This is a genomic window from Micromonospora sp. NBC_00617, from assembly GCF_045161355.1.
Lineage (GTDB): Bacteria > Actinomycetota > Actinomycetes > Mycobacteriales > Micromonosporaceae > Micromonospora.
The window spans coordinates 5,382,436-5,438,333 of sequence record NZ_CP107751.1 but is presented as its reverse complement, the minus strand read 5'-3'; the positions used below and the strand labels follow the sequence as shown (position 1 = coordinate 5,438,333).

The 55,898-nt window shown below is 72.1% G+C and carries 55 protein-coding genes, 1 tRNA gene and 2 pseudogenes (2 of these 58 only partly in view); 35 read left to right on the top strand and 23 right to left on the bottom strand.

Going from position 1 to position 55,898, the window contains the following annotated elements:
* From OG505_RS25015 to OG505_RS24975, 9 genes are all read left to right on the top strand, one after another.
* Positions 1-103, top strand: the 3' end of a protein-coding gene (locus OG505_RS25015; RefSeq protein ID WP_405428111.1) for an RNA polymerase sigma factor. Its footprint begins 449 nt before the window's first position; the window shows 103 of its 552 coding nt (coding positions 450-552); its start codon lies off the left edge, out of view; its stop codon occupies positions 101-103.
* On the top strand, positions 103-1,101 hold the full coding sequence (locus OG505_RS25010; protein WP_405428109.1) for a CU044_5270 family protein: 999 nt from the start codon (positions 103-105) through the stop codon (positions 1,099-1,101). The genes OG505_RS25015 and OG505_RS25010 overlap by 1 nt, the downstream gene beginning before the upstream one ends.
* 222 nt (positions 1,102-1,323) lie before the next feature.
* The gene (gene ssd, locus OG505_RS25005) at positions 1,324-2,427 is read left to right on the top strand and encodes a septum site-determining protein Ssd (protein WP_405428107.1); all 1,104 of its coding nucleotides are present in this window, start codon (positions 1,324-1,326) and stop codon (positions 2,425-2,427) included.
* Positions 2,424-3,635: a TadA family conjugal transfer-associated ATPase gene (locus OG505_RS25000; RefSeq protein ID WP_405428105.1), complete on the top strand. Its 1,212-nt coding sequence runs from the start codon at positions 2,424-2,426 to the stop codon at positions 3,633-3,635. Before ssd ends, OG505_RS25000 begins: the two co-directional genes overlap by 4 nt.
* Positions 3,632-4,858, top strand: a complete 1,227-nt coding sequence (locus OG505_RS24995; RefSeq protein ID WP_405428103.1) for a type II secretion system F family protein — start codon at positions 3,632-3,634, stop codon at positions 4,856-4,858. Before OG505_RS25000 ends, OG505_RS24995 begins: the two co-directional genes overlap by 4 nt.
* Before the next feature lie 284 nt (positions 4,859-5,142).
* The gene (locus OG505_RS24990; RefSeq protein WP_405434687.1) at positions 5,143-5,706 is read left to right on the top strand and encodes a type II secretion system F family protein; all 564 of its coding nucleotides are present in this window, start codon (positions 5,143-5,145) and stop codon (positions 5,704-5,706) included.
* A gap of 22 nt (positions 5,707-5,728) precedes the next feature.
* Positions 5,729-5,896 (top strand): DUF4244 domain-containing protein, encoded by a 168-nt coding sequence (locus tag OG505_RS24985; RefSeq protein ID WP_234584142.1) that lies wholly within the window; start codon positions 5,729-5,731, stop codon positions 5,894-5,896.
* A 113-nt stretch (positions 5,897-6,009) separates the two neighbouring features.
* Positions 6,010-6,324, top strand: a complete 315-nt coding sequence (locus tag OG505_RS24980) for a TadE family type IV pilus minor pilin (RefSeq protein ID WP_405434685.1) — start codon at positions 6,010-6,012, stop codon at positions 6,322-6,324.
* Entirely contained in the window at positions 6,324-6,737 is a 414-nt protein-coding gene (locus OG505_RS24975; protein ID WP_405428101.1) for an Rv3654c family TadE-like protein, read from the top strand. Before OG505_RS24980 ends, OG505_RS24975 begins: the two co-directional genes overlap by 1 nt.
* A 114-nt stretch (positions 6,738-6,851) precedes the next feature.
* Here the strand turns inward: OG505_RS24975 and OG505_RS24970 are convergent, their stop codons facing one another.
* From OG505_RS24970 to OG505_RS24960, 3 genes are all read right to left on the bottom strand, one after another.
* Entirely contained in the window at positions 6,852-7,430 is a 579-nt protein-coding gene (locus tag OG505_RS24970) for a hypothetical protein (protein ID WP_405428099.1), read from the bottom strand.
* A gap of 119 nt (positions 7,431-7,549) precedes the next feature.
* Positions 7,550-7,753, bottom strand: a complete 204-nt coding sequence (locus OG505_RS24965) for a hypothetical protein (protein WP_405428098.1) — start codon at positions 7,751-7,753, stop codon at positions 7,550-7,552.
* A gap of 99 nt (positions 7,754-7,852) precedes the next feature.
* Positions 7,853-10,231 carry a DEAD/DEAH box helicase gene (locus OG505_RS24960; protein ID WP_405434683.1) on the bottom strand — a complete coding sequence of 793 codons (2,379 nt, stop codon included), beginning with the start codon at positions 10,229-10,231 and terminating at the stop codon, positions 7,853-7,855.
* 188 nt (positions 10,232-10,419) lie between these two features.
* Between OG505_RS24960 and OG505_RS24955 the strand changes: the two genes are divergently transcribed.
* The 7 genes from OG505_RS24955 to OG505_RS24925 all read left to right on the top strand — a co-directional run bounded on the left by OG505_RS24955 (position 10,420) and on the right by OG505_RS24925 (position 19,414).
* Positions 10,420-10,776, top strand: a complete 357-nt coding sequence (locus OG505_RS24955; protein WP_007454668.1) for an STAS domain-containing protein — start codon at positions 10,420-10,422, stop codon at positions 10,774-10,776.
* Positions 10,776-11,210, top strand: a complete 435-nt coding sequence (locus OG505_RS24950; protein WP_405428096.1) for an ATP-binding protein — start codon at positions 10,776-10,778, stop codon at positions 11,208-11,210. Before OG505_RS24955 ends, OG505_RS24950 begins: the two co-directional genes overlap by 1 nt.
* 370 nt (positions 11,211-11,580) lie before the next feature.
* Positions 11,581-13,956 carry a sodium-translocating pyrophosphatase gene (locus OG505_RS24945; protein ID WP_405428094.1) on the top strand — a complete coding sequence of 792 codons (2,376 nt, stop codon included), beginning with the start codon at positions 11,581-11,583 and terminating at the stop codon, positions 13,954-13,956.
* Positions 13,957-14,058: 102 nt separating this feature from the next.
* Positions 14,059-14,601, top strand: coding sequence for a hypothetical protein (locus OG505_RS24940; RefSeq protein ID WP_405428092.1), 543 nt, complete (start codon positions 14,059-14,061; stop codon positions 14,599-14,601).
* On the top strand, positions 14,592-15,350 hold the full coding sequence (locus OG505_RS24935; RefSeq protein ID WP_405428090.1) for a hypothetical protein: 759 nt from the start codon (positions 14,592-14,594) through the stop codon (positions 15,348-15,350). The genes OG505_RS24940 and OG505_RS24935 overlap by 10 nt, the downstream gene beginning before the upstream one ends.
* Positions 15,351-15,693: 343 nt before the next feature.
* Positions 15,694-18,540, top strand: coding sequence for a type I DNA topoisomerase (topA, locus tag OG505_RS24930; protein ID WP_405428088.1), 2,847 nt, complete (start codon positions 15,694-15,696; stop codon positions 18,538-18,540).
* A 79-nt stretch (positions 18,541-18,619) separates the two neighbouring features.
* Positions 18,620-19,414 (top strand): CapA family protein, encoded by a 795-nt coding sequence (locus OG505_RS24925; RefSeq protein WP_405428086.1) that lies wholly within the window; start codon positions 18,620-18,622, stop codon positions 19,412-19,414.
* An 8-nt stretch (positions 19,415-19,422) separates the two neighbouring features.
* Here the strand turns inward: OG505_RS24925 and OG505_RS24920 are convergent.
* Positions 19,423-20,733, bottom strand: a pseudogene (locus tag OG505_RS24920) (D-arabinono-1,4-lactone oxidase); the annotation flags it as partial.
* Positions 20,734-20,960: 227 nt separating this feature from the next.
* Here OG505_RS24920 and OG505_RS24915 point away from each other — a divergent pair.
* Entirely contained in the window at positions 20,961-21,563 is a 603-nt protein-coding gene (locus tag OG505_RS24915) for a TetR family transcriptional regulator (RefSeq protein WP_405434681.1), read from the top strand.
* A 21-nt stretch (positions 21,564-21,584) separates the two neighbouring features.
* Here the strand turns inward: OG505_RS24915 and OG505_RS24910 are convergent, their stop codons facing one another.
* Positions 21,585-22,790 carry an amino acid deaminase/aldolase gene (locus tag OG505_RS24910; protein ID WP_405428084.1) on the bottom strand — a complete coding sequence of 402 codons (1,206 nt, stop codon included), beginning with the start codon at positions 22,788-22,790 and terminating at the stop codon, positions 21,585-21,587.
* Positions 22,791-23,107: 317 nt separating this feature from the next.
* Here OG505_RS24910 and tmk point away from each other — a divergent pair, with 317 nt between their 5' ends.
* The 6 genes from tmk to OG505_RS24880 all read left to right on the top strand — a co-directional run bounded on the left by tmk (position 23,108) and on the right by OG505_RS24880 (position 29,033).
* Positions 23,108-25,198, top strand: a complete 2,091-nt coding sequence (gene tmk, locus OG505_RS24905) for a dTMP kinase (RefSeq protein WP_405434679.1) — start codon at positions 23,108-23,110, stop codon at positions 25,196-25,198.
* Positions 25,198-26,472 carry a DNA polymerase III subunit delta' gene (locus tag OG505_RS24900; RefSeq protein ID WP_405428082.1) on the top strand — a complete coding sequence of 425 codons (1,275 nt, stop codon included), beginning with the start codon at positions 25,198-25,200 and terminating at the stop codon, positions 26,470-26,472. Before tmk ends, OG505_RS24900 begins: the two co-directional genes overlap by 1 nt.
* A gap of 122 nt (positions 26,473-26,594) precedes the next feature.
* Positions 26,595-26,924, top strand: coding sequence for a YbaB/EbfC family nucleoid-associated protein (locus OG505_RS24895; protein ID WP_007454690.1), 330 nt, complete (start codon positions 26,595-26,597; stop codon positions 26,922-26,924).
* Between the two features lies 1 nt (position 26,925).
* The gene (locus OG505_RS24890; protein ID WP_405428080.1) at positions 26,926-27,231 is read left to right on the top strand and encodes a hypothetical protein; all 306 of its coding nucleotides are present in this window, start codon (positions 26,926-26,928) and stop codon (positions 27,229-27,231) included.
* On the top strand, positions 27,231-27,911 hold the full coding sequence (locus tag OG505_RS24885) for a hypothetical protein (RefSeq protein ID WP_405428078.1): 681 nt from the start codon (positions 27,231-27,233) through the stop codon (positions 27,909-27,911). Before OG505_RS24890 ends, OG505_RS24885 begins: the two co-directional genes overlap by 1 nt.
* A gap of 285 nt (positions 27,912-28,196) precedes the next feature.
* Positions 28,197-29,033: a stage 0 sporulation family protein gene (locus OG505_RS24880; RefSeq protein WP_405428076.1), complete on the top strand. Its 837-nt coding sequence runs from the start codon at positions 28,197-28,199 to the stop codon at positions 29,031-29,033.
* 213 nt (positions 29,034-29,246) lie between these two features.
* On the opposite strand, the gene OG505_RS24875 is transcribed toward OG505_RS24880, so the two are convergent.
* Positions 29,247-29,606: a hypothetical protein gene (locus OG505_RS24875; protein ID WP_405428074.1), complete on the bottom strand. Its 360-nt coding sequence runs from the start codon at positions 29,604-29,606 to the stop codon at positions 29,247-29,249.
* Between the two features lie 116 nt (positions 29,607-29,722).
* Complete coding sequence (locus tag OG505_RS24870; RefSeq protein ID WP_405428072.1) at positions 29,723-31,270, bottom strand: recombinase family protein; 1,548 nt, start codon at positions 31,268-31,270, stop codon at positions 29,723-29,725.
* Positions 31,271-31,341: 71 nt separating this feature from the next.
* Here OG505_RS24870 and OG505_RS24865 point away from each other — a divergent pair.
* Positions 31,342-31,548, top strand: a pseudogene (locus tag OG505_RS24865) (regulatory iron-sulfur-containing complex subunit RicT); the annotation flags it as partial.
* Positions 31,549-31,639: 91 nt separating this feature from the next.
* On the opposite strand, the gene OG505_RS24860 reads toward OG505_RS24865, so the two are convergent.
* Positions 31,640-33,376: a metallophosphoesterase family protein gene (locus tag OG505_RS24860; RefSeq protein WP_405428070.1), complete on the bottom strand. Its 1,737-nt coding sequence runs from the start codon at positions 33,374-33,376 to the stop codon at positions 31,640-31,642.
* Between the two features lie 142 nt (positions 33,377-33,518).
* Between OG505_RS24860 and OG505_RS24855 the strand changes: the two genes are divergently transcribed.
* A tRNA-Thr gene (locus OG505_RS24855) sits at positions 33,519-33,595 on the top strand.
* 92 nt (positions 33,596-33,687) lie between these two features.
* On the opposite strand, the gene OG505_RS24850 is transcribed toward OG505_RS24855, so the two are convergent.
* A complete protein-coding gene (locus OG505_RS24850; RefSeq protein ID WP_405428068.1) occupies positions 33,688-33,993 on the bottom strand; it encodes a site-specific integrase in 306 nt (101 codons plus the stop codon).
* Between OG505_RS24850 and OG505_RS24845 the strand changes: the two genes are divergently transcribed.
* Together OG505_RS24845 and OG505_RS24840 are read left to right on the top strand one after the other, a co-directional pair.
* Positions 33,937-34,200, top strand: coding sequence for a UTRA domain-containing protein (locus OG505_RS24845; protein ID WP_405428066.1), 264 nt, complete (start codon positions 33,937-33,939; stop codon positions 34,198-34,200). The two genes, OG505_RS24850 and OG505_RS24845, sit on opposite strands and share 57 nt — an antisense overlap.
* An 11-nt stretch (positions 34,201-34,211) precedes the next feature.
* A complete protein-coding gene (locus OG505_RS24840; protein WP_405428064.1) occupies positions 34,212-34,820 on the top strand; it encodes a GNAT family N-acetyltransferase in 609 nt (202 codons plus the stop codon).
* A 1,266-nt stretch (positions 34,821-36,086) separates the two neighbouring features.
* Here the strand turns inward: OG505_RS24840 and OG505_RS24835 are convergent.
* From OG505_RS24835 to OG505_RS24820, 4 genes are all read right to left on the bottom strand, one after another.
* The gene (locus tag OG505_RS24835) at positions 36,087-36,635 is read right to left on the bottom strand and encodes a hypothetical protein (protein WP_405428062.1); all 549 of its coding nucleotides are present in this window, start codon (positions 36,633-36,635) and stop codon (positions 36,087-36,089) included.
* 345 nt (positions 36,636-36,980) lie between these two features.
* Positions 36,981-37,130, bottom strand: a complete 150-nt coding sequence (locus tag OG505_RS24830) for a hypothetical protein (protein ID WP_405428060.1) — start codon at positions 37,128-37,130, stop codon at positions 36,981-36,983.
* A 123-nt stretch (positions 37,131-37,253) separates the two neighbouring features.
* Positions 37,254-37,784 carry a 2'-5' RNA ligase family protein gene (locus OG505_RS24825; RefSeq protein ID WP_405428058.1) on the bottom strand — a complete coding sequence of 177 codons (531 nt, stop codon included), beginning with the start codon at positions 37,782-37,784 and terminating at the stop codon, positions 37,254-37,256.
* Positions 37,785-37,863: 79 nt separating this feature from the next.
* Positions 37,864-38,508, bottom strand: a complete 645-nt coding sequence (locus OG505_RS24820; protein ID WP_405428056.1) for a class I SAM-dependent methyltransferase — start codon at positions 38,506-38,508, stop codon at positions 37,864-37,866.
* A 147-nt stretch (positions 38,509-38,655) separates the two neighbouring features.
* Between OG505_RS24820 and OG505_RS24815 the strand changes: the two genes are divergently transcribed.
* Positions 38,656-39,060, top strand: coding sequence for a VOC family protein (locus tag OG505_RS24815; RefSeq protein WP_405428055.1), 405 nt, complete (start codon positions 38,656-38,658; stop codon positions 39,058-39,060).
* Positions 39,061-39,082: 22 nt separating this feature from the next.
* On the opposite strand, the gene OG505_RS24810 is transcribed toward OG505_RS24815, so the two are convergent.
* Complete coding sequence (locus OG505_RS24810; RefSeq protein ID WP_405428052.1) at positions 39,083-39,700, bottom strand: pyridoxamine 5'-phosphate oxidase family protein; 618 nt, start codon at positions 39,698-39,700, stop codon at positions 39,083-39,085.
* Between the two features lie 163 nt (positions 39,701-39,863).
* Between OG505_RS24810 and OG505_RS24805 the strand changes: the two genes are divergently transcribed.
* Genes OG505_RS24805 through OG505_RS24795 form a run of 3 tightly spaced genes read left to right on the top strand, consistent with a single transcriptional unit; the run spans position 39,864 to position 42,034 of the window.
* The gene (locus OG505_RS24805; RefSeq protein ID WP_405428050.1) at positions 39,864-40,370 is read left to right on the top strand and encodes a DUF2231 domain-containing protein; all 507 of its coding nucleotides are present in this window, start codon (positions 39,864-39,866) and stop codon (positions 40,368-40,370) included.
* Positions 40,367-40,918: an Hsp20/alpha crystallin family protein gene (locus tag OG505_RS24800; protein ID WP_405428048.1), complete on the top strand. Its 552-nt coding sequence runs from the start codon at positions 40,367-40,369 to the stop codon at positions 40,916-40,918. Before OG505_RS24805 ends, OG505_RS24800 begins: the two co-directional genes overlap by 4 nt.
* Before the next feature lie 9 nt (positions 40,919-40,927).
* The gene (locus OG505_RS24795; RefSeq protein ID WP_405428046.1) at positions 40,928-42,034 is read left to right on the top strand and encodes a glycosyltransferase family 9 protein; all 1,107 of its coding nucleotides are present in this window, start codon (positions 40,928-40,930) and stop codon (positions 42,032-42,034) included.
* A gap of 7 nt (positions 42,035-42,041) precedes the next feature.
* Here the strand turns inward: OG505_RS24795 and OG505_RS24790 are convergent, their stop codons facing one another.
* Both OG505_RS24790 and rfaE2 read right to left on the bottom strand, forming a co-directional pair.
* On the bottom strand, positions 42,042-42,920 hold the full coding sequence (locus OG505_RS24790) for a glycosyltransferase (RefSeq protein WP_405428044.1): 879 nt from the start codon (positions 42,918-42,920) through the stop codon (positions 42,042-42,044).
* Positions 42,917-44,713 carry a D-glycero-beta-D-manno-heptose 1-phosphate adenylyltransferase gene (gene rfaE2 / locus OG505_RS24785; RefSeq protein ID WP_405428042.1) on the bottom strand — a complete coding sequence of 599 codons (1,797 nt, stop codon included), beginning with the start codon at positions 44,711-44,713 and terminating at the stop codon, positions 42,917-42,919. The genes OG505_RS24790 and rfaE2 overlap by 4 nt, the downstream gene beginning before the upstream one ends.
* Before the next feature lie 180 nt (positions 44,714-44,893).
* On the opposite strand from rfaE2, the gene OG505_RS24780 reads away from it, so the two are divergent.
* Positions 44,894-45,436 (top strand): type 1 glutamine amidotransferase domain-containing protein, encoded by a 543-nt coding sequence (locus OG505_RS24780; RefSeq protein ID WP_405428040.1) that lies wholly within the window; start codon positions 44,894-44,896, stop codon positions 45,434-45,436.
* Positions 45,437-45,594: 158 nt separating this feature from the next.
* A complete protein-coding gene (locus tag OG505_RS24775) occupies positions 45,595-47,271 on the top strand; it encodes an MDR family MFS transporter (protein ID WP_405428038.1) in 1,677 nt (558 codons plus the stop codon).
* 111 nt (positions 47,272-47,382) lie between these two features.
* Here the strand turns inward: OG505_RS24775 and OG505_RS24770 are convergent, their stop codons facing one another.
* Positions 47,383-47,874 (bottom strand): NUDIX domain-containing protein, encoded by a 492-nt coding sequence (locus tag OG505_RS24770; protein WP_355134399.1) that lies wholly within the window; start codon positions 47,872-47,874, stop codon positions 47,383-47,385.
* A 56-nt stretch (positions 47,875-47,930) separates the two neighbouring features.
* On the opposite strand from OG505_RS24770, the gene OG505_RS24765 reads away from it, so the two are divergent.
* Complete coding sequence (locus OG505_RS24765; RefSeq protein WP_405428035.1) at positions 47,931-49,580, top strand: fatty acid--CoA ligase; 1,650 nt, start codon at positions 47,931-47,933, stop codon at positions 49,578-49,580.
* Between the two features lie 188 nt (positions 49,581-49,768).
* Here OG505_RS24765 and OG505_RS24760 read toward each other — a convergent pair whose 3' ends face one another.
* From OG505_RS24760 to OG505_RS24735, 6 genes are all read right to left on the bottom strand, one after another.
* Entirely contained in the window at positions 49,769-50,779 is a 1,011-nt protein-coding gene (locus OG505_RS24760; protein WP_405428034.1) for an NADPH:quinone reductase, read from the bottom strand.
* A gap of 149 nt (positions 50,780-50,928) precedes the next feature.
* Positions 50,929-51,585 carry an HAD family hydrolase gene (locus OG505_RS24755; RefSeq protein WP_405428032.1) on the bottom strand — a complete coding sequence of 219 codons (657 nt, stop codon included), beginning with the start codon at positions 51,583-51,585 and terminating at the stop codon, positions 50,929-50,931.
* A 32-nt stretch (positions 51,586-51,617) separates the two neighbouring features.
* The gene (locus OG505_RS24750; protein WP_405428030.1) at positions 51,618-52,508 is read right to left on the bottom strand and encodes an SCO6745 family protein; all 891 of its coding nucleotides are present in this window, start codon (positions 52,506-52,508) and stop codon (positions 51,618-51,620) included.
* A 123-nt stretch (positions 52,509-52,631) separates the two neighbouring features.
* Complete coding sequence (locus OG505_RS24745; RefSeq protein ID WP_405428029.1) at positions 52,632-53,348, bottom strand: FKBP-type peptidyl-prolyl cis-trans isomerase; 717 nt, start codon at positions 53,346-53,348, stop codon at positions 52,632-52,634.
* A 100-nt stretch (positions 53,349-53,448) separates the two neighbouring features.
* Positions 53,449-54,087 (bottom strand): DUF4241 domain-containing protein, encoded by a 639-nt coding sequence (locus OG505_RS24740; RefSeq protein ID WP_405428027.1) that lies wholly within the window; start codon positions 54,085-54,087, stop codon positions 53,449-53,451.
* A 75-nt stretch (positions 54,088-54,162) separates the two neighbouring features.
* Positions 54,163-55,185, bottom strand: a complete 1,023-nt coding sequence (locus tag OG505_RS24735) for a Ku protein (protein ID WP_405428025.1) — start codon at positions 55,183-55,185, stop codon at positions 54,163-54,165.
* Positions 55,186-55,270: 85 nt separating this feature from the next.
* Between OG505_RS24735 and ligD the strand changes: the two genes are divergently transcribed.
* On the top strand, positions 55,271-55,898 hold the 5' portion of the coding sequence (gene ligD, locus OG505_RS24730) for a non-homologous end-joining DNA ligase (RefSeq protein ID WP_405428023.1). 314 nt of this gene lie beyond the right edge of the window; 628 of the gene's 942 nt are visible here — the first part of the coding sequence; the start codon lies at positions 55,271-55,273; the stop codon falls past the right edge of the window.

Genomic DNA, 55,898 nt, shown 5'->3' with positions numbered 1-55,898 from the left:
GGTGCGCCTGCACCGCGCCCGCCGTCGTCTCGCCGATGCGATGTCGGAGCGGCCGGTCCGCTCCCGACGCCCTCTGCTGGCCGCTACCCGAAAGGATCTGTGATGGACGGAGCAGAACGGACCCGTAGCCTTCTCGCCCCCGCCGACCCGGCCCGCAACGTCGTCGTCCCGCCGCCACCGGTTCCGGCGCGCAATCTGATCGAGTGGGCCGGCGACTCCGAGTTGGCCGCCGGGCACCGTCGCGGTCGCCCGACCCGGCGACTGGTCCTGTCGGCCGGAACGTTGGCGGTCGCGGCCGGTGCCGTGGCCGTCCTCCAGCCGTGGCAGGAATCCGCACCGGACGCCCCGGGCCTGCCTGACCGGGCCGGGGGAACGGTGCTCGTGCCGGTCGCGTACCAGTTCGACGCCGACCCGCCGGCGGCCGGCCCGCGGCTGCGCACGCTGGCCAGCAAGATCAAGGATGCGGGGTACGACCACCGCAGCGGGCGCTACATGTACCACCACACGAAGATCTGGGGCGACCCGGTGATGACCTCCCCCGACGGCCGTCACCACGTCGCCTTCGCCGGCGAGACGAAGGTCTGGCAGGGCGCGGACGGGACCGGCAGCCAGGTCAACACGCAGTTGGAGCCGCAGTACCCCGACCAGGAGTCCCGGGAGTACTGGCAACGCAACCTCGACGCGGGTCCCGCTGTCGGCGGCAGTCCCATCCCGCTGCCGCCCATGGAGCTGACGCCACCGTCGGCCGACCCGTCGCAGCTGCGCGAGCTGCTCAAGGTCCAGTACGGCGCGGGAGCGGCGAGCAAGGAGATCAGCACGGTCTATGCCCGGTACGTCGTGCCGAGGTCGACCCGAGCGGAGATCCTGCGGGTCCTCGCCGACGTGCCGGGCCTTCGCTGGCGGGGAGTGGTGACCGATCGCGCGGGTCGAGCCGGCGTCGCGGTCACCTTCGACGACCGCGAGCACGACCAGCAGTCTCTGCTGATCTTCGATCCGGTGACGGGTGAGCTGCTCGCCCACGAGCTGCTGACGCTGGCTCCGGTGCGGATGGGTGCGTACCAGCTGATCCTGGATACGACCTGGACCGACCGGATCGGCTGACCGCCGACTTTGTGGGGCCGCTCTCTCGGGAGCGGCCCCACTGTGTTTTCCCGGCAGCCGCCCTAGCTGCGCGGCGACCCGCGCGCATAGCAGATCGACCGTCTCGGCGGGCGTTGTCCACAGGCCCCGGAGTTGTCCACAGGCGAGGCGTCGGGGGCAGTGTGCAGGGCCGATCGCGAGCAGGGTCGGCGGTGCATCCGATCCCGACCGCTGGAGGCCGCGATGGCACCCCGTACCTCCGTTCCGCCAATCCGACGGCTCCCGCTGGTCGTCACGGGGGACGGCGACCTGCTCGACGACCTGCTCCGGCTCGCCGCGGCCGGCGGCACCGAGGTGGAGCTCGCCGCCGACCCGGCCGCTGCCCGCACTCGCTGGGGTCCCGCGCCGCTGGTGCTGCTCGGCGCCGACCAGGCGCAGGCGTGCCTGCGCGCCCGACTGCCGAAGCGGCCCCGGCTGGTGCTGGTCGGCCGGGCCGGTCAACTCGACCCCGGCTGGCAGATCGCCGAGCTGATCGGAGCCGAGCACGTGGCCGCACTGCCCGCCGCCGAGCCCTGGCTGGTGGACCGCCTGGCCGAACAGGGTCCCGACCAGCAGAACGGTCCGGGTGCCCGGGTCGTCGCGCTGTTCGGCGGTCGGGGCGGTGCCGGCGCGAGCGTCCTCGCGGGCGGGCTCGCCGTGACCGCGGCGCGGGCCCGACTGCGCACCCTGCTCATCGACGCCGACCCGCTCGGTGGTGGCCTCGACCTCGTGCTGGGCTGGGAGCAGCTGGAAGGGCTGCGCTGGCCGTCGCTCACCGACGCGGACGGGCGGGTGGACGCGCCCGCTCTGGTCGATGCGCTGCCCAGCCGGGGCGACCTGGTGGTGCTCTCCTGGGATCGCGGCGAGATGCGGGCACTGCCCGCCGCCGCGATGGCGGCGACAGTCGACGCCGCGCACCGTGGCCGGGACTTCGTGGTGATCGACCTACCCCGACAGTTGGACGACGCCGCTGTGGTCGCGTTGCAGGCAGCCGACCAGGCGTTCGTCGTCGTTCCGGCGGAGCTGCGTGCCACCGCGGCCGCCGCCCGGGTGGTGGCCTCGGCCGCACCACACTGCGCCGCGCTCTCGGTGGTGGTGCGTGGGCCCGCCCCGGGCCGCCTGCGCGCCACCGAGGTGGCACGGGCACTCGGGCTTCCTCTCGCGGGCACGCTACGTCCCGAACCCGGGCTCTGCCGGGGTCTCGAACGCGGCGAGGCGCCGGCGGCGGCCGGCAAGGGCCCGCTCGCCACTCTCTGCCGACGGATCGTCGCGGACCTCACCGGCGTCCCGGCGACCGGTGCGGCATGAGCGCCCGGCCGGAGGACGGCACCTTCGCGGCCCGGGTGCGGCAGCGGATCGCCGCCGCCACCGACCCGGTCACCCCGGCGGCGATCGTCTCCGCCGTACGCGCCGAGCCCACTGCGGCGGTGTTGGGCGACACCGCCGTACTGCGGATCGCCGACCGGGTGCACGACGACCTCGTCGGCGCCGGGCCGCTGGCGCCGCTGCTGGCCGATCCGGAGGTGACCGACGTCCTGGTCAACGGTGTCCGCGTCTGGGTCGACCGGGGCGCGGGGCTGCATCAGGTCGCGGTCCCGGTGGGCTCGGTCGAGGACGTCCGCCGGCTGGCGCAGCGACTGATCGCCAGCGCCGGGCGGCGGCTCGATGACGGCTCCCCGTACGCCGACGCCCGGCTTCCCGACGGCACCCGCCTGCACGCCGTGCTGCCGCCGGTGGCGACCGAGGGGCCCTACCTGTCCCTGCGGACGTTCCGGCACCGCCCCTTCACCCTCGACGAGCTGGTGCGCCAGGGGACGGTGCCGCGACCGGTGGCGCCACTGCTCGCCGCCGTCGTCGCGGCCCGGCTGGCGTACCTGGTCACCGGCGGCACCGGCTCGGGCAAGACCACCCTGCTCAACACGTTGCTCGGGTTGGTGCCCGCCACCGAGCGGATCGTCCTGGTGGAGGACGCGGCCGAGTTGCAACCGGGGCACCCGCACGTGGTCGGGCTCCAGGCCCGTACCGCCAACGTCGAGGGGACGGGCGTCGTCAGCCTCGGCGACCTGGTCCGGCAGGCGTTGCGGATGCGCCCGGACCGGCTGGTGGTCGGGGAGTGCCGAGGCGCGGAGGTGGTCGACCTGCTGGCCGCGCTGAACACCGGCCACGACGGCGGCGCCGGCACACTGCACGCCAACACCCCGTCCGACGTGCCGGCCCGGCTGGAGGCGCTCGGCATGCTGGGCGGGCTGCCCCGCGCCGCGCTGCATGCCCAGGTGGTCGCGGCGCTCCAGGTGCTGCTTCAGGTACGCCGAGGGGACCGGGGTCGTGTCCTCGAGTCGATCTGCCTGCTGCTCCCCGAGGGACCCGAACGACTGGCCACGGTGGTGCCCGCCTGGATACGTGGACGTGGGTTGGGGCTGGCCGCGCGTACCTTCGGCACGCTGCTGCGAGATCGGGGCGTGGCGGTTCCCCCGATCCTCAGCGAGCCGTGGCCTGGATCGGCGGGCCCGGCATGACCGGCGGGACGGCGCTGGTGGTGGCGCTCCTGCTGGCCGCCGCGGTCCTGGTTGCCTGGCCTGTGCAGAGCGTCCGGGCACGCCGCCGCCGAGTGCTGGCGCCGGGCCGTGGCACCACCGGCGCTGATCCGGACGACGCTCTGGTGGAATGGATCAGGAGCCTCGCTCGTGGGCGGGGCGGGCCGACCGATGAGTTCGGCGGCGCGCCGGCCTCGGTCCACCCGGGTGCCCTCTCGTACCCGCCGGGAGCGTGGGCGTCCGGCAGCGGGCGGACGGTTGTCGCCTGGTCCACTCGGGACCTCGACGACAGCCCGGGCCGCCCGAGGGCAACCGCAGGCCCGGGGGGATCCACGCGACCGGCAGGCCCGGCACGTCCGCCGATCCGTCGGGATCCTCGCCGCCCGGCTGCCACTGCCCGGCCGGAGACCGAGACCCTCGAGGCCGTCGAGCATCCGGGCCACAGCCGAACCGACCCGGCGAACCACCGCACCGTTGGCCCGCCGGACCACCGCCTCGTTGGCCCGGCGGACCACCGCACCGTTGGCCCGGCGGACCACCGCATCGTTGGCCCGGCGGACCGGACGGTCGGCGAGGCCCTTTCGCTACGCGTGCGTCGGTCGCCGAGGCGTGTGCTGCTGCTGGTTGGCCTGGTGGGGGCAGGGGTCGGTGCCGTATCCGCCGGGCCGGTGGCCGCGGTCGGGGTGGCCGGCTACGGCACGCTGGCCGTGCGCGCCCTGCTCCGCTGGAGGGCGAGCCGGCACGCCGACCTGGTTCGGCGTCGCGGCCTGGACCTGCTCTGCGGTCTGGCTGCCGACCTCCGGGCGGGCCTGCCCGTCCCGCCAACACTGGAGATCGCCGCCGTCGAGGGGTCGGGCCGAGCCGACCGGCTGCGCGAGCTGACCTCGGCCGCCGTGCGGCTGGCGGACCGGACCGGCGCACCACTGGCCGAGTTGGTCGAGCGGATCGAGGCGGACGCCCGGGCGACAGACCGGGGCCTGGCCGCCGCTGCGGCACAGGCGGCAGGTGCCCGCGCCACGGCCTGGTTGCTGGCGGCCCTGCCGGTCGGCGGGATCGGGCTCGGCTACGGGATCGGAGTCGACCCCTTGGCGGTGCTCCTGCACAGCACGGTCGGAGGGGCCTGCGCGGTCATCGCGGTTGCCCTACAGATTGTCGGCCTGCTCTGGGCCGAGCGGTTGGGCGCGGCGTCGGGGTGGGGCGCCTGATGTCCCCGGCGCTGCTCGTGGCCGGCGGCCTGGTGGTCGCCGCCCTTCTCGTGGTGTCGCTTCGACTGCGCCAGCGCGGCCTGGCTCGCCAAGCTCGGCCGGTCGTTCACGACAGCGCGGTAGGCCATGGCGGCGCGGTAGGCCATGGCGGCGTGGTGGGCCATGGCGGCCCGGTTCGCCTGGGCGGCCCGGTCGGTCGGCACGGCTCGCCCGACCGGGCCGGCTCGGGTGGCGGCGGTGTGGAGAGTCGGCGGCGACCGGACGCGATCCGGCTCGCGGCAGGGATGACCGGGCTCGCCGTGGCGGTGGTCGTCGGGGGTTGGTTCGGCCTGCTCGGTGCGGTTCCGATCGCAGTCCTACTGGACGTGCTGCTGCGGCGGATCGAGTCCCCGGCCGCGCGCGACCGGCGACTCCGGGAGGCCGCCGACCTGCCGCTCGCCGCTGACCTGCTGGCGGCGGCGATGCGGGCGGGTGCGCCGATGGACCGCTCGGTGCTGGCCGTGGCCGAGGCGCTGGACGGCCCGCTCGCCAGCCGACTCGCCCGGGTCGGCCGCACCCTTCTTCTTGGCGGTGGCCCGGCCGAGGCGTGGTCGGCGTTGGACGGGGTGCCGGGAGCCGAGCGGATGGCCGCGGCGGCATTCCGCTCGGCCAACAGCGGCGCCGCGCTGGCCGGTGCGCTGACCCGTCTCGCTGACGACCTGCGGGCCGACCGGGCCACCGCTGCCGAGGCGTCGGCCCGCCGGGCTGGCGTACTCATCGTGCTGCCGCTGGGGCTGTGCTTCCTGCCCGCGTTCATTCTCGCCGGCCTGGTGCCGGTGATCGTCGCCGTCCTCGGCGACGTGCTCTGACCCATCGAGAAAGGAAAGACGCATGCGCAAACTCATCGCCCGACTCCGCGGCGACGACGGGATGAACACCGCCGAGTACGCCGTGGGCACGCTCGCCGCGGTGGCCTTCGCCGGGATTCTGTTGAAGGTGCTGACCTCCGGCAATGTCCAGTCGGCGCTGACCGCGGTCATCGACCGGGCCCTCAAGTGATCGGGCGCCGGCAGGTCGGCCATGGTCGGAAACCGGGTACCCCCGGGCGAGCGTACGACGACAGCTGGTGGGCCCACCTCGTCGGCGGCGACCGGGGATCCTTCACCGCCGAGCTGGCGGCCGGCCTGCCGGCGCTACTCCTGCTGCTGCTCGCCGGCCTGACCGCAGTCAACGCCGTCAGCACCCAGGCGAGTTGCCTGCACACCGCCCGGGAGGTGGCGTTGGCCGCCGCCCGGGGAGCCAACAGCGCAGATGGAGAGCGCGCGGCGCCACCGGGGGCAGAGGTGTCGGTGTCGGTCGACGGTGACCGGGTGCAGGCGACGGTCCGCGCGCCCGTCCGCGCGCTCGGGGGCCGGCTACCGAAGATCACCGTTGTCGCCACCGCGGTCGCAGCCGTGGAACCCGGTGCCGGCGAGGGGAGTTGGTGATGCGGCATCCCGAGGATCGGTCGCGTGGGCACGGCCCGGACGTCGAGCGACACGACGGCGGCCGACCGGACGCGGAGCGAGGTGGTGCCACCCTGCTGCTGCTCGCGTTGGGACTGGTCTTCGTGCTGGTCGGGACGTTCGGCGCCGCCGTCACCGCAGCGGGGATGGCGGCTCAGCGGGCGGCGGTGGCCGCTGATCTCGGTGCGCTGGCCGGCGCTGCCCGGGCGTTTGACGGCGACGCGGTCGCGTGCGCGTCCGCCGCGGACATCGCCCACCGCAATGCTGGCCGGCTGATCGACTGTCTGCTCGACGGGCTGGACGTGCTGGTGACCGTCGAGGTGGCGTTCACACCGCTTCCGGGCCTGACCCGGGTCGCCGCGTCGACGGCCCGCGCCGGCCCGGTGCGCGGCTGAGTCGATGGTCCGGGCGGGCCCGCGCCGACTCAGCCGGCTGGCCGGGACAGGGTTGCGGGTCCTGTCCCGGCCAGCGGCCGAGAGGGTCGGTCGCTGGGTGCGAGCCGGGGTGCGTCAGCGGGACTGGAGCGCGTCGAGGGCGACGGCCATCGCGATGACGAGACGACGGTCGATCTGCGGGTTCTGCACCTCGACGACGTACTTGTCGCGCAGGCCCCACTTCTTCACCACGGAGAAGATCGGCTGGCCACCGGCGGTGAAGTCGAAGTGGTACGGCAGCCAGGACAGCGAGTCGACGAACCGGCGCAGCAGTGCCACCGGCAGGCTGCGCTCCTGACCCGTCACCTGCGGCAGGCCGGCCTGCTCGACGTGCCAGGTGGAGCGGAGCAGCGACTGGGCGAAGTCCTTGCGGAACAGGCCGATCGCGTTGCCGGCCGCGTCGGTGACGTCGTACGTCGCGCCGAGGTCGATGCGCTGGCGGGCCTTGAAGCCGAGCAGGGGCTGCTGCTTGGAGTCGTCGCTGTAGATCGTCACCTGCTCCTTGAAGGCGAGCCGCTTCTGCTGCGCGAACGCCAGCAGCTCACCCTCGGTGCCGTCCGGCGCGACCGCCCGGACCTCGTACTGGTTGACCATCATCCGCAGCCGCTGGCGGATGTGGAACTGCTGCAGGGTCTGCAAGTTGTCGAGCTGCATGTGTTCTCCTCAGGGGGATGCTGCGCCGGAGTCTCGCACAGCCAGGCAACCACCGTCGGCCCGTGGCCCTGGCGCTCCCACCCCCACCGGTCCGCCCCGCGGGACCGGTCCCGCGACGGTCAGTGGCCGTCCACGGTCACGCGCAACGACCAGGTGTTGAGCACCTGGTGGATGCTGCGCAGCCGTTCATTGATCTGCTCCAGTCGTTCCGCCTGAGCCAGGGCGGCCAGCGCCGCCCCGAGTGCGATCTGCTGGTCGAGGGTGAGATGGTCCTGGTCGATGGTGTAGAGCAGGTCGACGGTCTCAGCGATCGTGTCGGCCACGGCTTCTCCTCGGGCGCGGGGGCTAACTGGAACACAAGCATCGATGGAAGCGCTCCCATGCCATTGTGCCCAGTGCCGTCGGGATTCATGCAAGATGCCTCAGGCGGGCAGATTCTCCAGCACCACGTCGAGCACCCGGATCGCGTCCGGCTTGGAGAGCGGGTTGTTGCCGTTGCCGCATTTCGGCGACTGCACGCAGGACGGGCAGCCGGTCTCGCAGCCGCACTCCGCGATGGCGTCCCGCGTGGCGCGCAGCCAGGCCGAGGCCGTCCCGTACGCCCGCTCGGCGAAGCCAGCGCCGCCCGGGTGCCCGTCGTAGACGAAGACCGTCGGCGCCTCGGTGTCCGGGTGCAGGGCGGTGGAGAGCCCGCCGATGTCCCACCGGTCGCACGTCGCCATCAGCGGAAGCAGGCCGATCGCGGCGTGTTCGGCGGCGTGCAGCGCACCCGGCACGTCGGCCTGCTGGACCCCTGCGGAGGCCAGCGACCGTGGTGACAGCGTGAACCAAACCGCCACCGTGCGCAGCTCCCGGGTGGGCAGGTCCAGCGGTCGGGTGTCGATCACCTCGCCGGTGGCGATCCGGCGCCGCTGGTACGACACGACCTGGCTGGTCACGTCCACCTCGCCGAGGAACATTCCGACCGGTCCGGCGTCCACGTAGGAGCGCACCGACACCACGGACAGGTCCGTGACGTCCCGGGCGTGGGTGGACCAGTCCGGCTCCTCGACGTGCACCAGCGCGCAGCCGTCGGCCAGGTCGAGGTCGTCGACCACGTACGAGATGCCCTGGTGCAGGTAGACCGCGCCGGGGTGGAGCAGGAAGTGCGACGAGCCTCCGTCGACCGTGCCGAGCAGCCGGCCGGTGGCGGACTCCACCACGCACACCGGGGCGCCGCCCTCGCCGCGCAGGTCCACCTCGGGGCGCTCGCGATGCCGCCAGTACCAGCCGGTCGGCCGCTGCCGCAGCGCACCGGCCTCGACCAACTGGTCGATGGCCTCCTTCGCCCCGTCGCCGAAGAGCGCCAGGTCGGCCGGGGTGAGCGGCGCCTCGACGGCCGCGCAGGCCAATTGCGGCGCCAGCACGTACGGGTTGGCCGGGTCGAGCACCGTCGCCTCGACCGGCGCACCAAAGATCGCCTCCGGGTGGTGCACCAGGTAGGTGTCCAGCGGGTCGTCCCGCGCCACCAGCACGGCGAGGGCCTCCTGCCCGGATCGCCCGGCACGGCCCGCCTGCTGCCACAGTGACGCCCGGGTGCCCGGATAGCCGCAGATCAGCACGGCGTCCAGACCGACCAGGTCCACGCCCAGCTCCAGCGCATTGGTGGAGGCCAGACCGAGCAGGTCACCGTGCAGCAGGGCACGTTCCAGCTCGCGTCGCTCCTCGCGCAGGTAGCCGCCCCGGTAGGCGGCGACCCGGTCACCGAGCCCCGGGACCGCGTCGTCCAGCGCCCGGCGCGCGTTGGCCGCCACCACCTCGGCGCCCTTGCGGGACCGGACGAACGCGAGCGTACGTACGCCCTCGGCGACCGTGTCGGCGAGCAGGTCCGCGGTCTCGCGCAGCGCCGACCGGCGGACCTGGACGAGGTCAGTGGTGGCGTCGTGGTCGCCGGCGGCCTGCGCGGGCACCGCAGGGGTGGCCGAGTCGGGTGGGAGCAGCGGCGGCTCCCAGAGCGCGAACGTCACCCCGCCGCGCGGTGAGGCGTCCTCGGTGACCGCCGTCACCGGCAGGCCGGTCAGCCGGCCGGCGGCGGTCGCCGGGTCGCCGGACGTCGCCGAGGCGAGCACGAACACCGGGGTGGCACCGAAGCGGGCGCACTGCCGGCGCAGTCGACGCAGCACGTGCGCCACGTGCGAGCCGAACACACCCCGGTAGGTGTGGCACTCGTCGATCACCACGTACGCGAGGCGGCGCAGGAAACCGGACCACTGGGCGTGGCCGGGCAGGATGCCGTGGTGCAGCATGTCGGGATTGGTCAGCACGAAGCGGGAGTGCCGGCGGATCCACTCCCGTTCGGCACGCGGCGTGTCCCCGTCGTAGCAGGCGGGGCGTACCCCCTCCAGTTCCAGGCCGGCGACGGCCCGCAGCTGGTCGGCGGCGAGGGCCTTGGTCGGCGCCAGGTAGAGCACGGTGGCCCGGGGGTCGGCGAGCAGCGTGGCCAGCGCCGGGAGCTGGTACGCCAGGGACTTGCCGGAGGCGGTGCCGGTGGCGACGATCACGTGGCCGCCGTCGTACGCCAGGGTGGCCGCCTCGGCCTGGTGCTGCCAGGGCGCGACCACGCCGCGGCGGGCGAACGCCGCCCGCAGCTCCGGCGGCGCCCACGCCGGCCAGGGGGCGGGCACCCCGACCCGGGCCGGCACCCGCTCGACGTGGGTGACCGGGTCGCCGGCGCCCCGGGCGCGCAGCCGGCGCAGCAGGTCGACCGGCGCTGGCCCGGCGTCGTGACCTGCGGATACGGTGGGCGCGGCGGACGACTCCAGGTCACGGCGCGGCGTAGGACGCGCCGAGAGGAAGTCGTTGGAGGTCACGTCCTGCACTCTCGCACTGGTGTTCGGAGATGAAAAGCCGGGGCCGGGGGTAAGGGGAAGCCTCCGCCGGTGACCGCAGGGTGTCCCGGCGGTAGTGGTTAGATGCCCAGGAGAGTTTACGGCTCTGGCGAGGAGGACCGATGGAGCTGTCGCTGGCGACGCGCACCGTGGGCGAGCACACGGTGCTCGAGGTCGGCGGTGAGGTGGACGTCTACACCGCGCCCCGGCTCCGTGAACGACTCCTCGAGCTGATCGACGGTGGCGCCCGGCACGTGGTCGTGGACCTCGGGCGGGTGGACTTCCTCGACTCCACCGGTCTGGGCGTGCTGGTGGGCGCGCACAAGCGGCTGCGTACGGCCGGCGGCTCATTCGCCCTGGTCTGTGACAAGGAGCCGCTGCTCAAGATCTTCCGGATCACGGCGCTGGACCAGGTGTTCCCGCTGCACCCCACGGTCGAGGCGGCGGTCGGTGCGGGCCCGACCGGCGCCAACGCGTGATGGCGACGGTCCGGCTCTCCTTCTCTCCGGCGCCGGTGCACGTGCGTACCGCCCGACTGGTCGGCGTCGCCGTCGCCCGGCGTGCCGGTGTCCGCGAGGATCTGCTGGACGAGGTGCGCCTGGCCATCGGTGAGGCGTGCACCCGGGCGGTCGCCCTGCACCGGCAGTACGGCCTGGCCGATCCGGTGCTGGTGGAGATGTCCGACGGCGGCACGTACGCGGTGCGGGTGGTGGACCGTGCGCCGATCGAGGCCGGCATCGGGTTGGCGGCGTTGCCGCCGGACGAGTTGGCCAACGAGTCCCTGACCGACGAGGCGCTGACCACGGGCGTCGGTTTCGCCCTGCTGGCGGGCTTCGTCGAGGACCTGCAGGTGCGCCCGGTCGACGAGGGCGTCGGCACCGAGGTGCGGATGGTGTGGCCGGTCGGCCGCTGACCCGAGAAACTGCCGAAGAACGCCGAGCACTGCCGAAGAACGCCGAAGAACGCCGAGAACTGCTGACGAAGGCCGCATCCCCGCTGGGGTGCGGCCTTCTCTTCATGGATCGGGCCCTATATCAGATTTCGTTTCATAACACAGCGACGAAGATCATCGAGACACGGTGCCACCTCGGTGTGACCTCGAACACTGCCGACGGCTACAGTACCCGGGTTGTCAGCAAGTGATCCAACCCGCAGCCAGCGGGTATGGGTGGTCATCGCTGGTCCGCTGGGGTGGGTTGGCGCGCGCTTGCGAGTCCGCATCCAGGCGTCGACCGGTGCGTCTCCACCCGTCGACGCGAGTGTTCGGTAACAGGAGGACACAGATGTCCGAGACCTTGGCCGCCGATGGCGGCGGGCTTTCCCTTACCGGAAGCAATGTCACATACGTCGTCATCGCCGCGGTCATCGCGTTGGTGGCGCTCGTCTTCGCCGCCGCGCTGACGAAGACGGTGCTGGCAGCCGGCAAGGGCACCACGAACATGCAGGAGATCTCGGGGGCGGTCCAGGAGGGCGCCTCGGCCTACCTGCTCCGCCAGTTCCGCACCTTGGCGATCTTCGTCGTCGTCGCTGTGGTGCTGCTCTTCCTGCTGCCGGTGCGCGACACCGACGGCAGCGAGATGGCCGTGAAGCTCGGCCGCTCGCTCTTCTTCATCGTGGGCGCCGTGTTCAGCGCGTCCATCGGCGGCGCCGGCATGTGGTTGGCGACCCGCGCCAACCTGCGTGTGGCCGCCGCCGCCCGGGAGCGACAGGGCGGCCGCGAGGCGGCCATGAAGATCGCCTTCCGAACCGGCGGCGTGGTCGGCTTCCTCACCGTCGGCCTCGGCCTCTTCGGCGCCGCGCTCGTCGTCCTGGTCTACCGGGGTGACGCGCCCACGGTGCTGGAGGGCTTCGGCTTCGGCGCCGCGCTGCTGGCGATGTTCATGCGGGTCGGTGGCGGCATCTTCACCAAGGCCGCCGACGTCGGCGCCGACCTGGTCGGCAAGGTCGAGCAGGGCATCCCCGAGGACGATCCGCGCAACGCCGCCACCATCGCCGACAACGTGGGCGACAACGTCGGTGACTGCGCGGGCATGGCCGCCGACCTCTTCGAGTCGTACGCGGTGACGCTGGTCGCCGCGCTGATCCTCGGCCGCGCTGCCTTCGGCGAGGACGGTCTGGTCTTCCCGCTGATCATCTCCACCATCGGCGTGCTGGTCGCCATCGTCGGCGTCTTCATCACCCGGCTGCGCGCCTCCGACCGCAGCGGCCTCACCGCGATCAACCGGGCCTTCTACATCTCCGCCGTGATCTCCGCGATGCTGGTGGCGATCGCCGCGTACGCGTACCTGCCGGCGACCTTCGGTGGCCTGGAGGGTGGGCTCCGCAACGCTGACGGCACCCCGATCGACGGCAACCCGCGACTGGTGGCCATCGGCGCGGTCGTGATCGGCATCGTGCTGGCCGCCGCGATCCAGGCGCTGACCGGGTACTTCACCGAGACCAACCGCCGGCCCGTGCAGGACATCGGCAAGAGCTCGCAGACCGGTGCCGCCACCGTCATCCTGGCCGGCATCAGCATCGGGCTGGAGTCGGCCGTCTACTCGGCGCTGCTGATCGGCGCCGGCGTCTTCGGGGCGTTCCTGCTCGGTGGCAGCTCCATCACGCTGTCGCTGTTCGCGGTGGCGCTGGCCGGCACCGGCCTGCTCACCACCGTCGGCGTCATCGTCGCCATGGACACCTTCGGGCCGATCTCCGACAACGCCCAGGGCATCGCCGAGATGTCCGGTGACATCGACGAACACGGCGCCCGGACGCTCACCGAGCTGGACGCGGTCGGCAACACCACCAAGGCGATCACCAAGGGCATCGCGATCGCCACGGCGGTGCTGGCGGCGACCGCGCTGTTCGGCTCGTACACGGACACGCTGAAGGCTGCGTACGGGGACGCGAAGGTGGGGAACGTCGAGGCGGAGATCCTCAACTCGCTGAACGTGGCCAACCCGCGCAACCTGGTCGGCCTGATCATCGGTGCGGCGGTCGTCTTCCTCTTCTCCGGGCTGGCCATCAACGCGGTGTCCCGCTCGGCCGGCGCCGTGGTGATGGAGGTGCGCCGGCAGTTCCGTGAGCTGCCCGGCATCATGGACCGCACCCAGCGCCCGGAGTACGGCAAGGTCGTCGACATCTGCACCCGGGACGCGCAGCGCGAGCTGATGACCCCCGGCCTGCTCGCCATCCTGGCGCCGATCGCGGTCGGCTTCGGCCTCGGGCCCGGCGCGCTGGCGGCGTACCTCGCCGGTGCGATCGGGGCCGGCACCCTGATGGCGGTCTTCCTGGCCAACTCCGGTGGCGCGTGGGACAACGCCAAGAAGCTGGTCGAGGACGGCGCGTACGGCGGCAAGGGTTCCGAGGCGCACGCCGCCACGGTCATCGGCGACACCGTCGGTGACCCGTTCAAGGACACCGCCGGCCCGGCGATCAACCCGCTGATCAAGGTGATGAACCTGGTCTCGCTGCTGATCGCGCCCGCCGTGGTGGCGTACAGCGTCGGTGATGACCGCAACGTCGGTCTGCGGGTGGGCATCGCGCTGGTCGCGACGCTGATCATCGTGGCGTCGGTGGTCTTCAGCAAGCGCAAGGGCATCGCGATGGACGACTCCGACGCCGGTGGCAACACCGGCGCGGGCAGCGCCGACCACCGGCCGGAGACGGTCAACGCCTGAGCGACACCGGCACCGGGGTCCCCGTTCGACGTACCCGTCGGGCGGGGACCCCGGCCATCCGGACCGGTGCCACGCCTGGCCGAAGGCCGTACGCTGCAACGCATGCGTACGTGCCGGGCGTCTGCCGCCGGAAAGCTCACGGTGGTCCTGGCCACGCTCGTCGTCGTCCTCTCCGGCTGCGGTGGTGGGCCCAGCCCGCGGGCCTGGGCGGCGTCGGTCTGCGGCGCGCTCACGCCGTGGCGCTCCGAGATCAGCAAGTTGACCAGCAGCACCGATCAGCAGATGACGGCGCAGACCACTCCGGCGCAGGCCAAGGAGAACCTGGTGCGGCTCTTCGGTGGTGCGGAGCAGGCCAGTGAGACCGCGCGCCGCAAGGTCGAGCAGGCCGGCGTCCCGGATACCGACAACGGCGAGGTCATTTCCGCCGGGTTCCGCAGCTCGCTGAGCAAGATGCGGGATGCCTACGGCCGGGCCCAGGACACCATCGAGGGGTTGGGCACCGGCGAGCCGGCCGCCTTCTACGACGGCGTGCGGGCCGCCGTCGAGACGCTGAACAAGGAGTACGACGCCAGCGCTCTGGACACCAGCCAGCTCAACTCCGAGGAGTTGAAACAGGCATTCGACGAGGTGCCGGAGTGTCGCTGAACGGGCTCGGTGACGCTCCGGCGGCGCAGCCGCTGCCGGCGCTGTTCCCCGCACCCGAGCCCGATCCGGCGGACGCCGGCGCGGCGACGTCGGGTGCCAGCCGGCGACGCGGCGGCCCGGCCCGATCGGAGTCGAGTCGCCCGGGGCCGCCGCACGCCGACGACGCGGGGCGGCAACTGGTCTTCTTCGGCGCGGATGCCGCCGAACCGGCGGTCGCCGATCTGGCCGGGTTGCTGGCCGGGCCGGGCGAGGTGGTCCGGATGGGCGGCACGGCCCGGCTCGCGGTGCGGGTGGACGCCGCCTGGCGGGTGCACGTGCTCGTCGCCGAACTGGCGCTGCGCGGGCTGGCCGCGAGCTGGGAGCCGACCGAGGACGGGCGACACACCGTTCGGACGTCGTACACCCGGCTGTTGAAGCCGCTCGCGGTCGCGTGGCTGCACGGCCCGGCGAAGCGCCCGCCGGAGGTCTTCCACCTGACCGGCCGACGGCTGCGGCTCTGGCTCGCCGCCGCCGGGACGCCGGAGCCGCCCGGCGGCTTCCTGCTGCGGCTCGGCGAGGGCGATCAGGAGTCGTGGGACGCGATCGGCGCGGCCCTCGCCGCCGCCGGCCTCGCCGGCACGTTGCTCGGGCCGGGCGAGGGCGGCCCGGCGTACCGGATCACCGGCCGGCGGCGGTTGGCGCGGCTCGCCGAGCTGGTCGGCGGACCGCCACCGGCGGCGCCAACGGACGCCTGGCCCAGCCGGGGCTGAACCCGTCAATTCGCCCAAGCCGGGAGGGTGGCCGGCTGTCCGGTGCCGGACAACCGGCGGGTTGATCCAGAGGAAAACAGCCGGGTCGGGCCTGGACCGAGGGCCCGCCATCGTCACAGTGACCCGCTTCGAGCCCTACTCACGGTGTACGGTGGCGCCGTCCGGCAGTGCCGAGCACGGCGGGGCGGGGAGCGCCGCGCCGCAGCGGATTGCCGCCCGCGAAACCCGAAACGCGGACGGCGCGTTACGTTGGACATCCGGACCGCCGGTGCCACGGCGGGGTCGAGAGCGGTCGCTGTCCGGGCGCCGGAAGGCCATGAGCAGGAGTGAGGTCGACAGAGACGTGCCGAGCAAAGCTGGAACCACCCGTCTGGTCATCGTCGAGTCACCGGCGAAGGCCAAGACGATCTCGGGCTACCTCGGCCCGGGGTACGTCGTGGAGGCCAGCTTCGGTCACGTCCGCGACCTGCCGCGCAACGCCGCCGACGTGCCGGCCAAGTACAAGGGCGAGTCCTGGGCCCGCCTCGGGGTGGACGTGGACAACGGCTTCCACGCGCTCTACGTCGTCTCCGCCGACCGCCGCCAGCAGATCAGCAAGCTGGTGAAGCTCGCCAAGGAGGTCGACGAGATCTTCCTGGCCACGGATGAGGACCGCGAGGGCGAGGCGATCGCCTGGCACCTGGTGGAGACGCTCAAGCCCAAGGTGCCGGTCAAGCGGATGGTCTTCCACGAGATCACCAAGCCGGCGATCCAGGCGGCGGTGGCCAACCCCCGGGAGATCGACCGCGACCTGGTCGATGCCCAGGAGGCCCGGCGGATCCTCGACCGTCTCTACGGCTACGAGGTCTCCCCGGTGCTGTGGAAGAAGGTCATGCCGAAGCTCTCGGCCGGCCGGGTGCAGTCCGTGGCGACCCGGATCGTGGTCGAGCGGGAGCGGCAGCGGATGGCCTTCCGCACCGCCGAGTACTGGGACATCCTGGCCACCCTCGCCGTGGCGAACGCCGGTGAGGGGCCCCGGGCCTTCAACGCCACCCTGATCGCGTTGAACGGCGACCGGATCGCCACCGGTAAGGACTTCGAGCCGACCACGGGTCGGGTCCGGGCCGGCGCTGGCGTCGTCCACCTGGACGAGGGCGGTGCCCGGGGGCTCGCGGCCCGCCTTGCGGGCCGGCCGTTCACCGTCACCCGCGTCGAGGAGAAGCCCTACCGCCGTCGCCCGTACGCGCCGTTCATCACCTCCACGCTCCAGCAGGAGGCGGCCCGCAAGCTGCGCCTGTCCTCGCAGCAGACGATGCGTACCGCGCAGCGGCTCTACGAGAACGGCTACATCACCTATATGCGTACCGATTCGGTGAACCTGTCGGAGACCGCCATCTCGGCGGCCCGCCGGCAGATCGTCGAGCTGTACGGCGAGCGCAGCGTTCCGCCGGAGCCGCGCCGCTACACGGGCAAGGTGAAGAACGCGCAGGAGGCGCACGAGGCGATCCGCCCGGCGGGGGACAACTTCCGCACCCCGGGCGAGGTGGCCAAGGAGTTGTCCGCCGAGGAGTTCAAGCTCTACGAGCTGATCTGGCGGCGGACCATCGCCTCGCAGATGACCGACGCGGTCGGTTCCAGCGTGTCGGTGCGCATCCGGGCGGTCTCCACCTCGCAGGAGGAGGCCGACTTCGGCGCGACCGGCAAGACCATCACCGACCCGGGCTTCCTGCGCGCGTACGTCGAGTCCAGCGACGACGAGAACGCCGAGGCCGAGGACGCCGAGCGCCGGCTGCCCACCCTGGTCAAGGACCAGCCGCTGACCGCCGACGAGTTGGCCGCGCAGGGCCACCACACCCAGCCGCCGTCGCGCTACACCGAGGCGTCGCTGGTCAAGGCCCTGGAAGAGCTGGGCATCGGCCGCCCGTCGACCTACGCGTCGATCATGCAGACGATCCAGGACCGGGGGTACGTCACCAAGCGCGGCCAGGCGATGATCCCGACGTTCCTGGCCTTCGCGGTGATCGGGCTGATGGAACGGCACTATCCCCGCCTGATCGACTACGACTTCACGGCCACCATGGAGAACGAGCTGGACGAGATTGCCGGCGGTGACCACGCCGCGGTCGACTTCCTCACCGCGTTCTACTTCGGCAGCTCCAACGGTGCCGGTGACCAGGGCATCGCTCGTTCCGGCGGGCTCAAGAAGCTGGTCACCGAGAACCTCAGCGACATCGACGCCCGCAGCGTCAACTCCATCCCGCTCTTCACCGACGACGACGGCCGCGAGGTCGTCGTGCGGGTCGGCCGGTACGGGCCGTACCTGCAGCGGGAGCTGCCCGGCGGCGAGCAGCCGACACCGGCCGCCTCCGGCGAGGGCGAGGAGGGCAGCGCCCAGGGCGACCGGGCGCCGATCCCGGAGGGCCTGGCCCCGGACGAGCTGACCCCGGAGAAGGTGCACGAGCTGTTCCTTGGCGGCAGCGGCGAGCGCAAGCTCGGCGACGACCCCGCCACCGGCGAGCCGATCGTGCTGAAGTCCGGCCGATTCGGCCCGTACGTGTCCAGTGGCGAGCGGAAGTCGTCGCTGCTGCGCTCGCAGACACCGGACTCGCTGTCGCTGGAGGAGGCGCTGCGGCTGCTCAGCCTGCCCCGGCTGGTGGGCGTCGCGCCCGACGGCGTCGAGGTGTTCGCCAACAACGGTCGCTACGGCCCGTACGTGAAGCGGGGCGAGGAGTTCCGCTCGCTGGAGTCCGAAGAGCAGATGTTCACGGTCAGCCTGGACGAGGCGTTGGCCCTGCTGGCCGCCCCGAAGACCCGGGGCCGGCGGGCCGCCGCGCCGCCACTGCGGGAGATGGGCGTCGACCCGCTGACCGAGAAGCCACTGGTGATCAAGGACGGCCGCTTCGGTCCGTACGTCACCGACGGGGAGGTCAACGCGTCGCTGCGGCGTGGGCAGACCCCGGAGGCGTTGAGCATCGAGGAAGCCTCGGAGATGCTGGCCGACAAGCGTGCCAAGGGCCCGGCGCCGCGCAAGAAGGCGGCGGCGAAGAAGGCGCCCGCGAAGAAGGCCACGGCCACCAAGAAGACGGCCGCCGCCAGCAAGTCCACCGCCGCGAAGAAGACCACCACCGCCAAGGCGACGGCGGCCAGGAAGGCGACCCCGGCGAAGAAGGCGGCCCCGAAGAAGGCCGCCGCCAAGCCGGTCGAGGAGTAACAGCCGGCGCGCCGCCCCTAATGGGCTAAATGTCCGATTCTATGGCGGGGCTCCGGCGTGGACTGCCTAACGTGAGGGGATGTTCGCAGCCCCTGTCCCGCGCCGCCGCGTGCTCGTCGGCGCTGCCGCAGGTGCGCTGCTGCTCGCCGTGGCCGCCGTCGGCATCCGGACGATGGACGCGGACAGCCCCTCGCCGGCCGGCGCCACCACCTCGCACGCTCCCCCGCAGACCTCCGCCTCGGGGTCGTCCACCGGGCCGACCCGGGATCCCGCCAACCGGCGGACCGTGCGACTCGTCGCCGCGGGTGACGTTCTGATCCATCCAGCGGTGACCGACCAGGCACGCCGGGACGGTGCCCGTGCCGGGGGCATGGACTTCGCCCCGATGTTCGCCGGGGTCGCCCCGGCGGTCCGCGGCGCCGACCTGGCGCTGTGCCACCTCGAGACGCCACTGGCCGATCCCGCCGGCCCGTTCGCCGGCTATCCGTCGTTCAACGCGCCCCCGCAGGTGCTCGACGGGCTGCGTACCACCGGATTCGACGGCTGCTCGACGGCCTCCAACCACACCCTCGACCAGGGCGCCGACGGGGTGGCCCGGACGATCCGCGCACTCGACGCCGCCGGGCGTGTGATGGCCCGGGCGACCTTCACCGAGACAGCCCCGGGGCGCTGGACGGTGACCCGGATGGAGGCACTGCCGACCTGGACCGACCTGGCACCGGCCCTCCGGCTGGTTGACCTGACCGCAGCGCTTGCCGACCCGGGCACCCCGCCAGGTCTGCGGGGCGACTACCGGGCGGCGTACCAGCGGGTGCTCGGCTACGTCCGGGCCCTCGGTGCCGGCGCGGACCAGGTGGTGGCGTCGGGGGGCTGAGCACCGCCGCCGAGGACGCGGTCGAGGTGGGCGTTGGCGAACCGGTGGTCGGGGTCCAGGCGGTCGCGTACGGCCAGGAAGTCGGCGAACCTCGGGTAGGCGGGGGCCAGGCTGGCGGCGTCACGGTAGTGCAGCTTGCCCCAGTGCGGGCGGCCACCCAGCCCGGCGGCCACCTCCTCGAAGGCCCGGAAGTACGGCTCGTGCGGCATGCCGACGTACTGGTGCACAGCGATGTACGCGGAGTCCCGGCCGTAGCCGTGCGACAGCCAGATGTCGTCGGCGGCGGTGAACCGCACCTCGACCGGGAAGAGCACCTTGAACGGCAGCCCGTCGACGATCCGCTGGAGCGCGGCGAGCGCCTCGGGTAGCGCCTCGCGGGGCAGGCCGTACTCCATCTCGACGAACCGGACCCGGCGCGGGGTGCAGAACACCCGGTCGGAGCGCCCGGTGTACTGCCGTTCGGTGAGCGCGCGGGCGGAGACGGCGCTGATGCCGGGTGCCAGCGCCGGCACGGTTCGGCCGATCCGGCAGGCGCCGGCGAAGACCGTGTTGGCGAGGAAGTCGTCGTCCAGCCAGCCGCGCCAGCGGGGCAGTGGCCGGTCGTTGGCGGGTACCCGGTCGTTGGTCTTGACCTGGACGCGCGGGGTGTAGGGGAACCAGTAGAACTCGGCGTGGTCGTGGCCGCCGATCAGCGTGGGCAGGTCGGCGAGCACGTCGGCCAGCGCGGCGGGCCGTTCGTGGGCGTGCAGGACGAAGGCGTCGACGCAGCGCAGGGTCACCTCGACCAGCACTCCGAGCGCGCCGAGCGACACCCGGGCGGCCGCGAAGACGTCCGGGTGCTCGTCGGCGGAGCAGCGCAGCACCTCTCCGCTGCCGGTGACCAGGGTGAGGGCCTCGACGAAGGTGGACAGGCAGCCGTAGCCGGCGCCGGTGCCGTGGGTGCCGGTGGAGATCGCGCCGGCGACGGTCTGCGCGTCGATGTCACCGAGGTTGGGCAGTGCGAGGCCGTGCCGGGCGAGCAGTCCGTTGAGCGTGTGCAGAGTCATTCCCGCCGGTACGGTGACGAGTCGGCGCGCGACGTCGACGCTGACGCCGGTGTCCAACTCGGACAGCTCCATCCGCCGGTCGTCGGCGAGCGCGATGGCGGTGAAGGAGTGGCCGCTGCCGGTCACCCGGATCCGGCGGCCGTCGTCGGCGGCGGCGCGGACGGCCTCGGTGACGTCGGCCACCGAGCCGGGGCGGAGGATGGCGGTGGCGGAGCCACGCTGGTTGCCGGCCCAGTTGGACCAGCGGGCGGTGAGCGGTGCGGTGCCGACCATGCGCGCTCCTCGTTCATGAATATGAAACTGACTTCATATCAGGAACGTTGTACCTGGTAAATACCGCAATTGCGATCCGCTCGTTGTACCGGTAGTCACGGACTCGTGACGTGGAGATATGTTCATCCGTCGAAGGGGGGTGGCGCCGAGTGTCCACACCAGCCGCCACGACCGGGCCGCTGCGCCGCGTACCGGTGCAGGGTCGAAGTGTCGCGCGGGTACAGCGCATGTTGGATGCCTGCGCCGAACTCGTCGACGAGGTGGGGTACGAGGGTCTGACGACGACCCTGCTCGCCGAGCGGGCCGAAGTGGCGATCGGGTCGGTCTATCAGTTCTTCCCGGACAAGCGGGCGATCGTGCAGGCGTTGACCCTGCGCACGATGGAGTCCTACCTGCAGCGGCTCGACGAGCGCTTCGCCTCCGACGAGATGACCCACTGGTGGGACGGCGTCGACGCGGGCATCGACGAGTACATCACGATGCACCGCACCGTCCCCGGCTTCCGTACTCTGCACTTCGGCGACGTGGTCGACCTGCACCTGCTCGATGAGCAGCGGGACAACAACGGCGTGATCGCCGACCAGTTGGCGCGCGTGCTCACCGAGCGCTTCGGGCTCACCGACGTGCCGAAGCTGCGCTTCGTCCTGGAGATCGCGGTGGAGGCCGCCGACGCGTTGATCAAGCTCGCGTTCCGGCGGAAGTCCGACGGCGACGAGCGGGTGCTGCTCGAGGCGAAGGCGCTGATCCGGGAATACCTGCATCGTCAGGTCGACGGGCGCGACAGCGGCCGCCCCGCCGAGCAGCAGGCCGAGGCCGTCCAGCACGCCTGAGTCGGCGCGCGGGGCGGCCCGTCAGAGGAACGCGTGGCCCTCGCCCCGGTAGGTGGGCACGGTCGCCACGACCGCGTCCCCCTCGACGAGGTGCAGCTCGTTGACCCGTTCGCACAGCTCACCGGCCTTGGCGTGCCGGAACCACACCCGGTCGCCGACCCGCAGGGTGGCCGCCGCCGCGCCGGAGAGCGGGGTCTGCACCTCACCGGCGCCCTCCGTGGCGACGAGCTTCAGGCCGGCCGGCAGCCACGGCCGAGGGAGCCGGCTGTCGGCGGCCTGGCCGGAGGCGATCCAACCGCCGCCGAGCACCGTCGCCAGCTCCGGCGTCGGCCGGCGGACCACCGCGCAGGCGAAGAACGCCGCCGGGGTGGGCCGCCACGCGCGGTACGCGTCGAACAGCGTCGGCCCGTACAGGCCCGATCCCGCGGTGACCTCGGTGACCGCGGGATCGGCGCTGGTCGCGGCCACGCTGCCGGTGCCGCCGCCGTTGACGAACGCCAGGTCGGCATGCTCGCGTACCGCCGCCACCGCCGCGCCCCGGCGGGCCAGCAACTCGCGGTACGACCCGCGCTGGGCCAGCCGGATCGCGCCGGCCAGCAGCGTCCGGCCCGGCGGCGCGTCGCCCAGGCCGGCGATCTGCGCCTCGTACGACATGAGCCCGACCAGCCGGAAGCCGGTGCGGCCGGCGACGGCGGCGGCGAGCGCGCCGGCCGCCCGGGCGCTGTGCACCGGCGAGCGGCGGACGCCGACGTGCACCCCGCGCAGTGGTCGCCAGGAGGCGTCCAGGTCCAGGCAGAGCCGCAGCTCGGCGCGCTGCCCGGGCGCTCGGACGGCGTCGATGAAGTCCAGTTGCCCGGTGCCGTCGATCATCAGGGTGATCGCGGCGGCGAGCGTCGGGTCGGCGGCCAGTTCGGCGAGGGCCGCCCGGTCGGCGCTCGGGTACGCGACCAGCACGTCGTCGCTCATGCCGGCGCGGACCAGCCAGATCGCCTCGGGCAGGGTGAACGCCATCACGCCCTGCCAGCCGGGTCGGGCGAGCGCCCGGGCGATCAGCTCCCGGCTGCGCACCGACTTGCTGGCCAGCCGGAGCGGTTTGCCGGCGGCGCGGTCGGCCAGGGTCGCCGAGTTGGCGTCGAAGGCGGTGAGATCCACCACGGCGTACGGGGGGTCGAGATGGGCGGTCGCCCGGTCCAGGCGGTCGCGCAGTTTGTCGCTTTCGATGGCCACGTGTGCACGCTAACTGTCCGACGGTGAATGCGAAACACCCTCGCATACGTCCCGGGCTGCGGCCGGTGCCTTCGGCGGCCTAGGCTCAGCGAGCAGGAGAATGTCGCCGGTGGGGCGGCCCCCACCGGGTCTAGAGTGTTCCACCGGGGGTGCCCAGCGATGGGCCGGCACGTGGAGGTACGGCCATCGAAAGCCAGAACAGCGGCGAGTCGCCCGGCGTGTCGCGCGCGGGTGACCAGTCGGGCAACGCCGCCAACCAGTCCAGCTCCGGTCAGGTCGATCCGTCCGGCTACGCCGCGATCCGCTCGGTTCTGCGGATCAGGCCGTTCCGGCGGCTCTGGCTCGTGCTCGGCGCGGCCTCCTTCGGCGACTGGCTCGGTCTGCTGGCCACCGCTCTCTTCGCCGCCTCCCAGGTGCAGGGCAGCACCGCCCAGGGCGCCGCGTTCGGCGGTGTGACCGCGATCCGGCTGCTGCCCGCGCTGGTGCTCGGCCCGGTGGCCGGCGTCTTCGCCGACCGGTTCGACAGGCGCTGGACGATGGTCATCTGTGACCTCCTGCGCTTCGTCCTCTTCGCGTCCATTCCGCTCTACGCCCTCAGCGGCGCCGCGGGCGGTCTGGTGGTCGGCTGGGCGCTGATCGCCACCTTCCTGATCGAGTCGATCACCCTGCTCTGGATCCCGGCCAAGGAGGCCGCGGTCCCCAACCTCATCCCGCGGGCCCGGCTTGAGGCGGCCAACCAGCTCACCCTGATCACCACGTACGGCCTCACCCCGGTCGCCGCCGCCATCGGCCTTGCCGTGCTCGACCGTGGCGTCCGTGGTGCCGTCGGTGGCGACCTGCCCTCCTGGGCCGAGCCGGCCCAGCTCGCGCTCTGGTTCAACTCCTTCTCCCGGCTCGCCACCGCGCTGGTGGTGGCCTTCGGGATCAAGGAGATCAGCGAGGCGCAACGCGGTGAGACCGAGCGTTCCGAGCAGAGCATGTTCCGGCAGTTCTCCGAGGGCTGGAAGTACATCGGCCAGACCCCGCTCGTGCGTGGTCTGGTGCTGGGCATCTTCGGCGCGTTCGCCGGTGGCGGCATCGTGGTCGGCACGGCCAAGTTCTTCGCCAGCTCGCTGGGCGCCGGCGACGCCGCGTTCTCGCTGCTCTTCGGCGCCATCTTCGTCGGTCTGGCCCTCGGCATCGGCCTCGGTCCGATGATCGTCAAGGAGATGTCCCGGCGCCGATGGTTCGGTATGAGCATCGTGCTGGCCAGCGCCGCCGTGATGACCCTCGCCTTCGCCATCCACCTGTCCATGGCGATCGTCGGAGCGGTCCTGGTCGGCGCCGGCGCCGGGATGGCCTTCCTGGCCGGCACCACGCTGCTGGGCGGCGAGGTGGCCGACGAGGTGCGTGGCCGGGTCTTCGCGGTGGTGCAGATCGGCACCCGGCTGGTGTTGATCCTGGCCATCGGGCTGAGCAGCGTTCTGGTCGGCGTCGGTGGCTCCCGCAAACTGACCATCGCCGACCTCGGCATCTCCGTCTCCTCGACCCGGCTGCTGCTGCTCGCCGCCGGTGCCGCGGGCATCTTCGCCGGGATCAGCGCCTTCGGCCAGATGGACGACAAGAAGGGCGTGCCCGTCCTCGCCGACCTCTGGGGCTCGATCCGGGGTCGCCCGCTGATGCCGACCGAGCCGTTCGTCTCCGCCGGGCTCTTCGTGGTGTTCGAGGGTGGCGAGGGCGCCGGCAAGTCCACCCAGCTCACCGCGCTCGCCGAGCGGCTGCGCGGCCAGGGGTGCGACGTCCTGGTCACCCGTGAGCCGGGGGCCACGGCCGTCGGCCAGCGGATCCGGTCGCTGGTGCTGGACACCTCCGGCGACGAGGCGCCCTCCCCGCGCGCCGAGGCGCTGCTCTACGCCGCCGACCGGGCGCACCACGTGGCCGCCGTGGTCCGGCCCGCGCTGGTCCGTGGCGGTGTGGTGATCAGTGACCGGTACGTCGACTCGTCACTGGCGTACCAGGGCGCCGGCCGGACGCTTCCGGTCGACGAGGTCTCCTGGCTCTCCTCCTGGGCCACCGGCGGGCTCAAGCCGGACCTGGTGGTACTGCTCGACGTCGAGCCGCGGACCGGCCTGTCCCGGGTGGCCTCGCGTAACGCGGGCGCCGACCGGCTCGAGGCGGAGTCGATCGCCTTCCACGAGCGCGTCCGCTACGCGTTCCTGGACCTCGCCGCAGCCGACCCGAAGCGCTACCTGGTGCTCGACGCGTCCCGACCGGTCGACGAGATCACTCAGCTGGTGGTCCGGCGCGTGCAGGAGATGCTGGGCAAGCCGGGCGGCATCGTGCACCCCCGCCCCGCGCAGGGCCCGGACACCTCGGTGCAGCCGGAGTTATCCGACGCGGAGTTGGTGACGATGGAGCACAAGACCTGATGCCGGACGTCTTCGCCGATCTGGTCGGCCAGGACGAGGCGGTCGCCGAACTGCGCCGGGCCGCCGGCGCGGCGGCGGCCGTGCTGCGCGCCGGCGCGGCCGACCGGGCACCCGCGCTGGTCGCCGCGGGCCCGGCCAGCGAGGCCGCTTCCGAGGCCGGTGACACCGAGCCCGGCGTGCTGGATCCGTCCACCGGGATGACGCACGCCTGGATCTTCACCGGGCCGCCCGGTTCCGGCCGCTCGGTCGCCGCCCGCGCCTTCGCCGCCGCCCTCCAGTGCACGTACGGCACCGGCTGCGGCGAGTGCCCCGGCTGCCACACCACGATGGGCGGCACCAACGCCGACGTCCGGATGGTGGTGCCGGAGGGGCTCTCCATCGGTGTCGGCGAGATGCGCGCGCTGGTGCTGCGTGCGGCCAGCACCCCGTCCGGCGGGCGCTGGCAGGTGGTCGTCATTGAGGATGCCGACCGGCTCACCGAGGCGGCCGGCAACGCGCTGCTCAAGGCCATCGAGGAGCCGCCACCGCGGACGGTCTTCCTGCTCTGCGCCCCATCCACCCACCCGGACGACATCTCGGTGACCATCCGGTCGCGCTGTCGTGTCGTACCCCTGCGGCAGCCGCCGGCCGCCGCGGTGGCCGAGGTGCTGGTCCGTCGGGACGGCATCGCGCCCGACGTGGCGCAGTGGGCGGCGGCGGCCGCGCAGGGGCACGTGGGTCGGGCTCGCCGGCTGGCCCGCGATCCGGAGGCCCGCAAGCGGCGTGAGGCGGTCCTCGCCGTGCCGCGCCGGCTGACCGGCGTCGGCGCGGCGTTCGACGCGGCGTCCGCGCTGATCGAGGCGGCCGAGGCGGAGGCCGAGGCGTCGGTGTCCGAGGCGGACGCGACGGAACGGGCCGCGCTGGAGACCGCGCTCGGCGCGGGCGGCACCGGCCGGGGCGCGGCCGGCGCGATGCGCGGTGCCGCCGGGCAGCTCAAGGAGTTGGAGAAGCGGCAGAAGTCGCGGGCCACCAGGGCCCAGCGGGACGCGTTGGACCGGGCGCTCGTCGACCTGGCCGGCTTCTACCGGGACGCGCTCACCATGGCGCTGCGGGCCCCGGTCGATCCCGTGCACACCGACACCGCCGCGCTCGCCGGCGCGGGGGCCCAGAAGTGGGACGCCGAGGGGTCGCTGCGCCGGTTGGAGGCCGTTCTCGCCTGCCGGGCGGCGATCGAGGCGAACGTCAAGCCACGCATCGCGGTCGAGGCGATGATGCTCGCCCTCTGGAAGGGCTGACCCGCAGCTCCAGCCGGTTGTCCACAGCCATCGACACGCGCGATTGCGGTGCGGTACGGTCCGGTGTGCCGTGGTGACGGTGGCGGCACGCTCAGTGAGGGGTCATCCGGGAGGAGTCGCCGATGCCGCGGGGGGAGATCGACGAGGCCTGGATCGAGGAGGCGGTGCGGCGCTACCGCCGCATCGAATCGTTGCAGGCCGAGTTCGACCAGGCGGTGTCGACCGTCGAGGTCACCGTCCGGTCGCCGGACGGGTTGGTCGAGGTGGTGGTCACCGCCGGCGGGCGGATCACCGACGTCCGGTTCCTCGGGCCGTTGCACACCCGCAGCCCACGAGACGTGGCGGGCTCGGTGCAGGCCGCGGTCACCGCGGCCGCCGACGCCGCCGAGTGGGCCCGGGAAAAGCTGCACAACGAGACGTTCGCCGCCTACCGACCGCTCGCGGGGGCCTGACATGGACACACTGCGCGCGCTCTCCGCCCGGCTCGACGAGGCGAGCGCCACGCTGACCACGCTGTCCCACTCGGTCACCGCCAGCGACCCGGCCCAGGCCGCGTTCGGCGCGGACGCCCCGGGCCGCCCCGGCGAGATCGGTCGCGCGCTGCACCGACAGTGGACCGCCGCCACCGACGATCGGGCCCGCGAGGCACGAGCCGCCGCCGCTCGGCTCGCCGCCGCCTCCTCGGCGGTCCGCGAGGCCGCCGACCGGTACGCCGAGGTCGACCGCGCCGCCCGCCGCCGGATCATCGGGGAGCCGTGATGGACCCACTGGACCGGCTCGCCGAACCGGGCCTCGACCTGCTCTACCGGGTGGACGCGTTGCTCGCGGCCGGCGTTCCCGAGGGGCACCGGGTCTGGCCGCTGCTGCGCCGGATGCAGGTGCTGCCGGGTGACGCCGTCCGCGGCTTCCTCGACCTGCACCCGGCGCCGCTGGCCAGCGCCGGGCACGCGGTGCGCCGGCTGGTCCGGGGGTACGACGACGTCGGCGCGGCGCTCACCGACCCGGTGCTCTGGTCCGGCCCGGCCGCCTCGGCGTACGGGCAGGAGCGCGCCGCGCTGCTGCGCCATCTCGACGAGGGCCCGGAGAGCCTGGTCGGGCGACTGGAATCCACCGCCGGGTACGCTGACGCCCTCGCCGACTGGGTGGAGGGCAGCCGCCTCGCCCTGGCCCGGACGATGGCCGACGTGCTGCGCTCGGCCGAGGCGGTGGCCGTGGTCGCCGCCACCGCCACCGGCCCGCCGACCCGTCTGACGCCGGTCGGGCCGGGTGTCGCCGACGCGGCCGAGATCGCCGCGCGGGTGCTGGCGGTGCTGTGCGTCGCGTACGACGGCGCCGAGACACTGCTGCGCCAGTGGTCGCCGAGCCTGGCCGAGTCCACCTGGCGGTCGTCGATGGACGGCCGTCCCCGCTACGACCAGCCCACCCGGGTCGGCTGGTAGCCGGTCGTCGCGTCCTCGGACAGGCCACGGCGTCGCTCGCGGACGCCCGAGCAGAGTCGGCGCCCACGGCGACGCCGTGGTCTTCCCCCTGCACCCCCCGCAGGTCTGCCTCCACTCAACGCCGCCCGGAGACGTTTGTCCCCCACCCGCGGCCGGAATCAACCGTCCGGGCGAGGGTCAACGGCACGACGGGTGGCCCGGCAATGGGTCAAGTCGACGGTCATGGATGCCGGCGTGGGGATTGACCGGTGCGCCCTTTGCGGTGATGCGTCGTAGGGTGGGGGGATGGGCATGCTCTGCGCGGTCAGCTTCAACCGGTACGGGCGCCTCTACTACCTCGACCCGGGCGAGTTGCGCCCGCAGGTGGGCGACCGGGTGCTGGTGCCGACCGACGACGGGCCCGAGGTGGCCGAGTGTGTCTGGGCCGCCCAGTGGGTGAGCGAGGAGACCGACGGCTTCCCCCGGCTGGTCGGGCTGGCCGGCGACGACGACCTGGTTCGGGACGAGGCGCTGCGCCGTCGTAAGGCCGAGGCGAAGGTGGCGGCGAAGCGACTGATCCGCGCGCACGGCCTCCCGATGAAGGTGGTGGCCGTCGACCACGTGCTCAACTCGGGCGACGGCGGCGGCGAGCGCAGCACCGTCTACTTCACCGCCCCGCACCGGGTGGACTTCCGGTCCCTGGTCCGCGACCTGGGCGCCACCCTGCACTGCCGGGTCGAGCTGCGGCAACTCTCGGCACGGGATTCGGCCCGCGTCCAGGGCGGCATCGGCTCGTGTGGTCGGGACCTGTGCTGCGCGACGTTCCTCACCGACTTCGAGCCGGTGACCATCCGGATGGCCAAGGACCAGGATCTGCCGCTGAACCCGCTGCGCATCTCGGGGGCGTGCGGCCGGTTGATGTGCTGCCTGAAGTACGAGCACCCACTGTATGACAGAAGCAGCATATACCCGACGAGTGGCCAGAGGGTTACCACCCCGGAAGGCGAGGCCAGGGTCGTCTCGCGGCACGTCCCGAGCGAGACGGTGACTGTTCGCCAGCTCTCCAGCGGCGAGACCAAGCGGTGCTCGCTGTCTGACGTCTGCGGATCGCGCCGGGCATACGAAGAAGGCCCCACTCCGTAGAGCAGGGCCTCCTCCACCCCAGGGGGAACCGGGGGTCTATCGGGACTCAGCCCAGGCGACGAAACGCGGGGCCAGGTCCGGCAGCTTGGTGTCCGGGTTCAGCTTGGTCAGGTCGGCCTTCGCCTCCTCCTGAAGCGAGGCGAGGTAAGCCAGTAAGCCCGGCCGATCCTCGCGGTACTGCCCCAGGAGGCGCAGCTTGGCGGCAGAGCAGGGTCAGAGGATGCCGCACGCCGGACAGCGCCACGACGGGCGAAGCGGCTTGTGGCCTTCGAGGGTGGTCATCGGCCGACCCTCACGGGGTACGTGGGATCGGGCGGCGCGGATCGGTGGCGCGACGCGGGGCCTGAACCTGTAGGCGCACCCGTCGCGCATCACGTACAGCTCACGCCGCGCCACAGCATCGCCTGCCGCGTTCAGCTCGTACCCTTCGATCCACACCACCCTCGTACGTGTACCGCTCGGGAACTTGCGGATGACGCGTACGAAGATCGGGCGCAGGAACTGCACGCTCGCGGCGGTGGTCAGGTGGACGATGTCGCCGGCCTTCATCTCCCCGATCACGTCGACGCCCACCGGCTGTCGGGGACGCGGTTGAGGCGGTTGACCGGCCATGGCGGAACTTGGTCCCCGCCGGCCCGGGGGGAAGCCCTCTCTTCCCTCATCGCGAGGAAGGGGGGCTTTCTGCTTGCCTACTGCCAGGCAGGGGAGAACGGCGACTCGATCAGCTCAGGCTTCCAGGTCCCCTCACCCTTTTTCGGTCGACCCTTGCCCCGAGGCCGGACCTGGATCAGCACGAAGGCGTCGCGCAGGATCTGGCGCTGCTCACCCAACTCCATGGCATCGAACTCCTCGTACGCGGCCTCGATGTCGATCTCTTCGGCTGGACCACCGTGTGCGCCGGCCTTCGCCAGCGCGGTCTGAACGTCGACCAGCTCGGCCTGGAGCTTCGCGGACCCCTCCTGTAGGGCGGCCCGGGTGATGAACCCCTGGGTCCGGTCCTCGACCAGCTCGGCCATGAGCGTGGCGATCTCCTTCTCTCGCTCTTTGAGCGGCGTGGTGTCGATGCTGACCGGCTGCGGATGGAACGCCACCCTGCCAGTCTTCTCCATCTGCTGGATCAACCGGCGCACGACGATCCCGTCGGCGAAGTCCACGCCGATCGAGCAGTGCCCCCGGCCCAGCTCCGGCTTGTTCGCCCAGCCCTTGCACACGTAGACCAGGTCGTCCTTCTCCCGGCCTCGCCTGTCCACCCCCATCGACGCGTTGCACACCGAGCACTTCGCGATGGCGGACAGCAGATTCTGCAACTTGCCTCCGTTGCCGTCTGGGCGCTCCCGGTCAGTGAGCAGGCGATCCACCGCCCACCAGGTCTCCTCGTCTACCAGCGCCTCCCAGTTTCCGTCGCCGACGATCTCCCCGTACAGGGTCTGTTTGCCCATGTTCCGAGGCGAGCGCAGCCAGTTCCGCACGGCGACGTTGTTCCACTGCCCGGACGGGTTGTAGTCCTGCTTGCGGGGCTGGCGAGGCCGAGCCTTCTCCGGATCCGGCGCGGTGGTCGTGAAGCCGGCCTTGTTCCACTCCCGCGCCACGGTCGATAGGAACTTGCCGGCGAGCACATCGCGGTACGCCTTGCCGCCAGCCGCCGCCTCAGACTCCCGCAGTGTGCCGTCCAGCTCGTAGCCGAACGGACGCCGGATCCACTGCGGCTCGCCCTGCTGGATCCGCAGGTCGTTGCGCAGGATCTGGCGCTCTGCCTTCCGCTCCACCTCGGCGGTAGCCACGGCGGCCAGGATGCGGGCGACCATCCGACCCACGTCGGTGGTCAGGTCGATATCCCCGGTGGCGGTGGCCAGGCCGATGTTCTTCTCCACGGCCAGCTCGATCAGCACCTCCAGGTCCTTCATCGAGCGGGTTACCCGGTCCAGGTGCCAGGCCACGATCAGGTCGGCTTCGCCGTCCTCGATCATCTGGACGACCTTCATCCAGCCGGGCCGTTCGGTGAGCCGGAAGTCGGTGGCCGAGATGGTGTCGTCGACAACGGCGACCACCTCCCAGCCACGGGCCAGGGCCAACCCCCGGCACGCTTCCTCCTGGCGCTCCAGGCCGGCACCCTCGCCGGTCCGGTCCATGCTCATCCGCAGATACAGCACGGCGCGGAGGGCGGTGCCCTGCGGGGCGAGAGCCCGCATCGCCCGGCGACGGGCAGCACTCTTGATCGTGGTGGCGCGGGGAGTCATGGGGCATCCTTGACCTGGTCATCAGTCATTCAGTCAAGCTAATGGATGTACTGTCTGCGGTCAATTGAGGGCACCCGCTGTACCAGCGCTTCCAGGAGACCGCGCCGGCCGTCGGCAGCCGTGTCTCCACCCCCGAGGGCGACGGTCGGGTGGTTGGCCACAGCGTCCCGCGAGACGCGGTCACCGTCCGCCTCGACGCCGACGGCTCCCGCTGCTCCTGCTCCCGCGCCTCCGTCTGCTCCCCCCGCCAAGCCCACGACCAGCACTACACCCCCTAACCACCCCCCGGACAAACCTTGTTGATCAAGAGGTTTGCGTCAGAATTCCGGCCCCGGATGACGCAAACCTCTTGATCGACAGGTGGTGGGGTCAGGAGAGGACTATGGGGGGTTCGGTCAGGTGGGGAGTTAGCGGGGCACGGGGGGTCAGCCAGCTCGCGGTGGGGGACTGGTCGGGGTTCACCTGCCAGTCGCGGGCCACCCGGTCCACTCCGAGCGGGTAGACGGTAAGCGTGCCGTCCGGGTCGATGCGCAACCGCAGGAACGACTTGGAGTCCTCGATGCCCTGCCCGGCGAACAGTTCGTTGACGTTCACCCCGAACGCACTGGCGACCAGCAGGTACGCCGCCACCAGCTGACTGGCCACCAGGCCGATGACCGGGCCGTACAGCACCGCCGCGGCGACCGCCGGCAGCGGCCACGGCCAGTCGTAGAACGGCAACGCCAACCAGACCCAGGTGCCGCTAGCGGCCAGCGCCACCTGGGCCACGCCGTGGCTGACGCCGAGAATCCAGTGCCGGACATGCCGCTTGCCGCTGGCGCTGGGCGGCTTGGCGAACAGGGCCGCCGCCACCACCGTCACGAGCACCATCAGCACCAGCGGGACGCTGAACAGTCGCTGGTTGGCGCTGTCGGCCCAGTTCGCCGTCGCGCCCGCCATGGCCAGCATCAGCAGGGTGTGCAGGGTGCCCAGCAGCGTGGCGAAGCCGGGGTTGCGAAACGGCAGCCGGGCGAAGATGCCCCAGCCGTAGCGCCGGGAGCGGGCCGCGTCCGGATAGCGGGCCACCAGGTCGTACGGCTGTGTGCGGCTGGCCCGTCGGGCCAGCGTGTCCCGGGGCGGCACCTCGATGCGCTCCGGCAGCTTGTGCGTCGGGTACAGGTACGCGCCGCCGCCGCCACAGGTGATCAACTGTCGGTCCGGGCCGGCATAGCGGGCGTAGTGGTGCAGGTCGCCGGAGAGGAGCAGCCGCACCTGCGCCCCGGTCGGGTCGATGATGGTCCGGACGAAGTAGTCGATCGAGTCGTACGCCGTAGGAACGTCGGCGGCCTTGACCCAGGTCGGCGACGGCGCCGCGATGATCACCTTCGACTCCGGGGTGAGCCGACGGGCCACCTCGTCGAAGTAGGCCAACTGTGGGTCGTCCAGGTATGAGCCGGACTGGTCGTCGACGCCCAGCAGCCACCAGCCGGCCGGCAACTCCACCGCGAAGTACGAACGCGACTGCCCGGTGCGCCAGCCGGCGAAGTTGCGGTCCCGAGAGCGAACGAACAGCCGCAGGAAGGCGGTCAGGCCGTCGTACCAGTCGTGGTTGCCCGGCACCGCGAACAGCGTGGGACGGTCGGGCGGGGTCGCTGGCAGCGCGGCCTGGTACGGCCCCTTGCACCGGTTCTCGTACTCCGCGTAGGCCGCCGACGGGTACACCTGGTCCCCGCCCATGACCAGGGTCTGCGCACGGGGCAGCCGGTGCCCGTCCACGGTCAGCTCCGGCTGCGCCAGCAGGTACGCGACGGAGTAGGTGGCGTGGAAGCCGTCACCGAGGTCGGCCACGTAGTCGAGCCAGAGCCCACCGTCCGGCCCCGCCTGGCGGAAGATGCCGTCGCCGAAGGCGTTCTGCAACTCGCGCTTGTCCAGGTAGGCGCCGAAGAGGATCGCCAACAGCGTCCGGATGCCGGTGCTGATCAACAGGAACGGGGCCAGCCAGGGCACCGGCTTGCGGGGGGTGAAGCCCAACTCCAGCGGATCGGTGGAGCGCGGCCGGCGAGGGGCCCGCTCCCCGGCGGGCTGCTCGCCCGCCGGGATCTGGTGATCGTCGCGTTCGTCACTCACGCGCCGCAGCGTAGTACCGGTCCGGGCGAGGCGCTGTTCGGTAATAGCCAGATGGCGCTGGTTGTCCGGTTGGTGCTACGGAGGCGCGGGGGGTATCCCGCTCGGTCCGGAGTCGGGGGGTGCCGTACACTTGCTGATCGTTGCCGCCTTAGCTCAGTCGGCTAGAGCGACGCACTCGTAATGCGTAGGTCGACGGTTCGATTCCGTCAGGCGGCTCCATTGAAAGGCCCAGGTCACCGGCTTGATCGCCGATCATGACCTGGGCCTTTCGCTTGCCTTCGCTGGGCCGAGCAGCCAAGCGAGCAGCCAACCTACTCACCGCACCACAGCGCCCCCTCCAGCCGTGCCGCAGCTTCCCGGGCGACCTCAGGGGCCACGTGTGCGTAGATGTTGAGAGTGACGCTGATCTGAGAGTGACCGAGGATCTCCATCACCACACGGGCGGGCACGCCCTGGGCGAGAAGGACGCTGGCCGCCGTGTGCCGCAGGTCGTGTAGACGAACCTGCCGTAGGCCGGCCCGCCGGATGATTTCTCGGAACGACCGGTAGTCGTTACGCGGGTGGACGGGCGTGCCGACGGCGGTGGCAAAGTGCTGGCCGTGCTGGAGCGAGAGCACGGGAAGCCGATTTCGTACTACATCGACGAGCTGAGCTTCCGTATGCCAACGCCGGAAGAGAGCAACGTCCTCAAGCTCGATCCTGGCGTATGCGTGGTCCGAGCCGTGCGGATCGCCTACGACGAAGACGACACACCGCTGGAAGCTTTCGATCAGCTTCTCGCCGGTGACAAGCACGTCTTGGTCTACGAGGTGTCTGCCGAATGAGGCCAGAGCCGATGACGGTCAGGCCGGTCGAGTTGCGCGGCAGCATCGTTCGGCTTGAGCCGCTGACGATGAAGCACGTTGGCGATCTCACGGAAGCGGCGAGCCACGATCAGGTCTGGGCTTACCTGGACGAGGCGACACCGACAGACGAGGAGCCGGTGGCGGCGCTGATCCAGGAAGCACTTGACGAGCAGCAGAGAGGCGAGCGGCTAGCCTTCGCCATCGTCGACGTGACTTCCGGCAACGCCGTCGGCAGCATCAGCTACATCGACATCTCACCGAACCACCACAGCCTAGAAATCGGGTGGGCTTGGCTGACGCCAAGCTACTGGCGTACCGGCGCGATCCGCGAGGCGTCGCACCTGCTCATGCGCCACGCCTTCAACGATTTGGGCACCATTCGCGTGGCCTTCAAGACCGACAGCCGCAATACCCGATCGCAACAAGCCATCAAGGGCCTCGGCGCAACCGAGGAAGGCACCTTCCGGAACCACCGCATCCTGCGCGACGGCCACGTCCGGCACTCGATCTACTACAGCGTCACCGCCGAAGACTGGCCCGCCGTGAGCAGGAAGCTCGACGCGGACAGGGCAGCCAGGGGAGCCCCGGCACTCGGTTGAGCCCCCGGCTGCCGGCGAAGTGGTTCAAAGTTTCTGTACGTCTTCAAGGCGGCCCTGAACGGGCCGCACGCGCCGCCGCCTGGGCGCGCGTCCGTCGCTCCGCTGGCGCTCCGACTCCGGCCACGCAACACGCCCGTCGGCTGGCGCAGAAGCGGGAAGCCCAAGGGGCCGCCGCAGCACGACAGGCCGTTGATGTGGGGAGGTGGTGGGCCGGCAGCCGGCGGGGCCGCGCGACCACGAGCCCGCGCGGCGTCGGAGAGCGCACGCCAGCCGCGTCGGCGAAGAGGCGGCGCCCACGAGGGGTTGCGGCTACTGCGCCTCCGGCGGGGGCGCTCCGGCTCCAGGATGGCCAGGGCTCCGACGGCGGGCGCCGGGTCGAGGGTGGTTGCGGTAGGCCATCCCGCCTGCCATCGACCCGGGCAAGCCGAGCAGACCACCGCCCGACCCGCCAGCGTCCGAACGTGCGTCAAGGCCCGCTTGACGTGGCGGGCCGGGCAGTGCCCCGCCTCCCCTAGGAGGGCGGGTCGACGGCAGACAGTGAAGGCAGTCAAATAGCCGAATGTCCGATTCAAGCATTAGGCTTTGCCTCGTTTTGGAATCCACCAGCAACACGCTGGTCCTTATGAGGTGCGGACTCACGGAGTCCGGCGAGGCGCACCACTGCCAATGCAGCCGGACGAGTTCGGCCTCCGAGGCGAAAGCGCGGGGAGGTGCCGGCTCCACCGACGTGCCGCGGCAACAGGTGGCTGCCGACACCTGCGGACGCGACGCACAGAGCTTGGAACCGAAGCGTCAGGCAACGAGGCAGCAGAGAGGCAGCGAGAGTGCCGACGCGGGTTACCTCGAACTCGAATCGACGACGTCCGGTACCTGCTCGTTGACGCGGGGCGGCACCAGCTGGCAGCGGCCGGCAGTCTGGGACCGCATCCCTCGGCGGGGGTCGTCCAGGGTCGCCTGCGAGACGCCTGTCGACAGCACCGCTGACAGCAGCCGTGCCAGACGCCAGCATGCTGACGAGTCCGAGCATGGATGAAGCTCCGAGCGTGCAGCCGGTCCCGGACGAGCGCAGACGAGGTGCACAGAGCTTGTAAGCGAGGCGTCAGGCATCGAGGCAGCAAGAAGGCAGCGCGAGCCTTCATGCGGGGCAGACCCGAACGCGAACCGTCGAGGCTCGGCACCTGCTCGTCGACGCGGCTACGCACCACCTGACAACGGCCGACAATCCGAGACCGGAACCCCCGGCGGGGTCCGCTCGCTTGCCACGGTTCACCGACCAGGTTCGGCTACCCGTCCAGTCCCCTTGGCGTCAGCACGGCCCGGTCGCCGCTTTCGACGGCGGCGCCGCGCGCGATTGCCCATCTGGGGAGGGCCGTCGCGCGGTTTTCGTCTCGGCTTGGGCCAGCCGTTCAACGGCTCAAGCAGGTCAATGGCAGCGTTGAAGGGGTAGACGGCGAGAATCGGCAGGCCGATGGCCAGCGCTACTGCGAAGGCCCACTCAATCTCGCCATCAGGCCACATCCATTCCGCTCCCGGGCCGCTCACGCGGCCGGCCACGGTAGGTCCCGGCGGCTCATCGCCGTGCATGAACAGTCGCACCGAGTCGAGGTGAAAGTCACCGGTGTTGGAGGTAAAGGGGCCGGCGCAGGTCCAGCCAAGGGTCCAGAACTGCGGGTCCCTTGCCGCTGTGCTCTCCTCACAGGTCACTGCGGCGGAGCCGGGTACCCCCCAGCCGATGGCCCTGACACCATCCCAGGCATCAGGCAGAACGAGGAACCACCACGCCAGCGTGACCGCCAAGGCGATGGAGACCATCACGCCGGACACGAGACGTGTTAACCAGTCGGCTTCCCGCACGGCGCTTGGTAGATGTTTCAGCCTCGGACGACGGGCTGGTCGCCTGCGTGCACGCCGCATCGCTGAAGGATAGCCGCGTTCGGCAACGGCAGAGCCGCGAGACCGGCTGCCCCGAGTCGACCACGGCGCATTACCTCGTCGAGCAGCCAAGGGAGCAGCCAAACCGGCGGTCAGTAGCGGACAACAGCGGACCTCGCCACGATGTCGTGCGCGAGGACCAGGCGGTGGACCAGCACCGGGGTACCGACTCGTAATGCGTAGGTCGACGGTTCGATTCCGTCAGGCGGCTCGGCACAGAAGCCCAGGTCAACGGCCTGGGCTTCGCCGTTTCCCGAGGTCGACGACAGGGCCGCCGACCGTGCCGGTCCGCAAATAGTCCGCATCCCGCGCAGCGACCGCCTCGTCCAGCCGGTTGGTGACCGCGTTCAGGTCGTCACCGAACAGGCCCGCGTACACGTCCAGACGTTGCTCTGCACCCGAGCCTGGTCGTAGCGCAGGTGCCGACCCACCCGGGACGCCGGCGGTAGCGCCACTGATAGAGGGTGCTGACCCGGTACGCCGAGGAAGGCCGGCACGTCCTCAGAGATCCGCCCCCAGGAGGAACTCGCAGACGGTACGCCAAGGGCTCAGGCCCGGCGTTCCGGCGATGAGTCGAACCATGTCGACGGCCGCGTTGATCGGCAGTTGCGCGGAGACCGTTTCCGCGGCGTGGCTCAGGGTGGGATTGGGGGCGTCATGACCGATGGTCAGGTGCGGCACCACCTCGGTGTGCGCCCCGGCATAGGGGGTGGTCTCGGGAAACCGCTGCCACACCGCCGCCGTGAGGTTGCGGAATGGACGGTCTGGCTGCGGGGCAAGCCATACGACCGTGTCACGGAACCAGCCGATGTGAGTCAGCGCAACGTCGAACCGGGGTATGCCGGCAATGGTCTTGCGCAGCACGGTCCGGGCCTGGTCGTTGATCTGCTGCGGAGGCAGGAACGGGTAGAGGACGGTCACGTGTGCCGGCACGCCCCAGGAGGCAGCGGGGTCGAGAGCTTCCCGAAACCGGCGTACCGCTTCCTCGGCCTCGGGGATCGGCACGATGAGCGCCGTCTGTGTCGGTTCCATCCCGGCAGTTTCCCGATCATGGCCGGTGCTGGTCCACGGAGTTTCGCCGCCGCTCGTCTTCGCCGTGCTCGCCGGGCGGTCAGGGCTCTCGTCGTCCGAAGGTGATGCCGCCGAGCTTGCTCTCGGGCGAGGTGACGGTCATCTCGGCCTCGACCGTGAACCCGTTGTCGCCTAGCCAGGCCGCGACCTGGGCCGGTCGGCGGCGGTGCACGCGGATCTTCATCGGGTGGCCGCCGTATCCCTCGGTCTTGAGCGTCGTCTCGTCGCCCACGTGGTAGCCGACCAGCAGCGGGCCTCCGGGGCGCACCACCCGCCGGAAGTGCGCGAGGACCTGACCGAGCCGCTCGTCGGGAATGTGGATGAGCGAGTACCAGGCGACCAGGCCGGCCACCGAGCCGTCGGGCAGGTCGAGATCGGTCATCGAGCCGACCTCGAATCTCAGGTCGGGGTGGTCGTGGCGGGCCACCGCGATCATTCCGGGGGAGAGGTCGATCCCGAAGGCGGCGATGCCCAGCTCGTTCAGGTGCGCCGTGATGCGACCCGGTCCGCAGCCCACGTCCGCGACCGGACCACCACCTGCGGCGCCTACGCCCTCGGCGAACAACGCCAGAGCCGCCCGCTCATAGGGTGCCTGCGCCAGGAAGTCGCGGACCAGGTGCGCGTAGCTGACCGCGACCGTGTCGTAGGACGTACGGGTGTCTGCCAACCAACCGTCGACACTCATGGCGGCCACGCTAGAGGACGGGGGTCGAAAGGGGGGGCGATCGTCCCCGGCTGTGTTACGAGTGTCAGTCCCCCTGTCCATACTGGAAACGCGGTCCTCATCCCCGAGCCGGTGGCCGTGTCCGACCAACCTGTGGAGGTGCTGTCTGTGCCCGCTGCGCCATTGATCATCAGTCTGCCGATCGCCGATCGTCCGACCTCGTACCGCTTCTACCGCGACGGTCTCGGCCTCGAAGCGGTGGGTGAACTGGCCGATGATGGCATCCCGGAGCCGCTGCAGTTCGTTGTCAACGACGGGCTGCGCCTGATGCTCATCCCGACCGGCGGCTTCGGTTGGGTGATCGGTGGACACGAGGTCGCCCAGCGGGGGCAGAGCGAGTGCCTGCTCGGCCTCGGCGCCGCCACCCCGGCCGAGGCGGACGCTGTCGTCGAGCGGGTGCGTGCCGCCGGCGGCGAGGTCCTTACCGAGCCGACCACCCAGCCCTGGGGGTACGCGGGCGTCTTCGCCGATCCGGACGGCCACCTGTGGATGGTGTCGGTCACCCCGGAGTGACCGGCCTGACCCGTCCGTAGGGTCAGACGTAGATCTTCCTGGCGTACTCCGGGCCGTAGTGCCTCTCCAGGTCCTCCAGGCTCTCGGGCGGCACCTCGACCTCCTTGATCAGTCGGGCGCGGGACGGCAGCACGTCGGGCTGCCAGGTCTCCGGCTGCCACAGCGCGGACCGCAGGAACGCCTTCGCGCAGTGGTAGAAGATCTGCTCGATCTCCACCACCACGGCGAGCACCGGCCGGTGCCCCTTGACGACCATGTCGTCGAACCAGGGAGCGTCGCGTACCAGGCGGGCCCGCCCGTTGATGCGCAGCGTGTCGGTGCGACCCGGGATCAAAAAGAGCAGCCCGACGTGCGGGTTGTCCAGGATGTTGCGGTAGCCGTCGGCCCGCTTGTTGCCCGGCCGCTCCGGCAGGGCGATTGTCGTGTCGTCCAGCACCAGCGCGAACCCGGCCGGGTCGCCCTTGGGCGAGACGTCGCAGCTGCCGTCCGCGCCCGCCGTCGCCACCAGGCAGAACGGCGCCGCGGCGAGCCACTGCCGGTCCCGCTCGTGCAGGCGGGCGCGGTCCTTGTTGGCGGCGCGCACGCCCGGCGTGCCGAGCAGTTCGCGTAATTCCTCGTGCGAGGTGATCTCCACCGTCACGCGATCCTCCCCCAACCGTTGACCCGGGTGGCGGCGCCACCGTCGCCAGCCTAGGCCCGCGTGGCCAGCGCGAGGTTTGCCCGGGTCGCCGGGGGTACGGCCTCACCCGACACGCCCGCCGCTCATACCGTCCGCAGCAAAGCCGACCAGTGGAGGCCGGGAGATGGAGAGCCGACTCAAGGTGCTGGGGCACCCAGTCCATCCGATGCTGGTCATGTTCCCGGTCGCGCTGCTGGTCACCGCGCTGCTCTTCGACATCATCGACGCGGTCGGCGGGCCCGACTTCCTCGGCGAGGTCGCGTACTGGAACATCACCGTCGGCCTGATCGGCGGCCTGCTCGCCGCGGCGGCCGGCTCGTTCGACCTGCTGGCGATCCCGACCGGCACCCGCGCGAAGCGGGTGGGTCTGTTGCACGCGGGCGCCAACCTCGCGGTGATCCTGCTCTTCGCCGCCGTGTGGGTGGTCCGGCTCAACGCCGACTCGCGGGCCGCCGGTGGCGCGCTGATCGCCATCGAGGTTGTCGCGGTGGCGATCCTCGGCGTCAGCGCCTGGCTCGGTGGCGAGCTGGTCGACCGGCTCGGTGTGGGCGTCGACCGCGACGCCGGTCTGGATGCGCCCAGCTCACTGCGGCACACCACGGCCACCCGGCGGATCGGAGACGTGCGATGAGCGAGCAGCAGCAGACCGGCGGTTTCGGCCGGGGGTGGCGCGGCCGGCAACAGGGCTGGGATCCGATGGGCGAGTTGCAGTCGCTGCGCGCCGAGCTGAGCAGGCTGGTCGGCGGCCGGGCCGGGTCGTCCGACGTCGAGCTGACCGAGACCGCGGACGGCTGGCAGGTCGTCGTCCGGCTGCCGGGCGTCGCGCCCGAGGAGGTGGCCGTCGAGCTGGACGACCGCGAGCTGTGCGTGCGGGCCCGCTCCGAGGCGGAGGTCAACGCCGAGCAGGGCATTCCCGGTGGTTTCGAGACGCGCGGTTTCGAGTACCGCATCGACCTGCCGTCCCGGGTCGACCCGGACGGCATCGACGCGGTGATGGACCACGGGCTGCTGCGCGTCCGCCTGCCCCGGGCGGCGCGACCCACGGCGCGCACCATCACCGTCGGCCGCACCGGGCCGCGCTCGGGCGGCCTCTCCAGTGGTACGCCGATAGCGGCCGATCCCGCCGCAGACCGGGAGCTGCACCACCCGGACAGCGTCGGCGAGATCGACCGGGAGTAGCGCGTCCACGTGGTCACCCCGTCCCTGCTCGGCCCGACGGCGGGGCGAGTCGAAGACGTGCGCCGGATCGCGGTGCTGCGCGCCAACGCCCTCGGCGACTTCATCTTCGTTCTGCCGGCGTTGGACGCGTTGCGCGCCGCGTACCCCTCGGCGGAGATCGTGTTGCTCGGGGCGCCGTGGCACGCGAAGCTCTGGCGCGACCGGCCCGGCCCGGTGGACCGGGTGCTGGTGGTGCCGCCGGGCCCGGGCATCCGGGAGCCGGAGGCCGGTGAGCCGGCGTCCACGATCGACGACTTCGTGGCGGCGGCCAGCGGCGAGGGTTTCGACCTGGCGGTGCAGGTCCACGGCGGTGGCGCCAACTCCAACCCGTTGATCAGTAGCCTCGGTGCCCGGGTGACGGTCGGGTTGCGCGCCGAGGACGCGCCGCCGCTGGACCGGTGGCTCCGCTACGTGTACTACCAGCACGAGGTGATCCGCTATCTGGAGACGGTGGCCCTGGTGGGCGCTCCGGCGACCACCATCGTGCCGACGCTCGCGGTCACCGACGCGGACCGGGCCGAGGCCGAGCGGGTGCTGGGCCCGCCGGCCCGCCCTCGGGTGGCGCTGCATCCGGGCGCTTCCGACACCCGGCGTCGCTGGCCGGCCGAGCGGTTCGCCGAGGTGGCCCGTGCGCTGCACGGCGACGGGTACGAGGTGCTGGTGACCGGTACGCCCTCCGAGCGGGAGGTGGTGGACCAGGTGGTCGCGGCGGCGGGGGTGCCGGTCCGGCCGCAGGTGGGCACGTTCAGCCTCGGTGGGCTGGCCGGCTGCTACGCCGGTTGCGCGCTGGTCGTCTCCAACGACACCGGCCCGCTGCACTTGGCCGCCGCGGTGGGCACGTCGACGGTGGGCATCTTCTGGGTCGGCAACCTGATCAACACGGCGACGCCGTTGCGCGGCCGGCACCGGCCGATCAGCTCCTGGATGGTGCACTGCCCGGTCTGCGGCGTGGACTGCACGCCGGGCATCTACCCGCACCGGCCGGGTGACGGCGAGTGCCCGCACCGCGACTCGTTCGTCACCGACGTGCCGGTGGCCGAGGTGCTGGAATCGGCCCGCGAACTGCTCAACCCGTAGGCGGCGCTCAGGCCGGCTGTGGGGTGTCCTCGTCGGCGAGGACGACCTCCCACGCTTCCACGTCCCGCTCGGTGACCGTGGTGGGGGTCTCCAGGTGGTAGGCGCCGCTGGGCAGGATGCCCGCCCCGCCGTGGCGGGCCAGCACCGCGAGCTGGGCGGCCACGTCCTCGCCCTGGTGTCTCTCGTGCACCCGCCGCCAGAAGTCGAAGCCCCCGGCGTCGACGAGCTTGGCCCGGTCGTAGAGCACGCACCCGCCGATCCAGGACACCTTGTACGCCCGCCACGCGCCCGGCGGCAGCGCCAGCTCGGCGGTGACGTGCAGCAGGTTGGCCGCCGAGTGGATGCGAGCGCGGTCCCACTCGGGGGTGCCCGGCCGGATCCGCTCCGGGACAGGCCGACCGGCCCACTCCTCGTAGTGCCGATGCGTGTCCGGTCGTATGTCGTCGGTGTACGACAGGCCGTGCACACCGTTGCCGACGAACCCGCAGCCCAGCTCCTCGATCGCGGTGACCAGCCGGTGCAGCGCCCCGGGTTCCAGCCAGACGTCGTCGTCGAGGTTGAGCACGTACCGGGCGGAGGACGCGGCGAGCAGATAGGCGCGGTGCTCGGCCAACCCGCGGCGCGGCAGCCGGCGGGTCAACAGCACCGGGTGGCCCGCGTGGCGTAGCGCCCGGACCATGGTGGCCGCGGCGGGGTGGGCGTACGCCGGATCTCCGTCGGACTGGTCGCTGACCACCACGCCGAAGCCGGGAACCCCGCCCTGGGCGGTGAGCCCGGCCAGGGTGACGGCCAGTTCGGCGGGCCGGTTACGGGTCGGAACCAACACGTCGACCAGCCGGTCGGCACGGAACTCCGCCGGGGTGCCGAGGGCAAGGGGCCGGTTCACGACGCCTGGGTGCGCGGGCTCAGCGACGGGCCGGTGGCGTGCGACGACGGGTCCTGGCTGTGTGACCGGATCCGGTCGATGATCGCCGAGGTGGACCGGTCCGGCACGTACCCCAGCGTGCGCACCTGACCGCCGAGTCGGCGCACCAGCGGCGCCTCCGGCACCAGCTCCGGCGGATAGTCGCCGCCCTTGACGTACACGTCGGGTCGGACCGCCTCGATGAGCGCGGCGGGCGAGTCCTCCTCGAACACCACCACGTGATCCACGCAGGACAACGCGGCCAGCAGGGCGCCTCGGTCCTCGACCGGGTTGACCGGTCGGTCCGGCCCCTTGAGCCGGCGTACGCTGCCGTCCGAGTTGACCGCCACGATGAGCAGGTCGCCCAGGGCGCGGGCCTGTTCCAGGTAGCGCACGTGCCCGGGGTGCAGCACGTCGAAGCAGCCGTTGGTGAACACCACGGACCGGCCCGCCTCGCGATGCTCGGCGACGATCGCGTCCAGTTCGTCGGTGCCGACCACCGCCGGGTGCCCGGCGGTCTCCGGTGGCATGTCGAGGGCGGCGAGCAGGTCGTTGCGCAGGCACACGCAGGTACCGGTGTCGGAGACGGTGATGGTGGCCGCGAGCTGGGCGAGTTGCGCGGCGGTGGGCAGCGGCGCGTCGGCGGCCAGGGCCAGCGTCATCGCCGCCAGGTACGCGTCTCCCGCACCCACCGCGTGGCTCGCGGGGACCGGCGTGCTGTGGCTGCGCCGCCGTTCCCCGTCCGCGCCGCCGACCACCGCGCCGTCGGTGTCCAGGGTCACCGCGACCACGTCCGCGCCGGTGTGCGCGCGCAGCTCGGCGAGGCGCGACTCGGCCAGTACGGCCCGGTCCACGCCCGCTCCGACCTCGGTGTTCACGGTGACGCCGGTGCCGGTGACGCTGAGGCCGTCGCCGGTGAGGGCCACCCGTCCCTCGCTCGGGGTGGGCTCGCCGACCGGGCCGGGCCGGTCGTCGGCGCGGGCCCCGCCCGGGGCGGCGCCGACGCTCAACTCGGACGGCCCGTCGGCGGGATCGTTGTCGGGGTGTTCCAGGTGCAGGTCGGTGCCGGCGGTCGAGCGGTTCGCGCCACCGGTACGGGCCAGCAGCCGGGTCGCCTCGGCGAAGCTGGGGGTGACCACCGTCGGCGCGAGCCCCCGCCAGTCGGCGAGGTCGTGGGCGTCCAGCGCGACCGTGGCGTACCGCTCGCGTTGTTCGACAAGCCACGCGCGGACCGGCGCGGGCAGCGCGCCCAGGCCGTAGTCGCAGACCACCAGGGTCGGCGCCTCTCCGCCGGCAGCGGCGCGCAGCTCCTCGGTGGCGCAGTCCAGCGCCGTGAGCAGCCGGTCCACCCCGTCCAGGTCGAGCGCGTCGTCCGCGTCGCCGGAGTCCTCCCGCAGCAGGATCTGGTTGCCGGCGAGCATCCGGCGCTTCACGGGGGTGGGCCGACCGGGCTGGTTGACCGTACGGTCCCAGACGCCGGCCCGGTCCAGACAGTCGTGCAGTTCGTCGCCGGCTACGTCGGCGCCGACCGGCGCCACCAGCACGGCTCGACCGCCGAGGGTGGCGACGTTGACCGCGGTGTTCGCGGCCCCACCGGCGGCGGAGATCCGTCGGCGCAGGGTGAGGACCGGGGCGGGTGCCTCCCGGCAGAGCCGGTCGGAGTCGGCGAACCGCCACTCGTCCAGCATGGCGTCGCCGATGATCAGGACCGGTCGCCCGAGCCAGCTCTCCACGACGGTGGCGAGCCGGCGCTGTTCCGCTGCTGCTCCTGCCATGCCTCCCCGGGTCCCCAGCGGCCCCCGGGACAAACCTGCGCCGGGACCGGCTGCGCCGCGGGTCGGCGGCTTTTCGTCCCACCCTCGTCGAGGGGGTGCCCGTCGTTACCGCCGTGTGGTGTTTCGGGCGTTGGTGGTCGGGAACGGAGTTGAGGTACCCCGGAAAGGAGATGTACCGAGATGGCAGCGACACTGCAGGGCAAGAGGATCGCCTTCCTGGCCGCCGACGGCGTCGAGGAGGTCGAGTACGTCCAGCCGCGCGAGGCGGTCGAGAACGCCGGCGCGACGGTCGAGCTGGTCTCGCTCAAGCCCGGTTCCATCCAGTCCTTCAACCACCTGGACCAGTCCAAGACGTACGACGTGGACGTCACCGCGGACAAGGCGGACGCCGCCGGGTACGACGCGCTGGTGCTGCCGGGCGGGGTGGCGAACCCGGACTTTCTGCGGTCCGACCCGGACGCGGTGCGGTTCGTGAAGGCGTTCTTCGACGCCGGCAAGCCGGTCGGGGTGATCTGTCACGGCCCGTGGACGCTGATCGAGGCGGACGTGGTGCGTGGCCGGCGGATCACCTCCTGGCCCAGCCTGCGGACGGACCTGACCAACGCCGGCGCCACCTGGGTCGACGAGGAGTGCGTGACGGACGGCAACCTGACGAGCAGCCGCAAGCCCGACGACCTCCCCGCCTTCTGCGCAAAGATCACCCAAACCTTCACCACCCCCTGACCCCCCACCCTGTTGATCATGAAGTTATTGCCGGCTCACCCGGCGTGTCGTGGCAATAACTTCATGATCGACCGGGTGGCGGCGGGGTGGGGTATGGGAGCGGTGGGGTTTTTCTCGGGTATGGGGCATGTTCTCCGGTGGTCGGGAAAGAGGGCTTGATGACCACCGAAGCCTCTGCCGCGCCGGTACTGAATCGCCAGCAGATCCGGCTGCTCATGCTGGGCCTGATGACGGGCATGCTGCTGGCCGCCCTCGACCAGACCATCGTCGGCACGGCCCTGCCGACCATCGTCGGCGAGCTGGGTGGGATCAACCACTACTCGTGGGTGGTCACGGCGTACCTGCTCGCCTCGACCGCGTCGACCCCGCTGTACGGCAAGATGGCCGACCTGTACGGGCGTCGCCCGGTCTTCCTCTTCTCGATCGGCACGTTCCTGCTCGGGTCGCTGCTGGCCGGCCTGTCGCAGAACATGACCCAGCTGATCGTCACGCGGGGCATCCAGGGCCTCGGCGCCGGTGGTCTGCTGACGCTGGCGTTCACGATCATCTCGGACGTGGTCTCGCCCCGGGAGAGAGGCCGCTACCAGGGTCTGTTCGGGGCGGTGTTCGGCATCGCGTCGGTGGCCGGCCCGCTGGTCGGTGGGTACTTCGCCGAGACCGACTGGCGGTGGATCTTCTACATCAACGTCCCGCTGGCGATCCTGGCCATCGTGGTCTGCTACCACGTGATGCGGCTGATCCCGTTCGAGCGCCGGGACCACGCGATCGACTGGCTCGGCGCCGGCCTGCTGGTGGCCGGGGTGAGCTGCCTCCTGCTCGCGCTGAGTTGGGGCGGCAACGAATACCCGTGGGGTTCCGGGCTGATCATCGGCCTCTTCGTCGCCGGTGCGGTGCTGGCCGTGCTCTTCGTGCTTCAGGAGGCGCGGGTCGCCGAGCCGATCCTCCCGCTGCGGCTGTTCCGCAGCGCCACGTTCGCGCTGGCCAACTCCGCCGGCTTCGTGCTCGGTCTGGTGATGTTCGGGTCGATCATCTTCATCCCGCTGTACCTCCAGATCGTCAAGGGCGCCTCGCCGACCCGCAGCGGTCTGCTGATGCTGCCGATGATGGCCGGCATCATCGTGACCTCGATCCTCACCGGACGGGCGATGAGCCGGATCGGCCGGTACAAGTGGTTCCCGGTGGCCGGGGCGGCGACCCTGGTGCTCGGCATGCTGCTGTTCACGCGGTTGCAGGTGGGCACGTCGCTCTGGATGGCGTTCGGCTTCATGGTGGTGATCGGCGTCGGCCTCGGCCTGTGCATGCAGTCGCTCGTCCTCGCGGTGCAGAACGCGGTCTCCGTCCGCGACCTGGGCGCGGGTACCTCGTCGGCGACGTTCTTCCGGTCGCTGGGTGGTTCGTTCGGGGTGGCGATCCTCGGCACGGTGCTCTCGTCGCGGCTCAACTCGCAGCTCGCCGACCGGCTGCCCGGTGCGATCGCCCAGCTTCCACCGGAGCAGCGGGCCGCGGTCGCGGCGAATGGCGGCACGAACATCTCGATCAACGACCCGGCGACCATCATGGCCCTGCCCGGCGCCGTCCGGGCCGCCATCCAGGCGTCGTTCGTGGAGTCGCTGCACCTGGTCTTCCTGACCACCGGGCTCGTCGCCATCGTGGCGGTGCTGGTCACCCTGGCGCTGCCCAACCACACCCTGCGGGGGGCGGCCCCGGAGGGCGTCACCGGCGGCGCCGACCCGCTGGGTGGCAAGGCCGCGGCGGCGGGCGGCAAGCCGCTGACGCGCGAGTCCAAGGAAGAGGCCGCCGCGGACATGGAGTCCAAGTCCCAGACGATGATCTGACCGCGCCCGTCCGACCGTCCCGGAATCTCCCCGGGGCGGTCGGCGTCATCCAGCCGCCTCAGCCGAACGGCGCATGCCCCGACTTCCGTGATCTGGAGCCGACCAAGCTCGCTACTTGAGGATCAGTCGGTTGGTCTGCTCGAAGACGTCCAGGTCGGCCAGGGTTTCCAACACCGATCCGGAGAGCGGAGTGGGGAACCTGTCGCGGGGGAAGAAGCCGGCGTCGGTGGTCTCGTCGGTGACCCGGGTCAGCTGCCCGTCCCACTCCTCGACCTTGAACGCGGTGGTGAAGACCTGGTACGTGTGCCCGTACATGTTGGTGCTGGTCCGGTCCGGGCCGGTGTAGAGGGCGAACGCGCAGACCCGCAGCGCCCGCAGTCCGGTCTCTTCGCGGACCTCGCGGACCGCGCAGTCGGCGATCGACTCGCCCAGTTCCATGGCACCGGCGGGCATGGCCCACTGGCCGTTGTCCGAGCGTTGGATGAGCAGGATGCGCCCCGCGTTGTCGCTGACCACGGCTCGGGCGCCGACGAACATCAGCGTCCGGTCCCCGGCGAGCGCGCGCAACTGCCCCACGTATGAGTCGGCCCAGGAGATGCTCACCTGCGACAATTTACGGGGGTTCCCAACGTGTGACCGCCGACACTAGCTTGTTACCCATGCGTAGCACGATGATGGACGCCCCCCTGCAGGTCTCCCGGATCCTCGACCACGGCGCAGGGGTGCACGGCACCGCCGAGGTGGTCACCTGGACGGGCGCCGAGCCCCGCCGGATGACGTACGCCGAGGTGGGCCGCACCGCCGCCCGGCTGGCCCACGCGCTGCGCGACGAGTGCGGCGTCACCGGCGACGAGCGGGTCGCCACCTTCATGTGGAACAACAACGAGCACCTGGTGGCCTACTTCGCGGTGCCGAGCATGGGCGCGGTGCTGCACACCCTCAACCTCCGGCTCTTTCCCGACCAGGTCGCCTACATCGCCAACCACGCGCAGGACCGGGTGGTGCTGGTCGACACCACCCTCATTCCGCTGCTGGCCAGGGTGATCGGCGAGCTGAGCACGGTGCGGCACGTGGTGGTGGTCGGCGGTGGCGACCCGGCGTCGCTGGTGGCCGCCGCCGGCGACCGGATCACCGTGCACCACTGGGACGCGCTGCTGGCCGACCGGCCCGAGGTGTACGACTGGCCGGAGGTGGACGAGCGGGACGCCGCGGCCCTCTGCTACACGTCGGGCACCACCGGCAACCCGAAGGGCGTCGCCTACTCGCACCGGTCCATCTACCTGCACTCGTTGCAGGTCTGCATGCCGGAGGGCTTCGGTCTCGGGCCGACCGACCGGGAGTTGGCCATCGTGCCGATGTTCCACGCCATGTCCTGGGGTCTGCCGTACGCGGCGTTCCTGTCCGGCGCGTCGCTGATCATGCCGGACCGGTTCCTCCAGGCCGCGCCGATCGCCGAGATGATCGCCGCCGAGCGGCCCACCCTGGCCGGCGCGGTGCCGACCATCTGGACCGACCTGCTGGCCTACCTGGACAGCCACGACGTGGACACGTCCTCGCTCACCGAGGTGATCGTCGGTGGCTCGGCCTGCCCACCGGCGTTGATGCACGCGTTCGACGAGCGGCACGGGATCGACGTCATCCACGCCTGGGGGATGACCGAGATGTCGCCGCTGGGGTCGGTCTCCCGCCCGCCGGCGGGGGCGACCGGCGAGCAGTCCTGGCGCTACCGCTACACGCAGGGTCGCGTGCCGGCCGGGGTGCAGGCGCGCATCGTCGGGCCGCTGGGCGAGCCGCTGCCCGCCGACGGCACGGCCGTGGGCGAGTTGGAGGTCCGCGGGCCGTGGGTGACCGCGCGGTACGTCGGTGACGACGCCCCGGATGAGGAGAAGTTCCGCGACGGTTGGCTGCGTACCGGCGACGTGGGCATGCTCTCCTCGGACGGGTACATCACGCTGACCGACCGGGCGAAGGACGTGATCAAGTCCGGCGGTGAGTGGATCTCGTCGGTGGAGTTGGAGAACGCGCTGATGGCGCACCCGGCCGTGCTGGAGGCGTGCGTGGTGGGCGTGCCGGACGAGCGGTGGGACGAGCGGCCACTGGCGACCGTGGTGGTCCGCGAGGGCGCGTCGGTGACCGCCGAGGAGCTGCGGGACTTCCTGGCCGGTTCGATCGCCCGGTGGCAGTTGCCCGAGCGGTGGGCGTTCATCGACACGGTGCCGAAGACCAGCGTCGGCAAGTTCGACAAGAAGGTCGTCCGTTCGCGGTACGCCGACGGTGGGCTGACTGTCCGGGAGCTGACAGCACCGTAACGTTTTACCGGGCACTGTCGCCTATTGGGCAGAGGGAGTACTCCTGACATTCCTCCCCAGGGGCGGCCCCGGCGTTCGCACCGCGCCGGGGCCGCCCGCTCCACGCGGGGTTATCCCGCACCGTCATTGTTGCGAAAATTGTTCGCGTCTGTCCTGATGACGGGGAAATCGGGTGTCCAGCGACCCGTTCAGGCGTCGCTGGTGGTGATCAGCACCTTGCCCACCACCGAGTCCTCAACCGCCTGGTGCGCAGCGGCCGTGTCGGCCAGCGGATAGTGGTGCAGCGGCAGACCGGCGTCCGCCCCGACCCGGAGGCCGCCCTGGTTGGCCGCCGCCGCTACGTCGATCACACCCTGCGCCTTGGCCGCCTTCGGCTCCGTGTAGACCAGCACGAACTGCCAGCGGGCGTTCACCACGTACAGCGGGCGGATCGGGAGCGTCACCTCGGTGCCGCCGTTGTCGGCGTACACGCAGACCGCGCCACCCTGCCGGATCATCTGCACGTCGGCCGCCGCGTTCGTGGCCGGCGCGACCTCCACGATCGTGTGGACGCCGTGGGGAGCGATCTTGCCGACCTCCTCGACCACGTCCTGCTCGCGATAGTTGATCACATAGGAGGCGCCGGCCGCCGCCGCGAGCTGTGCCTTCTCCGCGCTGCTCACCGTGGCGATCACTGTCGCATCGGCCCAGCGGGCGAGCTGGATCGCCGCGTTGCCGACCGCGCCTGCCCCACCCTGCACCAGCACGGTGTGATCGGCCAGCGCACCGGCGCGCAGCGCGTCGGGCATGAACTCGCCGGCCGTCAGACAGCGGTGCGCGGTGAGGAACGGGATGCCCAGGCTGGCTCCCAGCTCGAACGAGGCGTCGCCCAGGGGAACCGCCTGCCGCACCGGCACCAGCGTGTACTCCGCGGCGGTGCCCCACGGCCGCTGCCAGGCCGCCTCCCAGATCCAGACCCGCTGGCCGATCAGCTCACGGTCGACCCCCTCGCCGACCGCCTCGACCACGCCCGCGCCGTCCTGCCCGGGGATCTGCCACCCGTCCGGCGGGAAGGCCCGCCGCGACTTCCAGTCCGTCGGGTTCACCCCGGACACCGCCAGCCGGACGAGCACCTCGCCCGCCCCCGGCTCCGGCACCGGCCGGTCGACCAGCTCCAGCACGGAAGGGTCGCCGGTGCGCTCGTACACGATGGCCTTCATTCGTGGTCTCCTCACCCGTCCGGCGACTGGCACCCGGGTCGAGCACCGCCGGCTGCGGTACCCCGCTCAGTCCCCGTCATGCCGACCCCGCCGGCCCCGGAAAAACCGTATAGCGCGGCAGGGACCGGACGGCGGTGACGCCTGACACGTCACGCCACCAGATCGGCCACCAGCTCCGGCGTCAACTCACCGATCGACCCCAGCGTCACGACCGCGAGCCCGGCGGCGTCCGGGTCGAGGGGGTACGACAGGTGTGGCACCGCCACCACCCGCATGCCCGCCGCCGCGGCCGACCGCACGCCGTTGGACGAGTCCTCCACGGCCGCGCAACGGGTCGGGTCGACGCCGAGGCGCCGCGCGACGGTCAGGTACACGTCCGGCGCCGGCTTGCCCCGCTCGGTCTCCTCGGTGGAGAGGGTCGCGCCGAACGCGCCGGCCAGGCCGGTGGCGTCCAGCGCCGCCGCGATCAGCCGGGTCGGTGACGAGCTGGCCAACCCCAGCGGCCACCGCGCGGCCAGCCGGCGTACGACCTCGTCGGCGCCGTCGATCAGCGGCACGTGCTCGGTGTAGCGCCGGGCCATCTCCCGCACCACCTCGTCGGCGACCTGCTCGGCGCTGCGGCGCACGCCCAGCTCACCGCTGAGGTAGTGGGCCCACTCACCGGTGCTCATGCCCATCAGCCGGCGCTGGGTGTCCGGCTGCCAGGACCCACCGTGTGCCGCCACGTACGCCCGCCGGACCTCCTCCCAGACCGGTTCGGAATCCACGATCACGCCGTCCAGGTCGAAAACCACCGCATCCACCACGGGCCCATCCTGCCCGAGAGGTGGACCGTCGGTCAGCCGGGCAGCGCGGGCAGCCCGATCGGACTGTTCGGCGGGATCACCGTGTGGCAGGACCGGGCCATCGGCTCCAGCAGCTCACGCAGCCGGTCGGTGTCGTCCGGGCCGAGGGCCAGCCACGGATGTGCGGCGGACCGGTCGGTGGCGTCCTCGATCGCCTGGAACCCGGCGCGACCGACGTCGGTGGCCGTGCCGTCCCCGGTCAGCCAGCCGCGCTGGGCCAGCCGCTCGCGGGCGGCCCGCCACTGCTCCTCGGACCAGCCCCGGCCGAGCAGGTTCTCCGCCGACATGTCCACCGCGACCCGCCAGGCCAGCGTCTCCACCGGGTCCAGGCCGGCGGCCACCAGGGCGGCGTTGTGGCCGTCACCCCGCAGCTCCCGCAGCGTGGTGGCGGCCTGCCAGAGCCGGGCGAGGGGGTATTCCCCGACCGGCAGCGCCGCGTTGGCCGCGCCGAGCACCCGACCGGCGGTCTGCGCCGCCGAGGCGGCCCGTTCCAGCAGGTCGGCGGCCTCGGCCAGGTGCGCCTCGGGCAGCTCGTAGGTCAGCTCCGCGAGGGCCTGCACGGCACCGGTCAGCCGGGCGCGCAGCGCCTCCTGCGGAGTGGTCAGACGCCAGACCGCCGGCAGGGCTCGGCTCACCATGGGGGGTGCGAAGTTGAAGAACGCGGCGATGACCGGGGCGGCCTCGGCGGCGCCCAGCGGCGCGGCCCGGCCGGCGAAGTAGCCCCGCCAGTAGCCGCGCAGCCCGACCGCCTCGTGCGCCGCGCGGGCCCGAGGGTGGAAGTAGGTGACCGCGTGCACCGGCTCGAAGTGCGTCCACATCAGCCGGGCGGTCCGCCCGGGCTCGTCCAGCGCCGTCACGTGCACCTCCGCGTCCCCGGTCCGCATGGTCACCCCGGACGGCGGGCCGCCCGGGGTGACGCCGAACCTACTGCCGGTGGGTAACCGGCCGGAAGCCCCATGTGAACAACCCCATCGCGCCCGGACGACAACCGGGGCGAAGCGGACGGGTCACTGGGCGGCGAGCACGTCCACCACGAAGCGCAGCGGGCCGGTGGGACGACCGCCTGCGGCTGCCTCGTCGTTGCCGTACGCCAGCTCGCCCGGGATGTCGAGCTGCACCCGGCTGCCCACGGTCACACCCACCAGACCCTGATCCCAGCCGGGGATGACCTGACCCACGCCGATGGGGAAGCTGGCCGGCTGACCGGCGTTCCAGGACGAGTCGAACTCCTTGCCGTCCTTGAAGAAGACGCCCACGTAGTTGGTGGTGATGGTCTGGCCCTTCTTCACCGCCGGGCCGGCGCCCTTGATCATCGGGGTGACGGTGAGCTTCTTCAGCTCACCCGTGCCCGCCGTCACCTTCGGCTTGGTGCCCAGCGCCGGGTCGGCGCCCGCGGGCAGCTGCGGAGCCGGGGGCGCGGTGGGGGCGTCCGCGGCCGGGGCGGAGGCGGACGGGGTCGCGCCTGCCTGGTTGGCGGGCTTGTCGTCGCTCCGGTTCCGGTCGATCCACACGAAACCGCCGATCAGCAGCGCCATCACGGCGACGCCGGCGAGACCGCCCGCCCACGCCTGGCGGCGGCGCTTCGCCTCGGCGGCCTTCTGCGCGGCCAGCTGGGCGGCCAACCGCCGACCCGCCTTCGTCGCCGGGCTCTGGCCCTCCGACCGGTTCTCCTGCGTGCGCTCGCTCACGTCGTCGACTCCCTGCTGCGAAGGTGTGGCCGGCACCCGGTGCCGGGGGGAAAGCCGACGCACACGGTACCCGCCCGGCGGCCTGCCGTGCCCGCCCCGGCTGCCGAGGATCGCCCAGCGACGCCCTCGCGGGACGTTATTTCGGGATCACCATGAAGTCGGTCACGAACGACGTCACGCCCCCGTCGGCCGCGCGCCCGATCCAGGTGCCGTAGCAACCGTCCCCCCAACCCGTGGCCACGGTGACGACATTGGCGCCGGTGGCCTCGTCGAGGACGGCGGTGATCAGGCCCCGGACCGGCGACACGGGCAGCTCGTCGGGGATGAACACCTCCTCCACCTGGTCGTGGTCCCAGCCGTCGAGGACGGCGAGCGCCGTCGGGTCGGCGAGCGTCCCGGCGCCCGCGTCCACCCCGTACCCGAAGTAGTCGTCCGGGCCGAGCGCGGCGACGTCCTGGTCGCCCGCGACGGCCGGCTCCCAGCGGGTCGCCGGCTCGTCGGAGACCACCAGTTGCAGCGCGGCCACCCGGCGGTCCACCTCGGCGCCCTCGCGGAGCACCACGGCCACCCAGGCGCGGGCCGGATACCGCCCCGGCGCCACGGTCACCGTGTACGGCTCGGCCTCCGGGCAGACCAGCGGGTCGCACCCGACCACCCGGCCGGTGGGCAGCACGACGTCATCCACGGGGTGGGCCTCGATCAGGTACGCGCCGTACTCGTCGGTGAAGCGGGCACCGGGCGTCAACAACCGGTCCAGGTCAGGGGTGTACGGCATGGGGGGCTCCTCCGGTGGCCAACGGCCGGCGGAGCGTACCCGGTCCGGCGGACACCCTTCGTCGCCGCCGTACGGTCAGGCGCTCTTGCGGGGTGCGGTCTTGCGCGCGGCGGTCTTCTTCGCCGGCTCGGTCTTCTTCGCGGCGGTCTTCTTCGCCGGCTCGGCTTTCTTCGCGGCGGTCTTCTTCTCCGCCGTCTTCTTCGCCGTGGTCTTCTTCGCGGGCGCCTTGGCGGCCTTCTTCTCGGCCGCCTTCTGGGCCGAGCGGGCCGACGAGATGGGCGTCGGCTCGCCGCCGCCCCCACCGCGCGCGGGCTGTTCGCCGCGTGCCGCCCGGGCCCGGTCCACCGATGCCTTCAGCGCGGCCATCAGGTCCACCGCCGCAGCCGGCGCCTCCTCGGCCTCCTCCGGCTGGACGACCTCCCGACCCTCCACCTTGGCGTCGATGACCTCCTGCAACGCGGCCCGGTAGTCGTCGGTGAAGACGTCCGGCTCGAACTCGCCGGTCATCGAGTCGATGAGGGAGCTGGCCATGGCCAGCTCCGGTGGGCGCACCTTCAGGTCCTCGTCGAGGAAACCGAAGCCCGGCGTACGGATCTCGTCCGGCCAGAGCATCGTGTTGAGCAGCAGCACACCCTCGCGGACCCGTAGCGTGGCGAGCTGTTCACGTTGGCGCAGCGCCACCTTGACGATGGCCACCCGCTCCGAGTCGATCAGGGCGTCGCGCAGCAGCACGTACGGCTTGGTGGCGGTGCCCTCCGGCTCGAGGAAGTACGCCTTGTTGTAGAGGATCGGGTCGACCTGCTCGGCGGGCACGAACTCCAGCACGTCGATAGCCCGCGAGCTGGTCAGCGGCAGATCGGCGAAGTCCTCGTCGGTGAGGATCACCATCTCGCCGCCGCCGATGTCGTAGCCCTTGGCGATGTCGTCGTAGGTGACCTCCTCGCCGCAGACCGAGCAGGTGCGCTTGTAGCGGATCCGGCCGCCGTCCTCGCGGTGCACCTGGTGGAACCGGATGTCCTTCTCCTCGGTCGCCGAGTAGAGCTTCACCCCGATCGAGACGAGCCCGAACGACACGGCTCCCTTCCAGATGGCACGCATCCTGCGCTCCCTTCCCCGGTATCGACCATGCTCGCATCCGAGGGAACTCCACGCGAGGTGTTCGGCCTGCTACTACAGTCGGGTCGTGCCCGGCGCGCCGCTCAAGCCGATGCTCGCGATGACCGGGCCGCTCCCGGCGGGTGACGGCTGGGCGTACGAGTTCAAGTGGGACGGGGTCCGCGCGCTCGCCGACATCTCCGGCGGCGTCCAGCACCTGTACGCCCGCTCCGGCGTGGAGATCACCGCCGCGTACCCCGAGCTGGCCACCCTTGCAGAGCAGGTCGACGACGTGCTGCTCGACGGCGAGGTGGTGCTGCTCGGCCAGGGCGGGCAACCGTCGTTCACGGCGCTGGCCGAGCGGATGCACGTCCGGGATCGCAACAAGGCGGCCCGGCTGGCGGCGGTCATGCCGGTCACGTACATGATCTTCGACCTGTTGCGCCGCGACGGCGACGACCTGACCGGCTGGTCGTACGAGCGTCGGCGGGAGGCCCTGGACGCGCTCGGGCTCGGTGGCGCGCGGTGGGCGGTGCCGCCGGTGTTCGCCGATGGCCCGGCGACGTACGAGGCGGCCGGGGAACACGGACTGGAGGGCGTGATGGCCAAGCGGGTCGGCGCCGTCTACCGGCCCGGGGTGCGCTCCCCGGACTGGGTGAAGGTCAAGCTGGAGGTGACCGGGGACTTCGTCGTGGGCGGCTGGCGGCCGGGTGCGC

What these genes read in the sequence shown, in the direction of transcription:
- OG505_RS25010 (WP_405428109.1), top strand. Translation starts at nt 103, where the DNA reads ATGGACGGAGCAGAACGGACCCGTAGCCTTCTCGCCCCCGCCGACCCG.
- ssd (WP_405428107.1), top strand. Translation starts at nt 1,324, where the DNA reads ATGGCACCCCGTACCTCCGTTCCGCCAATCCGACGGCTCCCGCTGGTC.
- OG505_RS25000 (WP_405428105.1), top strand. Translation starts at nt 2,424, where the DNA reads ATGAGCGCCCGGCCGGAGGACGGCACCTTCGCGGCCCGGGTGCGGCAG.
- OG505_RS24995 (WP_405428103.1), top strand. Translation starts at nt 3,632, where the DNA reads ATGACCGGCGGGACGGCGCTGGTGGTGGCGCTCCTGCTGGCCGCCGCG.
- OG505_RS24990 (WP_405434687.1), top strand. Translation starts at nt 5,143, where the DNA reads ATGACCGGGCTCGCCGTGGCGGTGGTCGTCGGGGGTTGGTTCGGCCTG.
- OG505_RS24985 (WP_234584142.1), top strand. Translation starts at nt 5,729, where the DNA reads ATGCGCAAACTCATCGCCCGACTCCGCGGCGACGACGGGATGAACACC.
- OG505_RS24975 (WP_405428101.1), top strand. Translation starts at nt 6,324, where the DNA reads ATGCGGCATCCCGAGGATCGGTCGCGTGGGCACGGCCCGGACGTCGAG.
- OG505_RS24970 (WP_405428099.1), bottom strand. Translation starts at nt 7,430, where the DNA reads ATGCAGCTCGACAACTTGCAGACCCTGCAGCAGTTCCACATCCGCCAG.
- OG505_RS24955 (WP_007454668.1), top strand. Translation starts at nt 10,420, where the DNA reads ATGGAGCTGTCGCTGGCGACGCGCACCGTGGGCGAGCACACGGTGCTC.
- OG505_RS24950 (WP_405428096.1), top strand. Translation starts at nt 10,776, where the DNA reads ATGGCGACGGTCCGGCTCTCCTTCTCTCCGGCGCCGGTGCACGTGCGT.
- OG505_RS24945 (WP_405428094.1), top strand. Translation starts at nt 11,581, where the DNA reads ATGTCCGAGACCTTGGCCGCCGATGGCGGCGGGCTTTCCCTTACCGGA.
- OG505_RS24940 (WP_405428092.1), top strand. Translation starts at nt 14,059, where the DNA reads ATGCGTACGTGCCGGGCGTCTGCCGCCGGAAAGCTCACGGTGGTCCTG.
- OG505_RS24925 (WP_405428086.1), top strand. Translation starts at nt 18,620, where the DNA reads ATGTTCGCAGCCCCTGTCCCGCGCCGCCGCGTGCTCGTCGGCGCTGCC.
- OG505_RS24915 (WP_405434681.1), top strand. Translation starts at nt 20,961, where the DNA reads ATGTTGGATGCCTGCGCCGAACTCGTCGACGAGGTGGGGTACGAGGGT.
- OG505_RS24900 (WP_405428082.1), top strand. Translation starts at nt 25,198, where the DNA reads ATGCCGGACGTCTTCGCCGATCTGGTCGGCCAGGACGAGGCGGTCGCC.
- OG505_RS24895 (WP_007454690.1), top strand. Translation starts at nt 26,595, where the DNA reads ATGCCGCGGGGGGAGATCGACGAGGCCTGGATCGAGGAGGCGGTGCGG.
- OG505_RS24890 (WP_405428080.1), top strand. Translation starts at nt 26,926, where the DNA reads ATGGACACACTGCGCGCGCTCTCCGCCCGGCTCGACGAGGCGAGCGCC.
- OG505_RS24885 (WP_405428078.1), top strand. Translation starts at nt 27,231, where the DNA reads ATGGACCCACTGGACCGGCTCGCCGAACCGGGCCTCGACCTGCTCTAC.
- OG505_RS24880 (WP_405428076.1), top strand. Translation starts at nt 28,197, where the DNA reads ATGGGCATGCTCTGCGCGGTCAGCTTCAACCGGTACGGGCGCCTCTAC.
- OG505_RS24870 (WP_405428072.1), bottom strand. Translation starts at nt 31,270, where the DNA reads ATGACTCCCCGCGCCACCACGATCAAGAGTGCTGCCCGTCGCCGGGCG.
- OG505_RS24840 (WP_405428064.1), top strand. Translation starts at nt 34,212, where the DNA reads ATGACGGTCAGGCCGGTCGAGTTGCGCGGCAGCATCGTTCGGCTTGAG.
- OG505_RS24825 (WP_405428058.1), bottom strand. Translation starts at nt 37,784, where the DNA reads ATGGAACCGACACAGACGGCGCTCATCGTGCCGATCCCCGAGGCCGAG.
- OG505_RS24820 (WP_405428056.1), bottom strand. Translation starts at nt 38,508, where the DNA reads ATGAGTGTCGACGGTTGGTTGGCAGACACCCGTACGTCCTACGACACG.
- OG505_RS24805 (WP_405428050.1), top strand. Translation starts at nt 39,864, where the DNA reads ATGGAGAGCCGACTCAAGGTGCTGGGGCACCCAGTCCATCCGATGCTG.
- OG505_RS24800 (WP_405428048.1), top strand. Translation starts at nt 40,367, where the DNA reads ATGAGCGAGCAGCAGCAGACCGGCGGTTTCGGCCGGGGGTGGCGCGGC.
- rfaE2 (WP_405428042.1), bottom strand. Translation starts at nt 44,713, where the DNA reads ATGGCAGGAGCAGCAGCGGAACAGCGCCGGCTCGCCACCGTCGTGGAG.
- OG505_RS24780 (WP_405428040.1), top strand. Translation starts at nt 44,894, where the DNA reads ATGGCAGCGACACTGCAGGGCAAGAGGATCGCCTTCCTGGCCGCCGAC.
- OG505_RS24775 (WP_405428038.1), top strand. Translation starts at nt 45,595, where the DNA reads ATGACCACCGAAGCCTCTGCCGCGCCGGTACTGAATCGCCAGCAGATC.
- OG505_RS24765 (WP_405428035.1), top strand. Translation starts at nt 47,931, where the DNA reads ATGCGTAGCACGATGATGGACGCCCCCCTGCAGGTCTCCCGGATCCTC.
- OG505_RS24760 (WP_405428034.1), bottom strand. Translation starts at nt 50,779, where the DNA reads ATGAAGGCCATCGTGTACGAGCGCACCGGCGACCCTTCCGTGCTGGAG.
- OG505_RS24750 (WP_405428030.1), bottom strand. Translation starts at nt 52,508, where the DNA reads ATGCGGACCGGGGACGCGGAGGTGCACGTGACGGCGCTGGACGAGCCC.
- OG505_RS24740 (WP_405428027.1), bottom strand. Translation starts at nt 54,087, where the DNA reads ATGCCGTACACCCCTGACCTGGACCGGTTGTTGACGCCCGGTGCCCGC.
- OG505_RS24735 (WP_405428025.1), bottom strand. Translation starts at nt 55,185, where the DNA reads ATGCGTGCCATCTGGAAGGGAGCCGTGTCGTTCGGGCTCGTCTCGATC.